The following is a 54,940-nucleotide window of genomic DNA, read 5'->3' on the forward strand; positions in this document are numbered from 1 at the left end:
ATCCTCCGCTGTCCGGGCTGACCCGGAAGCGAGCACCCACCCCCGAGTTCGTTCGTTACCGGTTCACGCCCCATCACAATTCTTTTATTCAGGTACGGGCTATCCGTAGCCACGATGGTAGGTGTCCGCTTTACACGCCGGGCTTGCGCCCGCTTCTAACTCCCACCTACCGTTCGCTGTGTCGGCGTCGTTCGGCCAGCAAACGGTGACGATAGTTCGCCCGGCGACGGACACGCCACCGGCGTTTTCACAGCGCTCGTACCAACAGTAGCCACACCGACACCCATGTCAGAATCAGAACCAGAATCAGAAGCAGATCCCGACGCAGAAGGAATCGTAGTCGTCCTCCCCGACGGCTCAGAACTCGCAGTCGACGCCGATGCAACCGTCGAAGACTGCGCCTACGAAATCGGCCCCGGCCTCGGCCGCGACACCGTCGCCGGCAAACTCGACGGCGACCTCGTCGCCAAGGAAGAACCCGCCTACGACGGCGCTGAACTCGAGATCATCACGGACCAGTCCGACGAGTTCGTCCGCGTCATGCGCCACTCCGCGTCCCACTGTCTCGCCCAGGCGGTCGAACGCCACTACGACGACGTGGACCTCGCCATCGGCCCGCCGACGGACGAGGGCTTTTACTACGACTTCGACAACCTCGATATCGACGAGGACGACCTCCCCGAACTCGAGGCGGAGATGGAGGCCATCATCGACGACGACTACGAGATCGAACGCGAGGAGGTTTCGATCGAAGACGCCGAAGAGCGACTCGCCGACGAGCCGTACAAACTCGAACTGCTCGAGGAGTTGGCCGAGGAGTCAGACACCGTGACGTTCTACAGCCAGGGCGAGTGGGAGGACCTCTGTGCCGGCCCGCACGTCGACTCGACGGGCGAGATCGGTGCGGTGAAACTGCTCGAGATCGCGGGTGCTTACTGGCGCGGCGACGAGGAAAACACGATGCAAACGCGCATCTACGGCACGGCCTTCGAGGACGAGAGCGACCTCGAAGCGTTCCTCGAACGAAAGGAAGAAGCCGAAGAGCGAGACCACCGCAAGATCGGCAACGAGATGAACCTGTTCTCGATCCAGGACGTGACCGGTCCCGGCCTCCCCCTGTATCACCCGCCGGGGAAGACGATCCTGAAAGAACTCGAGGACTTCGTCGAGGCCTTAAACCAGGACGCCGGCTACGACTACGTCGAGACGCCCCACGTCTTCAAGACGGATCTCTGGCACCGCTCGGGCCACTACGAGAACTACCAGGACGATATGTTCGTCTTCGACGTCGGCGACGACGAGTTCGGCCTGAAGCCGATGAACTGTCCCGGCCACGCCGCCATCTTCCAGGACCAGTCCTGGAGCTACCGCGACCTGCCGATCCGGTACGCCGAGAACGGCAAGGTCTACCGCAAGGAACAGCGCGGTGAACTCTCTGGGCTTTCGCGGGTCTGGGCGTTCACGATCGACGACGGTCACCTGTTCGTCAGACCGGATCAGATCGAGGAGGAGGTCGAGCGGATCATCGAGATGATCTTCACCGTCCTCGAGACGTTCGATCTCGACTACGAGGTGTCGCTGGCGACGCGGCCCGAGAAGAGCGTCGGCAGCGACGAGATCTGGGAGCGAGCCGAATCGACGCTCGAGTCCGTTCTCGAGGAGTCGAAGATGGACTACGAGATCGAGGCGGGCGACGGCGCGTTCTACGGGCCGAAGATCGACTTCGGGTTCGAGGACGCGATCGGGCGCGTCTGGGACGGGCCGACGGTCCAGTTGGACTTCAACATGCCGGAGCGGTTCGACCTCTCCTACGTCGGCGAGGACAACGAGGAGCACCGGCCGGTGATGATCCACCGCGGTATCTACGGCAGCTACGAACGGTTCTTCATGGTGCTCATCGAGCACTACGAGGGTAAGTTCCCGTTCTGGCTCGCGCCCGAGCAGGTTCGCGTGCTGCCTATTTCGGACGACAACCTCGGTTACGCCCATCAGGTCGCAAACGAGTTCGACGCGTTCCGCGTCGAGGTCGACGACCGGGATTCGACGCTCGAACGGAAGATCCGCGCGGCCCACGACGACCGGGTTCCCTACCAGATCATCGTCGGCGACAACGAGGAGGAAGACGAGACCATCGCGGTTCGGGACCGCTTCGAGGACCAGGAGTACGACGTCGAGATCGACGCGTTCCGCGAGCATCTGGACGCCGAACGCGACGAAAAGCGGACGGAGCCGGACTTTTTGCAGGACTAACGGCTGTCGTCTGCTGTCCGCTGTCTGCTGTCCATCATCTGTCTCCCATCTGTAATCTACCGTCTGCCGTAACCGGTACGTCGTTAGTCTCCTGCGGACGGGCTACTCTCTCGACCACCGGTGAGCGCGCGAACCGTCCGCGTGCCGACGAACCGCGGCGTTCGAGCTGCATAGTGGGTGTAGGCGTCGCCGTACTCCTCGCGTAGCCACGGCTCTTCGGCGATCGGCAGCACGAGCCACCAGCCGAGATAGACCGTACAGATCGCAGCGACCAACGTCGAGTTCGCAACCAGCGCGAAGCCGACGGTTGCGACGATGTAGCCGACGTACTGCGGGTTCCGAGAGTAGCGGTACCAGCCGCCGGTTCGCAGTTCGCCCTCGAGTCCCTTCGTTTCCTCGACGCCGAGGTCCAGACCGGCCGCGATGGCGACGGCGTACCCCGCGACGAACAGCGCCGCGCCGACGGCGAGCGAGGGAACTCGCGGCAGTCCGAGGCTGTTCCAGTCCAGATAGACGAGCGCAAGCATCACACCATTGAGCGCGTGCGACAGACCCCAGTGGACGTAGTACTGCCAGCTTCGCTCGCCCGGCGGCCAGTAGTTCGCGAACCCGAGCGCGCTGGCGACGACCCCTGCCAGATTGCTCAGACTAACGGCGAGTCCGACTACGAATACCGCGGCAGTCACCGTCTCACTCATCGGTGACCCTCCAGTTCCCTCAATTTACACTTGTGTCCGTGTTGCCCTCTCCTGCGGTCGAGTTGCGTCCTCGTCACGAGTTCAGGTCGCCTGCAGTGGGCACATTCAGTTCGGTGGCGTTGTCGGCAGTGCATATCGGATAGTCGTCGCTTGTACCCCCTGTGCGTTTTCGCGGACGGACTAGCGAATTTATATGTGCGCGCCAGCCAGTCGTCACGAAGAAGCGATGAAGTACCTCGATGTCCGGCTGTCCCAACCCGACTGGATGCTCCATCCGATGCAGCGATTTATCCGCGATGGCGAGGCAGTTCGGTACGAGGAACTTCGCGCCTGGAACATCGCCGGTGCCGAGGGCGTCGAATACGAACTGTTCTACGCCGACGCCGACCGCGAACCCTACGAGGCCGCACTCGAGCAGGCCGACTCGGTCCGCTGGTACGATCTTACGCCGGTCGACGACGACTCGTTTTATCTCTACCTCTGTCAGGAAACCCGCGAGGAGGATATCCGCTGGCGCGAGGCGTTTACGACCCTGAATCTCGTCGTCGTTCCGCCAATCGTCTACGATTCCACAGCCGCCTTCGCGATGACCATCGTCGGAACCGGCGAAAACCTCCAGGCGATGATCGATGGGCTTCCCGACGAGATCGACGTTACCGTCCGCCAGATTGGGGAGTACAACCGCCGATACGCGCCACTGACCGGCGATCTCACCGATCGGCAACTCGAGGCCGTCGCCACCGCAGCCGACATCGGCTACTTCGACGTTCCTCGCGACGCCGGCGTGGACGACGTTGCGGCCGAACTCGACTGTGCATCGAGTACCGCTGCAACGCTTCTGCAGAAAGCACAGTCCCGCGTGATGCGCCGGCTGGCTCGACGCGACGGCCATCGTCACGACGGCATCACGTCGACGGTCCAGTCGAACTAACCGCTGATCGCACTACCCACATACGTGGGATGTCCCTGCAGCACGGAGATCGAAATCCACATACTTGCGGAATCGTGCATACCAGTATGAACAGAGCAGAAAAGGCTGCCCTCCAGTTGCGGGCCGTCGACGTACTGCGGATGCTGAAGGAGACGCGAACCTACGACGAACTCGCCGAGACGACCGGGCTTCCGGCCGGCGACCTCAATCGCTACGTCAACGGCCACGTTCTTCCCGGCACCGAACGCGCTCGTGAAGTCGTCGAAGATATCGGCCGCGAGGCCCTCGCCGCCGAACTCGATGCGCGCATTCGCGTCGACGACGAGGGCTACGTCGACAACTCCGGCACCGTCTTCGATCAATCGTTTCTGGACCTCGTCGCACCAGTCGTCGCGAACGCCTTCGAGTTCGATCGGCCGGATGTCGTCCTGACCGCCGCAACGGACGGAATCACGCTCGCCGCGTCGCTCGCGAGTTACTACGGCACGCGGTGTGCCTACGCGAAAAAGAGCAAAGAGACCGCAGTCGAGGAGTTCATCGAGGCGCGCCAGCGCCTACAGTCGGGCATCGAACTCACCTACTACCTCCCCGCCGCGGCTATCGACGCCGGCGAGTCGGTGCTGGTCGTCGACGACCTCATCCGCTCGGGTGAGACACAGGAACTCTTGCTCGATATCGTCGGGACGTCCGAAGCGGAGGTCGCCGGCGTTTTCGCGCTCATCGCCGCCGGCGAGGACGGGATTCACCGCGCTCGCGACCGGACGGATGCACCGGTTGGCTCGCTAACCTCGGTCTAGCTGTTCTCCACGGCAGGCACACCTCCCGAGCGGATCGCGCCGACCGCCCAGTTTGGAGGGACTGCTGATCGATGGGTGATGGCGGCCACTCACACCTCTAGTAGGTCTCGATGCTGCCGAAGATCCATCTCGTCGTTCTGTCTGTGTCGTGTCCGTCTGTGTTCATGACGAAACCGCACCAGCGGCGGTATTGCAGCCAGCGGTGGGCGACCCGGGTCGCTATCGAACGATCGTCACCGGAACCGAAGAGCGCCGGGCGACGTTTTCCGCTACGCTTCCCAGCAAGATTCGACTCGCGCCCGTCCGGCCGTGACTCCCGATCGTGATGTGATCGACATCGTGTTCGTCCGCGTACGTGACGATCGATCGCGAGATGCCGCCGACGACGCGGTCCGTCTCGATTTCGCAGCCGAACTCGGCCGCCTCCTCGCGCGTCTGCTCGAGTAGCGCATCGGCTCGCTGTTCGTGCTGGGTCTGAATCTCCTCGTAATTTGCCACCGCGCCGCCCTCGATTCCCGTCGCCGCGTAGAAGTCGCCCGGATCGATGACGTGTAACGCCGTGATCGTCGCGTCCGGGTACTCCCGGCAGGTGAACTCGAGCGCGTCAGTTGAACGGTCCGAGTCGTCGACCGGGACGAGAACGTGACGTGGCATGCCTTCCGCTACGACGAGCATCGAGTTAAGTTTCAGCCCGTCATACTGGTGCCGTCGCGTCGGTCTCCTCGCTTGGACGCGTACGGTGGTCGAATGAGGTGCATCGAAACGGCATCGGCTCGCCGAGAAGCGTCACGAGAGAACATGAATCGACGCCGCCGAGTGCGGCGAGTCTGTGCGTGCCGATTACTTCGCGCGGCCCTGTCCGCCGGTGTTCGACGGACGGACCTTCTCGGCACCCTTGCCGCGGTTGTTGAGACCGCGGTTGTCCTTGCCCGCGTTGGTGAGACCGCGGAAAGCACGGTTCGTGTGGGAGTCGTCACAGATCCAGTTGAGATCGTCGTCGTTCTCGATTGCGGGGTGGTTCGGATCGACGAGGATCACTTCGAACCACTTCTGACTGCCGTCTTCACCGACCCAGTAGCTGTTGAGCACGCGCATGTTGGGGTACTTTCGAGAGACGCGCTCTTCGCCGATGCGCTGGATGTTCTTGCGCCGTCCGATGCGGTTGACACCCTGGCGCTTGGAGCGACGACCGGCCGTAAAGCGCTGCTTGCGGGCGGTCCCTTTGCGAACCGACACGCGGGTCATGATGATACCCTGCTTTGCCTTGTAGCCGAGTTCACGGGCCTTGTCGAGCCGCGTTGGCCGTTCGATGCGCTCGATTGCGCCCTGATCGCGCCACTCTTGCTTTCGCTGCCATTGCAGTTCCCCGAGTTTACCGTCGTCGGGGTCCTTCCACGCGTCCTTGATGTGGGAATAGAAGCTCTTTGCCATTGTATTCACCGCGGGCGGTGATGGTTCAACCCGGCGAGGACGATTCCCCGCGGATCACATTCCGTCCTGTGGCGGCGTCGTGCCGGACAGGTGCCCGCTGGTGCCCGCGGCCCAGCGAGTTATGGTACTCTATCCAATTCCCGAGTATAAGGGCTTCGAAGCGTTTCGAGTGTAACGAGCCCGTTGCCCCGTCAGGTTTGCTCGATCACGTCGTACTCTTGGGAGAGGTCGTACCACAGTTGGTTGATCGACTGCATCGATTCGAGTTCGTCCAGCCGATCGTGGAGCTGTTCGGCCTCTTCTTCGGAGGCCGTTCCCACGTACACCGCCTCGTCGATGATCGTTTCGAGCACATCCTTCTGATACTCGAGTGCTGTCTCGGACATCCTGATTACTGCCATGCGATTAGTCCTGATAGCTATAGACTGCACTAGGATCGTTGCTCGCTGGATAACGTCCAGCTAATCGGGACGAACGGCAAGAAGATACGTCACGCTCGACCGCTTAACCTGGACCTGCGTCCCGCGTTCCTCGCACGGACGCTCCCACTCCTGGAACCGTCTTCCACACTGTGCAGTCGCAGTTTGCGTGAGACGAACAGTTGTATACACGAAACGGGTCGCGGATCGGCAGCCAGATTGTCGCTGCTGGCCGTTCTCCATCCGGCACGCGTCGGTTCTCGCGATCGTGATGAACCCCTAACAGCTCGTCGAAAGGTGTGATGGCGTTTGTCATCGCCCCCGATGGCCGTCTCTCACGGAACGGACCAATTCGGCAGGCTCGTCCGCGGACGAATCGACGGGCGGTGTCGCGACTGGACGGCGATTCCACCGGCGTGGGAGCGACGGGTTTTGTCGGCGGAATCGGCCTCCCCGCGATCCCGTCACGCGTGATACGACATCCCCTTCAAGACTGCACACGATCCTCGTCCGACTGTCTCTCCGGCCCGGTTGTCGTACTCCGGTGACTACCGGCACTATCCAAACCGAGTTAAAGCGAGCCTCAGCGACCGGAACCGAACGCTGAGAGAGTCAGCGCTACTCGCGAATCGTCTCGAACGACCCCGAAGCGATCTCCGCTGCCACCGCGTCGCTGTCGAGTTCATCCGAAACCTGCTGTGGGTACTTTCGACGGAAGTACCCCACGGCGTTCTGAAGATCTCGTCGGAGGAACTCGTCGGCGTTTTCGTGATCGGTCGGGACGGCCTGCGGCCAGTCGAAGATAGTGACGCCGTCTTCGTCGAGAAAGACGTTGTACTCGCTCATGTCCGCATGGACGTAGCCGGTTTCGTACGCGCGAGCGATTTCGGAGATGAGCAGATCGAGGACGCCAAGAACCTGGTCGGCTTCGAGTTTCGTCCGCGAAAGTTCGACGCCGTCCATCTTTTCCATGACGATGGCGTGGCGATTCTGGTCGATCGGTTGGGGAACCGCAACGTCCGGGTAGAGGTCTTCGAGGATGTCGTGTTCGCGTTCGGCGGCCTTTCGAGCGGTGTACATCCAGGAGACGTGTTCGTTGTCCGAGGTGTAATCGCGTTCCTTGTGGACCTCTCGAAAGTTCGTATACCCCTCACGGTGATATTTCAACGCGAGAGGCTTGTACGACCGAACTTCGTACACGTCGCTTTCCTTGCCGACGCCGAGCGGTGAGCCGAACTCCGAGATCGTATCGCGCTCGACGAGCGCTCGGAGTGCGAGGGTGTCGTACCCCTCGAACTGGAGGGTGTATCCCTCGTACTGGATGGTTTTTTTCTCGATGAGGCCACGTTTGAGACACCGTTCGAGTCGGTACGTTACTTCTTCGTCGGTCAGGCTGGCGAATTTCGGGAGTTTCTCGCGTTGTACCCACTCGGAGAAGCGCATTCCCTGTTCGACCCCCGAAAGGAGATAGAAATCCTGCTCTTCGAGTTCCGGCAGTAATTCGGCGACGTTCCGCACCATGGACCGGGATACCCGCCGTGCACGTAAAAACGTCGTGACGCTGGTTTGGGTTGGGTGGTTCGACGCGTGTTGTGCTTTTACGAGAGCTGGTTCGTGTTGGTGCCGTCTGTGCGGTCAGTCGCAAGCGAATCTGTGGTTTCTGACGCTCAGTAAACAGGATCGGTATAACTCGTATAGGGGGATACAGAACCGGATTCAGGAACCGCCCTAACTGTGCGTAAAACGATCTCGCTCATCACGGATCGTTCTCAAAGACCCGTATAACGCGTTTCAGTAGCAGACTCACTCCTCCGATGATGGCTCTTGAACGATTGCAAACCACAGGTTCTCGATCTCCTGCACGAAGTTGACGAAGTCTTCCGCTTCAACTGGCTTTTGGACGTACTGATCCGCATCAAAGCCGTGTGACTTGACGATGTCTTCGCCTATCTCCGAACTCGTTAGAGCGACAACGGGAATCTCCTGGAGTGCGGGCTCGTTATTCAGCTCAGACAATACGTCCATACCGCTTTTGCCGGGTAACTTCGGCTCGAGGAGGATCAGATCCGGACGTGGTTTCGCTGCGTACTCGCCGCGTTGATTGACGAAATCAAGGGCAGCGTCACCATCGCTGATGGTGTACAGTTCGTTCTTGAGTTTCGCGTCTTTGAAGGATTCTGTGAACAGACGCGTATCACCGGGATTCGGTTCGATCAGTAAAATGGTGATCTGATTGCCTCCCTGCTCGTCGTCTGGAGTCATTACGGAGTATTCTGAGCGGAAGTTTATAACAGCGAGGTCACCAGTTCTGATTACTCTCTCCGCCTATCCGTTTCACCTGTCGTGGACGATCGACTGAACGTGACCGACGACACCGCTTTTCAATTCGACGGTCGGACCGGCGGGATCATCCTCGTAGACGGTTCCGACTTCACCGATGATCGGTTCTTGATCTTCCGATTCGACATCCTGGTCGCCCTGAATGATCTCAACAGTGAGCCCCTGGCGCAGTTCTTCCGCGGTTGGTCGTTCATTGGACATGGTCGATAGTGCGACAGGAAATTCGAAAAGGATGCTGCCTGCACTCGCGTCGTGCGCGCTGACCGTCTTCAGACGGATTGTGTCCACCCCTCCATCAGTTCTACGGACCGCTTTCAGTTGCGGTTTCGATCTTGGTCGCCGTTCTCAGTCGCGGTCGGCAGTATCGTCGTCTTCGAAGTCGAGTGCGGCGGAGTTGATACAGTATCGCTTACCGGTCGGTTCCGGCCCGTCCTCGAAGACGTGACCGAGATGACCTCCGCAGTTGGCACACAGGACTTCTGTGCGGCGCATTCCGTGACTGTCGTCCGATCGCGTCTCGATTCGATCGTCGTCAACATCGTAGAAACTTGGCCAGCCACAGCCGGAGTCAAACTTCGTGTCTCCATCGAAGAGTGCAGCGCCACAGCCGGCACATTCGTAGCTGCCGTCTGCCTTGTGATCGACGTACTCACCGCTGAAGGGGGCTTCGGTGCCGGCTTCGCGGAGGATGCGGTATTCTTCGTCGTCGAGTTCAGCGCGCCACTCGGCATCGGTTTCGGGGACGTCAGCCTGAGTTTCGGAGCCGGCTGTCCGTTCCCGGCTGGAATCGTCACTCATGAATCTAGAAAGGGGAGAGAGGACAAAGAGTCTGTTGTGATGCCGGCTGTTGTGTCGCGCCGAAGAGTGCGTCGGGTGATACCACAGCCCGGTTGCGTGCCACGTCGAGTGCGAGAGAGCGTTTGACCTGCGCTATCGACTCGTGATCACGTCCGTGCTCTCACAGATCGGACACTGCGTCATTCGACCGAGTTTCGGAACCTCGATTCGAAGCCACTGTTCGTCACCACCGGGCGCTTCGAAGCCGCAGTTGCGACACCGAGATTGTCCGCGAGTGGTTGATGTACCGGCCATATGAGAGACTATGATAAAAGCGACCATATAAGTTAGTACCAGAAAGGAATTTGATATTTGTCGGGGACGCGACCGAGCTGGAGCGACGGGCTACTTCCGTCCGCGCAGGGCTATCGAACGGTCCGCGGTGGCTACGCGACGATCTGCTTCGTCCGTTTCATCGTCGGTACTTTCTTTCGTGATGGACGGCGGTCGCGCTGTAGCGGGTCGCGTTTCGTATCGTCCCGTCGATACCACTAGCGACGGACTCAGTCCAGTAATCGTGATGAATGATTTAAGTACGTCGTCGTAGCCAGACGAATCTGATGGTACGAGACACGACACGGCGGCGAGTCCTTCAACTGACCGGCGGGGCACTTCTAATCGGGTTTGGAAGCGCGTCTGCAAGCGCACAAGACGATGAAGTCATCGAGCCCGAGACGCGAATCGAACTCGATGCACAGACCTCGGGCTGGGTCGGTATCGAACCCGAAGCGATCGCAGACGAAGACAATCCGACGCTGACGCTCCAGGAGGACGAAACGTACGAGATCGGCTGGGAAGAAGGCGACGGCGCGTCCCACAATATCGAACTCGTCGACGAGAACGACGAAGTAGTCGACGACTACGAGACCGAAGAGGCGACCGAAGGGGGCGAGGATCAGTTCATCGAGTTCGACGCGACCGACGAGATCGTCGAGTACGTCTGCCGAGTGCATCCGAACACGATGCGCGGCGAAATCGAGATCGAGTAGCCGGCACGCACAATCGGAACCAGCGAATCGATTTGTTTCGACCGTCGAAGCGCCAGACGTTGCTTTCGACTCTCGTCGTCCGCCGAACCGTTGATAGTGCCGACCGAAGACACACACCTTGACGGTCTTCGGTCGCCAACCCACACCAATGACAGTTTCCCAGACCGTCGAACTCGAGGGTCACATTATCGACTCGGGGTCGATGGGCCATTGTTTCGGTGCCGTCATGGAGATGGGCGGCGAGTTCGAAGTCGAGGAGTTCGAGGTCGGCCGCCACAAACACGACGAGACGTACTGCCGGATGGAGGTCACCGCCGAGAGCCACGCGGACCTCCGGGCGATCCTGCACGAACTTAACCAGCAGGGGGCGACCGTCGCCGATCCGCGGGACGCGACGATAGAACCCGCTCCGGGCGATCAGGTCGTCCCGGTTGACTTCTACTCGACGACGAACCACCCGACGTACGTCCGCGTCGACGGCGACTGGGTGGCGGTCGAGGATATCGAGATGGACTGCGCGTTGATCGTCGAACGGGATGGCGATAGCGTAGCCGATGCAAACGACGCGAACGAGGGCGACCAGAACGAACCCCGCGTCACCACGAAAGTACTGAACGCCGTCGAAGAAGGCGACCTCGTCGTCACCGGCGAAACCGGCATCAGGGTCGAACCCCCCGAACGCCCCCGCAACGGCGGCGGTTCTTTCGGCTTCATGCAAGGCGGCGTCTCCAGCGAGCGCCCCTCCGAGTCGCTGATCGAGGAAATCGCCGACGAAATGCGCGACGTCCGCGAGAACGACGGCACCGTCCTCGCCGTCTGCGGCCCCGCAATCGTCCACTCCGGCGGTCGAGACGCCCTCGCCGAACTCGTCCGAGAGGGGTACGTCGACGCGATCAGTGCCGGCAACGGGTTCGCCGTCCACGACTTAGAACGGGACCTCTACGGCACCTCGCTGGGTGTCGACACCGAGAGCCTCGAACACCCGCGAAAGGGACACAAGCACCACATCTACACGATCAGCGAAATCGTCCGCCACGGCAGCATTCCGGAGGCCGTCGACGCCGGCGCCGTCGACGAGGGCGTGATGTACGAGTGCGTCAGCAACGACGTTCCCTACGTGCTCGCCGGGTCGATCCGCGACGACGGCCCGCTGCCGGATACGATCACGGACTCGATCGACGCACAAAACGCGATCCGCGAACAGGCCCAGGACGCTGACATCGTCCTCATGCTCGCAACCCTCCTCCACTCCGTCGCCGTCGGCAACTGTCTGCCCTCGACGACGAAGACCGTCTGCGTCGACATCAACCCCGCGACCGTCACGCAACTGCTCGACCGCGGCAGCGCCCAAGCGATCGGCATGGTCACCGACATCGGCGCGTTCATCCCGATGCTCGCGGACGAACTCTGCGAGTCGTCACGGCAGCACTCGGCGTGACTTTCTAGTCGGGACGATCACGCAGGCCAGCACAGACGACTCGAAACAGAGCGTCTCTCCACCGAAGAGTCGCCCGTACCGACCGCAGTCAGGGCGTGGTATTTTATACGATTCTGTAGTACGATGGCCATCTTTCAGCGACTAGCCGACCGGACACGAGCAAGAATGCACCGAAAACACATCGCCGCCAGCAAGGAACTCCAACGACGAACCGGGAAGACGTTCTATCTCGCAACCAAATTCCTTCCGCGACGAGTTCGTCACGCGACCCACGTCCTCTACGCCTTTTTCCGGCTCGGAGACGAAATCGTCGACGACGCAGACGACGTTCCGCCGGCCACCCAGCGCGCTGAACTCGAATCGCTTCGTGCGCAGGCGCTCGGCGAAACCGAGCCGGAAGGGCCCGTACTCGCCGCCTTCCGGAACCTTCGGGGACGGTACGACATCCCCGAATCGGAAATCGACCTGTTCATCGACGCGATGACGACCGATATCACGACTGCCCGGTACGAGACCGCCGCCGCACTCCACTCGTACATGCGCGGTTCGGCGGCGGCGGTCGGCGTGATGATGACTGCGATTATGGAACCGGAACTCGAAGCGATGGCGCGGCCACACGCCGTCAAACTCGGCGAGGCCCTCCAGATGACCAACTTTCTCCGAGACGTCCGCGAGGATATCGTCGAACGCAATCGGATCTATCTCCCGCAGGATACCCTCCGGAAACACGGTGTCTCGAACGAGCAACTCGAAGCTCTCGAGTTCAGCGAGTCGGTCGCCGCGGTGATGGCGGACGAACTCCAGCGAACGGAGGCGTTGTATCGGGAGGGTGTTGCCGGTATCCGATACCTACCGGCGGATTGCCAGTTTCCCGTGTTGCTGGCGGCCGTGCTCTACGCCGAATATCACGCGTGCATCCGCTCGCAGGGGTACGACGTGCTTTCGAGCGAGCCGTCGCTCTCGGCGACCCGTAAACTCCGGTGTCTCGTGCGGACGCGATGGCACTGGCAGTGGAACCGCGATCCGGAAGCGGTCTTTCGGCGCGCGTCGGCTGTTCCGCCGGTCACGACCGACTCGCACGGATCGAGTTACGGTGAGGGGACGCCGATGCGCTAATCCGAGGGACTGCTGGCAGCCGGTGCCAGTGCACCCGCGCCCCGTCCTGCGGCGTCCCGTGAGTGCGCCGGGAACTCGGTACAGCAGGCCGTACCGGCTGCCGTCGCAACACTCGTCCGACAGCGGAATCGAGTTCGACGCGGACCGCTTCGGAGACTGGTTTACCGGTGGACTGGATCGCGGTTTCGCTAGTCACAATCGGCGGGAGCGCGCTTTCGTTATTCAAAAGCTCGTGTGGAGCTCGCGGGAAGTTCCGATCGAGTAGTCACTCGGCGACGAATCAGTTGACATCTCCTTCAGCCGGGACCCCGCTAGTTCTTGCCGGTCGGCGCGATCGCCGTCCGAAACAGGTCGCTGTCGTACCGATCAGTCCCGAACAACCCGGTACAGATGAGACCGGCAACGGCCGCGGCAATCCAGTTGCCGTAGAGCACGTTGATCACCCCCCACAGCAACGCAAAGCTCACCAGGTCGTCCAGGATGAACTCGCACGACTGGATTCTCTCACGGAGCGTCTCGTGGTCGAATCCGAAATCGACGAGCACGACGGCGACAGCTCCCGAAAGCAGCCAGCCGGCGTAATTCGAGGCCGGGACCCCGTAGTACGCACCCGCCGGGATGAACTCCCAGAAGCCGATGGCAACGGCCGCGGGATCGAGGACGAGATCGATTGCGAGTATCGTGGCAACCGCTCCCGCCAGCCTGGCGAGCGGCGTCTCGAACCGGTTCTCGTAGTGGGAATCGAGTACCAGCACCGTTAGCAGGTAGGCGTCGAGTACCAGCGGAACGAAGAACAGCGGCAGTGCGAGTGGCACCTCGCCGGCGAGCATCGGCCCGAGTTCAATTGCGTACTCGAACGTCCCGTAGGGCCAGCCGGTCCGCAGGCCGACGAGCTCGATCGCGTAGGTGAAGGCGGTGAGCGCGCCGAGACAGCCGAGCGCTCGCCGGCCGAGCGTCGGGAGCACGCCGACGAGCAGCGGCGAACGCATGACGGCGGTGCCGACGAGCAAGAACAGGGGGTTGTACGCGAGCGGTGCGGGGAGGTGCCCGAGATCGCTCGCGACGAGCGTTATCGCGCCGACGATGGGGAAGACGACCGCGATGGTGAACCGGTTCTCCCGGACGCGGGTTTCGAGCCACCGCTGGAGGGCGGTCCCGGCGCTGTCGGCGTCGTCGGTCGACCGGCGTCGCCCCCGGCGGCTGAGTGCGGTTCGGCTCGTATCCTTATCTCCTCGACCCTGATTTTGCCCGCGGTCTCGATTTTGCTCTCGATTCCGGTCCTGATCCTGATCTTGGTCCCGGTCTCGATCGCTCCCGGCGCTCGGATCGGGTTCCGAGCTATCCATGGAGGACCCCCCGGAGGCCACCCATCGTCAGCACCGCGCCGACGGCCGCGTTGATCAGGGGGAACCACCAGTAGGCCCGGCGAACGTCGATTCGGGTCGTGGCGAGCACCGCGATGAGAGCGGGATAGACGAGCAGGACGAGACCGAGGCGAACGTCGAGCGAGCCGAACGCGGCGGCGCTCGCCAGCCAGCACGCGCCGCAGTAGACGGCTGTCCGCGTCTCGCCGAGGGCCGTCGCAGTCGTCCGAACACCCGCCTCGCGGTCGGGGACGATATCCGGGATCGCCGAGAAGGTGTGCATTCCCATCGCCCACACCCAGCCGCCGGCGACGGCGAGCAGGGGCGGTTGCGTTCCGGCGACGGCGGCGTAGGCCGCGGCTCCCGGCGCGACGTAGAGGCCGTTCGAAACCGAATCGAGCGGCGGCACCGTCTTGAATCGGATCGGCGGCGCACTGTAGGTCGTCCCGAGGACGAGAAACGCGACGAGCCAGGGCCACGCCGCGACCGGAAGCAGCGGAACGAAAAGCAGCGGGAGTGCTGCACAGAGTCCGACGACGACGGGAACGTACCGCCGGCCCCGATAGCGGGTCTCGCGCTCGTCCGCGTCTTTCTTCGGGTTTTCAGCGTCGATCTCGCGGTCGTAGATATCGTTGATCCCGTAGAGAAAGACGTTCGCCGGGACGAGGAAGTACGCGAAGAGGACGACGGCGGCGGGCGTGAACAGTTCGCTGACGGCGTCGGCGGCGTAGGCGACGCCCACCAGAACCGGCCCCGCGAGGTAGAGCCAAAACCGGGGCCGGGACAGCACGAGCACGTGAGACAGGCAATCGACGAGTGCAGGTCCGTCACCGGTGCGGGGCCGTCCGTCCCGAGGGGTGCGGACGGCGGGTCCGGCAGCGTCGCTATCGCTGCTGTCGTCGCTCGTCTCCCCGCCATTTCCTTGCCCAGTTGAACTCGAGTCGGTCATCGGTCATAGCGCGGATGAGGGCCGTCACCGTAGTCTGCGAGCATTGCGTCTGCCGTTAGTTCACCGCTGATGAGACACATCGGGACGCCGATACCGGGCGTCGTGTCCGCGCCCGTGAAGTAGAGTCCGTCGACGGCCTTCGAACGGTGTGGCGGACGCAGGAGGGCGGTCTGTCGGAGCGTGTGCGCCAGTCCGAGGGCAGTCCCATCGTAGCTGTTGTAGCGCGCGGCAAAGTCAGAGACGCAAAAGCGCTTCTCGAAGACGATCCGTTCGCGAACGTCCAGCCCGGTGTGTGCGGCGAGATCGGCAAGGATCGTCTCGCGATACTGCTCGCGGAATTCTGGCGTGTCGTCGAGTCCGGGTGCGATCGGAACCAGGACGAACAGCGCGCTATGGCCCGCTGGCGCGACCGTCTCGTCCGTCTGCGACGGGACGCAGACGTAATACGCGGGGTCGTCGGGCCACTGCGGGTTCTCAAAAATCTGCTCGAAGTGCTCTTCCCACTCCAACGGCAAGACGAGCGAGTGATGTGCGAGTTCGGGAACGTCCCCCTCGACGCCCAGGTAGAGGAGGAACGCGGACGGGGCGTAGGTTCTCGACTCCCAGTACTCGGACTCGTACTGTCGCTGTTCGGGCGCGAGCAGCTCCTGCTCGGTATGGGCGTAATCGGCGTTGCTGACGACCAGGTCCGACCGCAACGGCCCGTCGGGCGTCTCGACGAGGAAGGCACCTTCCCGTCCCTTGATCCGTGTCACCGGACGGTCCGTACTGAACTCGACGCCGAGTTCACGAGCGAGGTCGACGAGTGCGTCGATGACGGCACCGATGCCGCCGTCGGGATACCAGACGCCGAGGTTGAAATCGACGTGGCTCATCAGGTTGTAGATCGCGGGCGTGTTCGATGGTGATCCGCCGAGAAAGACGAGCGTGTACTGCATGAGTTGCTGCAGTTTTGGATGGTCGAAATAGTCCTCGACGTGGCCCTGCATCGATCCGAGAAGTGAGAGACCATGTGCGTGCTGGGCGACATCGGGGTCGATGTAGTCTCGAACTCGCGGCCGATCCTCGTAGACGAAGTGTTCCATGCCGATCTCGTAGTGGTGGCGAGCGGTCTCGAGATAACGTTCGAGCGCGTCGCCGGCACCCGTTTCGTAGGACTCGAAGATTTGTTTCGTCCGTTCTCTGTCGGGTGTCACGTCCACCTGGTCTCCGTCTTTGAAGAAGATCCGATAGTGCGGATCGAGGTGGGTGAGGTCGTAGTACTCGGCGGGCGTCCGGTCGAAGGCGGCGAAGAACCGTTCGAAGACGTCGGGCATCAGGTACCAGGACGGGCCCATATCGAATCGGAACCCGTCGCGTTCGAGCCGACTCGCGCGGCCGCCGAGTTGGTCGTTTTGCTCGACAACGTGAACTGACACGCCGGCATCGGCGAGATAACAGGCGGTCGAGAGACCGCCAACACCGGCTCCGACGACGATGGCTGTGGACCCGGCCGGGGACTGCATACGGGGGGTACTGCAAGTAGCGTGAAGAATGTGCACCCCGATTCCGGTGAGCGAAATACCAATGCCTTAGTTCGTCTGGGAGACTCGATCTAGTAATGGATACCTCTGAACACGAACACACGCCACCGCCTGGTAACGAGGACAGTTCGAGAGACGAGGACGACCGGCGCGACCGCGAGGCGAATGGGTCGGGTGCGGACCGTGGGACGGATCCCACGGTACCGGAAGTGACCACTACGGAACGCCAGGATGCGGTGCGGGACGCCGTCGAACGCTCGCGTAGCGGCGCGCCCGCGGTCGGTTCGGTCGTTCGCGATCGCTTCTCCGCGGACGAGGTCTTCCAGCGGATCGTCGCCGCCGCGGACGAGGAGGTCACGTCCGGAAACCGGGAACTGCTCTTCAGCGGGATCGCTGCGGGGTTTGCAATCACGATCACGTTCCTGTTGTACGCCTCGCTGTACGGTTCGACGGACGGCCATCCGATACTGAGCGCGCTGTTGTACCCGCTCGGGTTCATCTACATCATCATCGGCGGCTACCAACTCTACACCGAAAACACGCTCCCGCCGGTGGCGCTCACGCTCGAGCGCCTGACGAGCATTCCGGCGCTCTTTCGCCACTGGACGATCGTCCTCATCGGGAACTTCCTCGGTGCTATCATGGGCGCAGCGACGCTCGCATGGGGTGGTGTTTTCTCCGAGGACGCAGCCGAGGCTGCACTGTACCTTGGAAGACACGGCATCGAGACGCCTTGGTTCGACCTGTTTTTCAAGGCGGCCTTCGCGGGGCTGATCGTCGCCGGCGTCGTCTGGGTCACGTTCGCCTCCCGCGATACGATCTCTCGACTCGTCGTCGTCTACATGGCGTTCCTGGCGATTCCGATCGGAAACCTGTTTCACGTCGTCACCTCGTTCACCGAGATGTCCTACGCCGTCTTCGTCAGCAGCGATCTCGGCTTTTTCACCGGCCTGATCCACTTCGTCCTGCCGGTCCTGCTCGGCAACACCATCGGCGGGATTCTCCTCGTCACCGTCGTCAACTACTTCCAGACGAGCGAGGAGCGACTCAAATCCGCCCGCTTCGAGGGGATTAAACGCCGGCTGTCGTTCAAGGAGTGGGTGTTCGGCGGCCTCGTCGGTCGGTCGTACGTTCCCCTGATCGACACAGCCGACCGAACAGAGGAGGACGACGAGGGCTACCGCGTCCTCGTCCCGATCGCGAACCCGCGAACCGAATCGCGGCTCATCGACCTCGCCGCAACGCTCGCAGCACAGCGCGAGTCCGCGATCGTACACGTGGTCCACATCGTGCAAATCCCGGATCAGTCCAGCGGCACAAGACAGCGCGATCAGATCGTGTCCGAATCCGAAGCGTTACTGCGAGACGTCGGCGATGAGATCGACGACTACGACGTCGAGTTCGAGTACTCGACGATCGTCACGCACCGCTCGTTCGAGGAAATCTTCAACCTGGCCGAGAGCAAACGCAGCGACCTCGTCGTGATCGGTTGGGGCGTCAACGAACTCTGGGGCGCTGCGCGCGCCGAACGGCCGCTCAGCGAATTGACGAGACAGCTCCCCTGCGACTTCCTCGTCCTGAAAGACCGCGGACTGGATCCATCCAGGATCCTCCTGCCGACCGCCGGCGGGCCGGACTCGGACCTGAGCGCCGAGGTCGCCCGAACGTTCCGCGAAACGGGGGACGTCGACGTGACGCTCCTGCACGTCGTCGAGGGTCCCGAGAAGCGCCAGACCGGAGAACAGTTCCTCTCGGACTGGGCGGTCGACCACGGCCTGCAGGACGCAGAACTCGTGGTCGACGATTCGGGCGACGTCGAACGTGCGATCTGTCGTCACTCGAAAGAGCATTCGATGCTCCTCATCGGCGCAACGGAGCGTGGGCTCCTCTCGCGGCTACTCACCGGATCGCTCCACTTCGATGTGGTCAACGAAGTCGACTGCTCGGTGATTCTCGCAGAACGACCGAGCGGCCGCTCGCTCGCCAAGCGGCTCTTCGGCTGGAAGTAACTGTCTCACCCAGTTGCAAGCGTAGGTACAACCGTTTTCCTTCTCCCGCACCGAGTTCAGTGCATGAGCACCGACGAGCGGTCACTCGACGGAACGACGGTCGGAATCTTCATCGCGCCGGCGGGGACCGAGGAAATCGAGTTCACCGAACCGAAACAGACGGTTGCCGACGCCGGCGCGACCGTCGACGTGCTCGGGAGCGAGACCGGCGAGGCTCAGAGCGTCAACAACGATCTCGAGGAGAGCGAGAGCTACGCGGTCGACAAACAGTTCAGCGAGGTCAGCGCGGACGATTACGACGCACTCATCGTTCCCGGCGGCACCGTCGGCGCGGATACGCTCCGACTCGACGAGGATGCGGTGTCCCTTCTCCGCGAGCACGTCGAAGCCGGAAAACCGGCCGGCGTAATCTGTCACGGCCCCTGGCTGCTCGTCGAGGCGGGCGTCGTCGACGGCCGGACGCTCACCTCCTATCCGAGTCTGCAGACGGATATCCGTAACGCGGGCGGCGAGTGGGTCGACGACGAACTCGTCACTGACCAGGGGCTCGTGACGAGCCGAAATCCGGACGATATCGACGCTTTCTGTGAGGGAATCGTCGAGGCGTTCGCAGGCGATTCGGTGTGAGAAGCGCGGCTCGGTCACGCGGGCGTCAGCACGCGAGCGCGAGTAAAATCAGTCGATGTGGCCTTCGCGGCGGAGCTGGTCGGCGTCCTGGCTGGTGTAGCGCCACTCGATCGTGGCCTTCTCGTCCTGCCAGTCCCAGGGTTCGGCGACGACGATGTCGTCCTGTTCGATCCAGGTGCGGTATTTCATCCGGCCGGGAATACGGCCAAGACGTTCCTCGCCGTCCGCACAGCGGAGTTGCACGTGGTTGCCGCCGAGGTGTTCGGTGACGACGGCGAATACTTCATCGTTGTTGGGCATACGGAGATTCCGTCGCCCGGAGTCTTCTGTCACACCTCCCCTACGTGGGGCAGCCGTTTAAACTATCGGAAAGGTGTGGTATCACGTGTCACTCAACGGGTGGCAAAAATTGGCCCGTTCGCGGGCAAATCATAAGGGATCTTAGAGTTCTCGATCCGAGTCTGGGTCGTCGAGGTCCCACAATAGCTCCGGCAGGAACGCCTCGAGGTTGTCGATCACGCGGCGTTCGCTGACGTTCAGTCCCTCACAGTGTTCGTGTGCTGACTCTCGAATATCGACGTGGAGGTCGCCCCCTTCGAGCCAGACGCCGAGCGGAAAGACCGAACACCGCGTCGGTTTCCAGTCCTCGTCCAGATGCAGCGAGCAGAGTCCGTCTTCCCGAAGAAACGCGCAGGCGTGACCGTCTTCAGCGACGTGCTCGTCCCGCGATTTTTCCTCGCGCGTGACGAACTTCTCGCCCCGAAAATCGGTCGTCGTCTCCGCGAGATTCGCGCGTTGGGCGAGTTCGAGTAAGTCCCTGTCGTACAGCAAGACGCCGTGCTGACAGCACCAGGTGCAGTCGTCGACACACTCGAAGGTGAGTTCCGGATCGAACTCGACGACGGCCTCGCGGCCGGGGTGGACCTCGACGCGGCGGGAGTCAGCGCTCACGTGTCGGCGGAGGGTGTTCGGCCTGAAGTGCCTTTCTACCCGTACCCATACCCGTTCGCACCCGCATTCGTACTCGTACCCGACGCTCACCGATCTGCCGCCGGTCGCGCTCCGCTCACTCGCTGTTTTCAGCCGACTTGACGACCGTATTCCGCAGCGTTCCGACGCCCTCGTAGGTGATTTCAACGGTATCTCCGGGTTCGACTAGGCCGGGATTGGCCGGACTGCCGAACGCGATCACGTCGCCGGGGCGAAGGGTGAACCGTTTCGAGAGATAAGAGACGATCTCGGCGACTCCGAACAGCATCAGATCCGTGGTCGCCTCCTGGCGACGCTCGCCCGCGACGTCGGTGTACATCTCGATCTCCGTCGCCGTCGCATCGAGTTCGGTTTCGAGCCACGGGCCGAGCGGGCCGGAGCCGTCGAAGGCCTTCCGCGCGGTGCGACCCTGCTGGTCGAGGGCGTCCACGTCGTTCATGATCGTGTAGCCGCGGACGACGTCGGCGACCTCGTCTTCGCTGACGTCGTGGCAGGGCTCGCCGATGACGGCCGCGAGTTCACCGGCGTAGGTCAGTTCGTCGGTGAACTCGGGGTAGGGAATCGGCTCCTCGTGGGCCAGCAGCGACGCCGGCGGCTTGATGAAGAAGTCGGGTTCCTCGGGGCGTTCGTATTCCATTTGCTCGAGCGTCTCGGCGTAGTTGCGGCCGACGCAGTACAGCGCCGTCGGCTCGCAGGGCGGGAGCAGTTCGCCGTCGACGCCGACCTCGTAGGTGCCGTCGTCGGTGTGGACGACGCCGTCCTCGTATCGGCCTGCTACAGGCCCGGACGACGTTTCGATCCGTGCGAGTCGCATACACAGCGGTCGTGGCTCGAGTTTGGTAGCCTTACCGGTTCAGTTTCGAACGTGTCGGTCCGGTCCGTGTTACGCTTTTGCCGTTGCTCGTCGGAGTCGCGCGTGCATGTCCGAATACGACACCGACGTGCTGGTTTCGGCGGATTGGGTCGAAGACCACCTCGACGAGTTCCAGGCCGACGATCCGGACTATCGTCTCGTGGAGGTCAACAGTCCCGAATCCCCGGAAGAGGGCGACTTTCCCTCGCGGTACGACGAGGGTCACATCCCCGGTGCGGTCGGACTCCAGTGGGACGACGACCTCTCCGATCCGGATCAGCGAGACATCCTGAAAAAGGCGGACTTCGAGGAGACGGTCGGCGAACGCGGCATCAGCGAGGACTCGACGGTCGTCTTCTACGGCGACGGCCACATTCCGAACTGGTTCGCCCTCTTCGCCTACTGGGAGTTCAAATACTACGGTCACGATGACGCACGCGTCCTCGATGGCGGGAAGGACTACTGGGTGAACGAAGACTACCCGCTGACCGACGAGGTACCCGACTTCGACGCCGTCGAGTACACCGCGAAGGGCCCCTTCGAAAGCATCCGCGCCTACAAAGACGACGTCGACAAGGCCCGCGAGGTCGGCATCCCGATGGTCGACGTTCGCTCACCCGCGGAGTTCTCCGGCGAGACCATCGCCCCCGAAGGACTCCAGGAGACCGCCCAGCGCGGCGGGCACATCCCCGGTGCCTCGAACGTCCCGGTGAAGACGAACCTGCGCGACGACGGTCGATTCAAGGGGCCGGACGAACTCGAAGAGATGTACGCCGACTCGGGAATCGACGGCGACGAATCCGTCGTCACGTACTGTCGCGTCGGCGAGCGCTCCGCAATCGCGTGGTTTACTCTCCACGAACTGCTCGGCTACGACGACGTGCACAACTACGACGGCTCCTGGACCGAATGGGGGAACCTCATCCGCGCGCCGATCGAGAAGGGTGAGGGCGACTGACCGGCACCGGCTACCGACGCCGTGTCGCTACGTCGCCGCGTTACCACGCCGCACCAGTTCGCCATTACAGCAGTTCGCCATTCCGCAGTTGCCGCCCACGAGGCGCTACTCCAGCACGAGGTACGTCCGCGCACCGCGGTGCTCGAGCGACACCTGATCCGTGTCGACATCCACCCGAGCCTGGACGAACTCGTCGATGCTCGCCGCATCGAGTTCGGTAACCTCGATCCGTTCGCGCTGTGGAGCCGTCGCCGTTTCGGGACTCGATTCGCTCTCAGTTTCAACCCCGATGGAGCCACCGCTTCGGTCGACGATCAGTGTCATACAACTCACTTAGGCTGACAGTACGTCAATCCGACCCGTCCGGAGTGGAAGTGAAAGTGGTCGCTGGAGCGCCTCACTACGGGAGATTCGATCGGAGACGAATCGGTTAGCAGTCGAAATCAAAATCGAAAGCGGCAGCGGTACCGACGCCGTCAGCCGAGCGACTTGAGTTCGACCTGCCGACGGCCGTGGTCGGTTTCGATCGAAACCGTCTCGGTCAGCGACTTGCGTGCGCGCTCTCGCCACGTCTCGACGGCCGTAGCGTGGCGTTTGCGCCGCTGGTCCGGTGTGAGTGACGGATCGCCCGAATCGGCGGGCTGTTCGCCGTCTTTCGTCCGGAGTTGCGGGTACGACGCACGCGCCTCAGCGTCGAGAACGTCGGCGGGATCGACGTGAACCGCCCCGGTCAGTTCAGCGTCATCGCGCCGGTAGACGTGAATCCGGGCCCGCATGCGGCCGTGAAACGGTGGCGTAATTCGCAGGACGGCCTCGCCGGGATTTTCCTGCGTATAGGCGTAGGCGTCGACAACGTCCGCCGGCGAGACGGCAATCGATCGGATCGCCGTCGGGTCGTCCTCCGCATCCATTATCGGGCGTTTGGCCTCCAATCGGTTAAGTACCGTCGTCCGGCGATACGGGCCGCTCGGGATCGGAACCGACGCCAGCACCAGTCGCCGGCCGAAAAACCGTCGCCTCGACCTCCGTCGAGACCCCGTAGGCCGCCCCTTCGACTGACGACGGGAGCGTGAACTCGGCGTCTCGGTAGTGCGCTCGCAACGAGGCGCGAACCGCCTCGCGAACGCAGGCCCGCGTTGCCGCTCCGACCGCGGTCGCGCTGCCGCTGAACTCGGCGCGACGGCCGGTCGGATCGTGACCGACGACGACCGCATCCGTGGTCGTCCCCGGAAACCCGGTTTCGGCGAGCAGCGTCGCGGTTTTGGCCTCCGTCGCAACCGCGAGGAGGTTCGTCAGCGCGCCGGGTGCGAGTTCGCGAGTCGTGCTGACGATGACGTTTACGGTACCGGTCCCCGGTTCCGAACTGTCGGCGTCGGTGCTGGCGCCAGCGTCGGGATTCTCCTCGGTGGTGACGGTCGAGCCGAGTTCAGTCGCGGATTCGCGACCGGAAAGCGAGCCGCCGCTCGGGTCCATCGGGAGGGCTGCGGGGTTCGAGATGCCGGCGGTCGCGTACGCGGTGACGGAGCCACAGCGTGCGCCGCGAGCGTCGTCGATGTCGACGCCGGTGAGCAGGGCCGGTCCGGGCAGCCTTCGGCTGGCATCCCCACTGTCGCTGTTCGCTTTCCCCTCGCTCTCCCCGAAACGGCCACCGCCGCAATCGCGTTCACGAACGCCAACTCCCGCCCGGTCGAGTCGGTCGACGATGTACGTCCCGAGATCCCGTTGCCCCCACCCGTCGGGAACCGAGAGGTTGTACGCGCAGTCGCTCGTCCAGCGACCGCCGTTCCAGCCGCTCGAGAGCCACTCCGTCCCGGGTCGGCGAATCCTGAGCACCCCGTCGCGCCGAACGGCCTCGTACGCGAACTCTCGCCCCGACATCAGCTAGCGCCACCACCGTCGTCGGTGTCACCGGCACCGACACCGAGCGCGGCGAGCAACCGATCGTTCGAGTCCCGGTCCTTGACCGCAACCCGAACGTGTGACTCGAGGGTCCGAAAGGTCCGCGCGTCGCGGACGGCGACGCCGCGCTCTCGCGCCGACGCGAGCACGTCCCCAACGTCGCGGCCACCGACGTCACACAGCAGGTACGGCGCATCGGAATCGCACACGTCGAATCCGAGTTCAGCGTCGAGCGTCTCGCGAAGCCGCGCGCGCTCGCTGGCGACGCGCGAACGAGTCGCGCGGATGAACTCGTCCTGACGCAGGCAGTATGCGCCGACGCGTGCGGCCGGCGTACCGAGCGACCACGCTCGACGGGCCGTCTCGAGGGCGTCGCGGCGCTCGCCGGTGGCGACGGCGAAGCCGGCGCGGAGTCCGGGCAGCCCGAACAGTTTGGTGAGCGAGCGCGCGACGATGACGTTTTCACGGTCGAGCGTGGCCGCCGACGGACGCTCGGTGAATCCGAGGAACGCCTCGTCGACGAGGAGGGTCGTCCCGGCTTCCGCACAGCGAGCGGCGAAGGCGGCCAGATCGTCCGGATCGACCACGTCGCCGGTCGGGTTGTTCGGCGTGCAGACGACCGCGAGCGAACAATTTTCAAGCGCCACCTGGCGCAGATCACAGCAGTCGTCGTACCGGACGAACCGCGGCGTCGCACCCTGTAATCGGACCTCACGGGCGTACTCGCCGAAACTGGGGTAGGGGACCAGCGCCTCGTCGCCGGGCTCGAGTTCGAGTTCCATCACCAGTCGAATCGCGGCCAGGCCGCCCGGCGTCGGGATTACTCGGTCGGAATCGCAGTCGACGAACGCGGCTGCGGCGGCCCGGAAGTCGGCGTAGTCGTCGTCGGGGTATCGGCGGGCGGCCTCGAGTGCGTCGGCGTATACGTCGTCGACGCCCGCGGGCGTCGACGGGTTGGTGTTCGCCGAGAAATCGAGAACGTCCGGGTCGGGGTCGCCGCCGTGGTGGACGCGGCTCCCGGCGCGGATCGACTCAGGATCCATCCTCGTCCCCCGTTTCCATCTGGCTCGGGTCTCCGACCCCCTCGCCGTCGGCATCGATTCCGAGCCGCGAACAGACGAGTTCGAACCGCTCTCTGACCGTTGCCATCTCGCCGTCCGGAACCAGTGAGAGCGCACCGCCCATCGCGACGCCCTCCTTCGCTTCGCCGGCACGGTAACGGTCCATCGCGACGTGCTCGTTCCCGTGGCGGTCGAAGCCCGGATCGGTGACCGTGAGTTCGCAGTCGAGTTCGCCACACGCCTCCCGAAGGGGTTGGCCCTGTTCGGCCGCGACGAACGAGGTCGTCGCGATTTCGAGCGCGGCGTCGACGCCGGCGTGGCGGAGGACGGCGGCGACGGCGACCATCTGGGTGCCGCCCGCGAGCGTCACGTCGGCTCCCGACTCGAGCGCGCCGGCCGCGACGCCCGCGACGGTCGGCTGGACCGGGTCGCCGACGGATCGAATCGCCGCAAACGGGTCCGCCGCGCAGTCGCCGGGTTCGAGATCGCTCGCCGCGAGGCCCTCGGAGACGACGCGGCGCTTGCGCTCGACCGGATTCTCGGGCAGCGACGACGAGACGCTCGTCGGCTCGCCCAGCGCGGTGAGCACGCCGAGCGCCGTCGTCGTCCCGCCGGGAATCGTCTCGCCGATCACGAGTTCACTCTCGCCGGCCGGCAGGCTCGCGCCGTAGCCGTACGCGCGGTCGAAAATCGCCGCCGCGCCGGGGACGGCCGCCGGTTCGCGGATGTCCGTCCCCGGTTGGACGCCGAGGTCCACCGTCGGCGAACTCGTCGGCTTCGCGAGGCCGGCGTCGACCACCGTTACGTCGAAGCCGACGACCTCGCGGACGGCCCGCGTGACGGCGGCGGGCGTCGGGCAGCCACTCGGGCTGACTGGCGTTACGGGCGAGCGCGCGGGCGCGCCGAACTCGAGGATCTCAACGTCTGCGGACGGCGTATGCGCCATGAGCTCCGGCGCCGCACCGGCGGCGCTGATGCCGTCGACGAGCGCCGTGTCGGTCGTTCCGGCGGTGAGGATGATGCGTGTCATTGGGATGGGTCGTTATCGATCGGTCGAACGACGGATGCGTTCGGTCGCAAGTCGGGCGTCTTCGCGGCGGTTCACGTTGATCGCGAGTCGCGGATCGTCGGTTACGTAGGTCATGGATTCGGCGGTGGAGTCGTCCGCCGTGGCGTCGACAACGTTGATGCCGGTCGGGACGAGTTCGTCGGGCGAGGTGGCCGTGTCGAGTCGGGAATCGATGCTGGTTCCGAGTCGTCGTTTACGGGCCTCGGGGACGCAGACGGTCAGCGAGCCCGCGTGACCGCGGTCGTCGTAGACCGTGAGTACCTCCTCGACGACCGCAGCGTCCAGAAGCGGAAGGTCGGCGGCGACGGTGAGTATCGGCGTCGTTACGTCCGGTCGGTCGAGAACCGCCCGGAGGTCGGCGACGTAGCCGTCACCGGCGGTGCTGATCGTCGTCACGGGACCGTCGGAAGCGGAGAGGTGGTCGCGGGTTTCCGGCGCGTTCGGCGATACCGCCGCGTAAACCACGCCGATGCGGCTCTGTACGAGCGCGGTCACGACGCGGTCGACCATTGCAATACCGTCGATCGGGTACAGCGGCTTCTCGCGGTCGCTCTCGAGGCGCGTTCCCTTTCCGCCGCACATCACAAGAGCGTCCACGCGATCACCCCCGCGTGCACGCCGGCGACGCGCCCCAGCTCGTTCGCCGCGCCGAAGATATCGCCGTTGATCCCGCCGAGGTGGCGGTTCGCCCAGTACCAGGGGAGGGTGACGCCCCCGATTCCGCCGCAGACGGCGACCGTCGCCGGATGCGGCCAGCCGATCGTCGCCGCCGAAAGGACGACTGCCGCCGGGACGAGCCACGATCCTGAACTCGCGGCCTCGGTGAACTGCCGGCCCATTCCCTCGTAGGGTGCGCGGCCGAAGCAGGCCATCGACGCCATGCCGAACTTCGCGCCGATTTCGGCTCCGATTGCGACCGTCACCGCCGTCAGGACCGGCAGTGAGGCGAGACCGAGCCCCGCGAGTGCGAGCCCGGCGACGGTGATCGCCACCGCGAGAATTGCACCAACACCCGTCGTCGTATCCTTCAGGACCTCCCGGCGGCGGTCGGAATCACCGTGGACTACGAGCGCGTCGCCGAGGTCGGCGACACCATCGAGGTGGTTGATCCCCATCACCGCGTATACGGCGAGGAGGTAACCGAACGCGACGGTCGGCGGTGCCAATACATCGGCCGCGAGTAACGGGAGTGCAGCGACCGCTCCCGCGGCGAGTCCGACGAGCGGAAAGGCGGCCGGCGTCGAGCGGAACGCGTCCCAGTCGCCGTCGTGGTGGTTGACCGGGAACCGCGTCAGAAAGCCGAGCGCCCCGCGAATTGCGCGGCCCCAGCGTCTGACGTTTACGACCATTGATCCACCCCCACGGAAAGTAATTCGACCGACGAGTTCAACGTGCCGCCCACCGGCCCATCCGCGACGCCGGACGCAGCAGCGAGCGAAGCGACTCCGACCGATGCGACGATCGCGAACAGGATCGCGACGGCTGCTGCCACCCCGACAACAGTCGTCGCTCGCGAACCGTCCGCCAGCGTCGGCAGCGGCGCTGTCGGATTGAGGTCGTACACGCCCGGTTTCGTGAGCCGAACGGAGAGCGCGCAGGCGAGCGTCGCCATCGGCCAGCCCGAGTTCGGCGACGGCGGAGCGCGAGTCCACGCGGTGGCGCGGCGGATCGCGAGCGGATCCACAGTAGCGAGTGCGATCGCCGCCGCCGTCACGCGGGCGGGAATCCACATCACGACATCGTCGAGGCGCGCACTCGCGCTGCCGATCGGTTTCGACGGATACCCGAGCATCGAATCCAGCGTGTTGACGCCTTTGACCCAGGCGGCGACCGCCGCGGCTCCCGGGAGCGAGACGGGAGCGAGCACCGCGAACGGGAGCACCGTCGCCACGACGCCGTCGGCGAGGTTTTCGGCCGCGCTCTCGACCGCCGCGCTACGGATCTCGGCCGGCGATAACGACGACACGTCCCGTCCGACGAGTCCTCGAACTCGACTACGAGCCGTTTCGAGATCCGTCGCGTTCCCTACAGTCGCGCTCACGACCTCGTCGGTCAGCGCGAGCAGCGACCGGAGACTCATCGTCAGAAAGAGGACGACCGCGGCGATTGCGGCACCGAGCAGCGGGAAAATCGTCGTGGAAACGAGGACGGCAGCGCCAGCGACGCCTGCGGGGACGAGCGGAACCAAGAGTGCAATTGCGCCTCCGACGAGACGCTGTCGCCGCTCGCTCTCGCTCCACTCGCGATCGAGTGCACCGACGAGACGGCCGAGCCAGGCGACGGGGTGCATCGAGTTCGGTGGCTCGCCGATGAGCCAGTCGAGTCCGACTGCGACGACGAGGACGATGACCGTCGTCAGCACCGTGGACCGTCCTCCGTGTTCGTGACGGGACGCCACGCCGGCTCCCGTTTCACGAGTTCAGGTCACCTCCAGGGCCGCGAGCCGATCCGCAATCGCGTCGAGGTTCGGTAGACGCGTTCGGGCAGTCGGTTCCGCGTCAGCGTCGAGAATCAGCGCCGTCCCGTCGACGGCTTCGACGCCGCCGTCCGTTCGCGGATCGTCGCCGACGTGGACGAGTTCGGACGGCTCGACGCCGAACTCGTCGGCGGTCACCTCGAATATTTCGGGTGCCGGCTTGCGCCAGCCACAGCCGACGCTCGTGACGATCGCGTCGAAGTCCTCGCGTGTGAGTTCCGATCGAACGAGCGTTCGTCCGACGAGTTCGGGGACGCTACAGTTCGAACAGAGGGCGACGGCGTGGCCCCGGGAGCGAGCGGCCTCGATCGCCTCCCGTGCGCCCGGTCTGGTCTCGACGGCGGGATCGAACGCCGCCACGACCGCCCGTCTGGGAACGTTGCCGCCGAACTCGACGCCGCGGCTCGCGAGCGCGCGAGAAACGTGCGCTGGGAGGGGGGTCTCTGCGCCCGCAGGTGCATCGATGTGCACTTCGGTATACGCGTCAGCCCAATCGTCCGGAACCGAGACGTCGCGGCTCTCGAGTTCGGTTGCGATGGCGGCGGCTGGATCGGTCGGATAGTCGGCGGTGACGAGCGTGTCGAAGAGATCGAACGAGACTCCCACGCTCGTGTGACTAGCCCAAGTTGACTTTATGGTCGCGGTTTTGGCGAGGCCGTCCTGGTGGGAGTCAGCGCCGTGAAAACGAACGGAACAGAACGGGGTAGTAATCGAACGGAAGCAGGGCCGGGAGTCAGTCGAGTCGAGCGAACGCGAGGTTACCCGAAATGTTCTTGATGTAGATGTCGACCACGTCGCCTTCCTGTGCGCCGGGGACGAAAATCGTGTACTCGCCCTTTTCTGCGACGCCGTCGCCCTTGCGTCCGGTGCCAGTGATCTCGACAGTGTAGGTCTTGCCCTCTTCGACGGCCTCCTGCTGTTGTTGCTGTTGGGTGCTCGCCGAGCGCTTGGTGACGGGGCGGAACGCACCGCAGGCGTCACAGCGCAACATCGGCGTCCGGTCCTCGCGCACGAGACGAGTGTCCGGCAGGCCACACTCCGAACAGAGAACGTATTCGTCGACGTAGGCCTCGACGGCGGCGTTAAAGTCCTGCTCCGAGAACGTCCCGTTGTACCGACCACGCCCGTCCTCGAATTTGCCGCTTGTCCCCATCTCGCGCTGGATAAATCGGTGCAGGTGTTCGTCCTCGCGCGAGAGCACATCGGCGATCTCGCCCAGGTTCGTAAACCGCGTAAACGCGCCGTCTTTTTGCGTTTCCGCATCCGGAATCTGTAACCGCTGCTCGTCGCCCCCAATGTCGGGGACATCGTCCATTGCTCGGTCGAGACTCGACTCGTAATCCATACACGAAACCAGACGACGCTGACGTAAATCGGTTCTGCTATCACGCTCCGGGGCCCGAATTGGCCTCGTCAGCCCTTAAAGCGAGTCGCTCCCACTTTCGCCAAGCGACCCCTGTTTTTCCTCGTCTAGCCGCGAGAGATCGCGCTCCGGATTCGCTTCGTTCGGACTCCCCGCCTCGCCTGTAATCTCTCCGTAAATCGCCTCCCGCGCTTCCTCCTGGCTGTCGAACTCTTCGTTGGCCAGCCGATCGAAGACGCTCCCGAGAGATTCCGTCTCGTTCGGCATATCGATCGGTTCGCTGCCGTACTCCGCCGCGATTTCTTCGCCCGTGATCGGGTACTCCATCTCGCCGAGGTGGCGGTTGACATCTTCGAGAATCGACTCGGTGGTGTCCGCTCGCTGGGATTTTCGCTGTTCGGCACGATCCTGAGCACGATCACGATCCGGTTCTGAACGATCCTCGCTCATACGCGCGGTATCACCACACGACCCAAAAGCCGACGGCCGGCGTTTGCGTGCTTGCCGTCGTCGGACGATGGGGACCCCCTTCGAGATCGAAGGGCGATCGACATAGGTTGCCATCGTCGCAGCCATTTATCCGCTCGCTGCGTGTTGTTTAACTGCCTGCGGTAGTTCCAACACCACCATCACCACCTACCACTACCGCACGGCTTAGCCGGTTTCTGGCCCCTTTCCGATACGCTCGGCCAAAGCAAACTGGATCGGGTGGACACCGATCTCCCCGCTTCTTCCGCCTCTCTATCTATGCGTAATCTCACTATTGCCGAAAATGGAATAGAGCCCGTTCCGCTGCGGTGATCGCTGTGTTATCTTCTGCTCGCTGGACGATCGTCACCCAGACCACCCCGAATTTCCATTACAAAATTCGCCAGCAAGGGAGACTCCCGAGTGGAAACGAGCTTCACTCCGGATTCACCGGTTGCTTCTCCGAACAAGAACCAGGGCGTACAAGCTCGAAAACTGACGCAAACGTCACCATCCGGTTTTGACTACAGTCCGGCGAGAATCCGAGTCCGCCCTCCCCGATTTGAACGGGGGGCAAGTCGATCTACAGTCGACTGCTCTACCAGTCTGAGCTAAGGGCGGGTGCACTCAAACGTAGTCGCCGAACGGAACATAAGGGTTATTATTTCAGCTGCTGGAATGAGTTTGGTAGCACGTAACAGCATGATTGATATAGGTGGCTCATCAATAGTCCTGTATATCGGGTTATGAGTAAGATCACGTTCCGCGCCGATGACGCCCTCGTCGACGAACTCGAGGCCCTCGATCTTTCGAAGAGCGAGGCAATGCGCCAGGCGCTTCGTTCGTACCTCGGTCACGAGGGGCCAGTCTCCGATACCCGCGCGGAGCGGAACGCGACAACCGATGCCGAATCTGGGAGTTCGGCACTCGATCGGACGCTCGACGAACTCGTCCGCGAACGCGTCGATGAACTCGTAGCCGAGCAGGTCGCGTCGCTTGTCGGCCAGACCAGTCCACAGGAGCCGTCATACGCCGGCGACAACCGACGTGGTGGACGCGTCCGCAACCGTGAGACACAGGACATCAATGTCACCGTCTCGCTCGCGGGGCAGGCGTTCCAGTCGGCTGACCAGCAATCTGAGACGCACGTGTCCGAACGAGCGTCGTCTGAAGACCCTATCAGAGGGCCAAACGACCAATCGGCTGATTCGGCACAGCGTTTACGAGCGAACTCGAGTCGAAACGCCAGCGGGCAGCCTTCACCGCACCAGGCCGACCAGGAACAGACTCAATCGGAATCGGTGCAAACGACGTGTGGACAGTGTGGCGAGCCCGTTGACGACGACCACGTCTACTGCCCGAACTGCGGGGAAAAATCCTCACGGCGATTGTTCTGTGAGTGCGGCGATGAGTTCAGATCCGATTGGTCGTTCTGTCCGGGCTGTGGACGCCGAACGCCAGCAGCGGACGTACTGGAGTCGAGGTAGCCGTAGACGCCAGATCGATGACTGTCGTAAGACAGTGATCGTCCGGATCGCCGGTAGTTTTATTATCCAAGACAGTATTCCGTTTATTCGCGTAAGACGGTCGTCTTACACCACATGCAAAACGGCGGAAATCGCCCGATGTCGGGCGGTTCCGGTGTAAGACACGACGTGTCTGACAGGGGCGCGCCACCGTCTTACCCTACGGGGAATATAACCATGGAGCGTGTGACACTGCGTATTCCGAAACAGCAGATCGACGAAGTAGAACAGTTGGTTGACTCGGGCGAGTTCCCAAACCGGAGTGAGGCGATCCGGTCGGCGGTCCGGGAAATGATCAACGAACAGTACGACGGCCACGGCGAACAGGCCGGTAAACACAACTGGGCCAAGGTGTAACGATGCAGGATATTGTTCAGGACGCCCTCGAGAACGCGGAACAGGAAGCCCGTGAGATGGACGCATCGATGGACGAAGACGAGTTCGGCGAGCCCCGGATCGTCATCGTCGGCTGCGGTGGTGCGGGGAACAACACCATCAATCGGCTGTACAACATCGGTGTCGACGGTGCTGACACGGTTGCGATCAATACGGACAAACAGCACCTGAAGATGATCGAGGCCGACACGAAGATCCTCGTCGGCAAGTCGCTCACGAACGGACTCGGTGCAGGTGGCGATCCGTCGATGGGCGAACGGGCGACGGAGATGGCCCAGAGTACGATCAAGGAAGTCCTCGGCGACGCAGACCTCGTCTTCGTGACCGCGGGGATGGGCGGTGGCACCGGCACGGGTGCCGCCCCCGTCGTCTCGAAGATCGCCAAAGAGCAGGGTGCGATCGTCGTCGGAATGGTCTCGACGCCCTTTAACGTCGAGCGCGCCCGCACGGTCAAAGCCGAGGAAGGTCTCGAGAAACTCCGCGAGCAGGCCGACTCCATCATCGTGCTGGACAACAACCGGCTGCTCGATTACGTCCCGAACCTGCCGATCGGCAAGGCGTTCTCCGTGATGGACCAGATCATCGCCGAGACCGTCAAAGGCATCTCGGAGACGATTACCCAGCCGTCCCTGATCAACCTGGACTACGCGGACATGTCCACGATCATGAACCAGGGCGGCGTCGCCGTCATGCTCGTCGGCGAAACCCAGGACAAGAACAAAACCGACGAGGTCGTCAAAGATGCGATGAACCACCCGCTGTTGGACGTCGACTACCGCGGTGCATCCGGCGGACTCGTCCACATCACGGGTGGCCCCGACCTCACACTCAAAGAGGCAGAAGGGATCGCGGACAACATCACGGAACGCCTCGAAGCCTCCGCAAACGTCATCTGGGGTGCCCGCATTCAGGAGAACTACAAGGGCAAGGTCCGCGTCATGGCGATCATGACCGGCGTCCAGAGCGCCCAGGTTCTCGGTCCGACGACGCAAAAGCAGGCCGACAAGTCCCGCGCCAGCATCGAAGGGCTCAACGATGCCGACTTCGACGCGAGCAACAACGTCGAATCCGGACGCAAACAGGGATTCGGCGCGCAGAGCGACGGCGGCCGAAGCGAACTCGAGAAACAAAACGGCGTCGACGTTATCCGGTAAACTCGTCGCTCTTCAGGCGATCGAGTGCAGTTTTGGTTTAAAACACACCGTGAGCGTCGGCCATGTATGACACGGCAGCATCTGTCGTACACATTGCATACAGCGACGCGGGTGAACGGTACACAGCGACGACATCGGAGATTCCGATTCGCGCTCTCACGGACTGCTGTCAGTCAGTTCCGGCGTACCCACGCGCTGTCCTGCGGTTGGGCCGGGAAATCGGTACAGCAAACCGTCTCAAACGAGCGCCTCGAGCAACGAACACTTCCGGCAGACCTCACGCGTCGTCGTCGACCCACACTCGACGCACTCCTGAAGGTCCGCACCGTCATCGCCGCTGAACTCGTCCGCCGCAATCTCCGCGACTTCTTCGTAGCCCGAGATGATCGAATGGCGCGTCCCGGGATGGTTCTCCTCTAACTCGTACAGCAACTGCTGGATCTCGCCGCGGTAGGCTTCGCTCGCGTGCGGACACTCCGTGATGTGCGCCGGGAGGTCCTCGAGATGGGCGTAGAGGGCGACCTCTTTCTCGGGAACGTCGCGAAGCGGTTTGGCGCGCGGCACGAACTCGCTCTGGTCCTCGCGTTTCGAGAGCGGGCCGAGACTCGCATCGAAGTGTTTGGCGATCTGTTCGACGTCGCCTTCGAGGAAGTTCATTAACGCCGTCTGGGCCTCGTCGTCCAAGTTGTGCCCCGTCAACAGCAGGTCGGCCTCGAGTTCATCGGCGTACGTCGAGAGCAGGTCTCGGCGGAAGACGCCGCAGTAGGCGCAGGCGGCCATATTCTCGGGGTCGTCCTCGACGACGTCGTCCATCCGAACGCCGAACTCCTCCGCGTAGGAGACGAGTTCGTGGTGAATGCCGAGGTCGTCGCTGAGTTCGACGCAGGCGTCGACGCTCTTGTCGCGGTAGCCCTCGATGCCCTCGTGAATCGTCAGGCCGACGAGTTCGATACGCGGGTCGTCGTCGAACGTGTCGTGGAGGAGCTGTGTGAGGACGACGCTGTCCTTGCCGCCGGAGAGGCCGATGACCCATGTTTGAGGGTTCTCGGGGGTTGCGTCCTGAGGGACGAGGTCGTCGCGTCGGATGCGACGGCGCACTCGTTTGGCGACGGATTCGCGGAAGTGATCGGCACAGAGGTGAGATCCGGAATAGGCGGCGTGCATGACCGCATCCTGGTCACACCGATTGCAGTCCATCGCGGAGAGGTTGCGGTCGAATGCGTATGTCGGTTTCGTCTCCATGGTCGCGGCCGGTCTTTCGCCGTCTCGGTCGCACCCGTCAGGAGACTCGCGTTCGAGCAGTGCGAAATCGCGCCTCAGGCCGGCACGATCGACCGCGCTTCGATAGCTTCGGCCCCATCTTCGAGGGCGTCGAGCAGGAGGTCGACGTAGTGCTCCCGCGTCGCGGAGGAAAAGAGTTCGTGACCGCCGTCGTAGAGGACGACGTGTTCCGCGGGGACGCGTTCGCCGATCGGGCGGAGGCTGATAACCGGGTCTCGAAGCGAGCAGAAGACGACCGCGTCGTGGTCGATCGTGAGCAGGTCCTGTTGGGCGTGGCGCGTCTCGCGGACGAACGCGGGCGAGACCCACTGCGGGGTCGTCGCGAGCTGGTGGTCGGTTGCCTGCTCACCGAGGGCATCGCGGTCCATTTCGCCGACGGGCAGACAGGGCAGCGTCGTCGGGAGCTTCGAAACCAGATCGAAAAGGGCGTCGGGATAGTCCGCGCCGTAGCCCCACCACGGACTCAGGTAGACGTGGTCGTCCGCGCCGTCTAACGCCTGGGCGACGAGTGCACCCGAACTGTGGGCCAACAGCTGGTACTCCTCGAGGTCGAGGACGTACTCCGCGATCGGCTCGAGCCAGTCCGCTTTGAAATCCTCGATGTTCGTCGGGAGTTCGAACGCGTGAACTCGATAGCCGGCGTCGGTCAGCTTCCCGATGAGCCAACTGACGTTCTCGTGGGTCCAGCGGTTGCCCCAGCCCATGACGAACACGAGTTCAGTGTCGCCGTCTTCGTTGAAGACGCGGTGTCGCATATCTTGGCATTCGATGTGATCGGATAAAAACCTGCTCTCTTGACACGATTCGCGCCGGCGTCCGACGGTGTCGGTGGACAGAGGCATCGACAACGCGCGGACACGAACACGGGGTTTACCAACGGCTTTGAGCGTACTCGACCGAGACGGCGTATGTTCGACTCGCTTCGCGCGCGACTCTACCGGATCGGGTTCAACCTCTTTCCGGCCTACCGCGGCACCGGCGGCCGCGTCACGTACATCGCGCCTGACTGGCAGGAGGTTCGGATCAAACTCCCGCACACCTGGCGGACGCGAAACTACGTCGGAACGACCTTCGGCGGCAGCATGTACGCCGCGACCGACCCGTTCTACATGATGATGCTCCTCAAGAATCTCGGCGACGAGTTCACCGTCTGGGACAAAGAGGCCGACATTCGATTTAAGAAACCGGGGCAAGAGACGTTGTACGCGCGGTTTACGATCAGCGACGAGGAACTGGCTGCGGTCCGCGCTGCACTCGCGGATTCGGAGACGGACTCGATCGATCGCCACTACACCGTCGACCTCGTCGACGCGGCCGGGACGGTGCACGCGACGGTTCGAAAGACGGTGTACGTGACGACCGATCGATCGAAGCGGGTTTGAATCGCCGCTGGGAGCAGGCGCGGGAACGGGGATGGGAACGCAATCGAAATCGAAATCGAAGCCGAAACCGAAAATGAAAACGAGAAACCGTTTTGCGACTCGAGACCCCACCAACCCATAATGAGTGGATTTGACCGCGCCGACGCGGTCGCCCGGCTCGAAGAACTCGTCGACACCGTCGAACGCGAACAGTTGCCGGTGCCCGTCCGCGAAGTCTGGGCCTTCGGCGACGTCGCGCTCGGCCTCGACCCGGTCGAACGCCTCGATGTCTACCTGACGAAGGACATCCTGTTGCGCGACGGGAGCGCGTCCGCCAGCGACACCGGAGACGACCCGGACGCCCGATTTCGCGACTCCCACGGCATTGCCGGCGTCGGCAAATCCGTCCGCGCCGACTGGGCCGACGACCATCCCGACCTCTTGCGAGCGAACGCGAACGGCCACGCCGCTCCCGAACGGTGTCTCGCCGCCCACCTGCTCGGCGACGAGGACGAGCCGATCCACCTCGAAGTCTGTAACGCCTCCTTCGAGGACAACGTCACCCAGCGTCTCCGCGGCGCGAAACGCCGTGGCGACTACACGCAACTGCTCGACCCCCGCGGCGTCTGCCTCTGGGCCGAGGGCACGAAAAGCGACGAGGCCTTCCGGAAACTCCGCGAGAGCGAACTCGCGCTGCCGACGCTCTCCGCGGCCCTGGAGATGCTCGGACTGGACGACGAGGAGGCGACCGAGGCCGCCCACGACCTCCACGCCTGGCGCGAGCAACAGGACGGCGTGACGGTTCGAGGCGACGTCGTCTGAGAACGGCGGGCTGTATTCTCCTACTCTCGGTTCTGTGCCGCCGGAATCGTCCGTGCCGCCGTCGCTTTGAACGACGCGCGCACCGCCGCGCCGGGTTCGAGTTCGAGTCGCTGCAGGCTCGTCCGCGTGATGACCGTTTGGAGGGTGAACTCGTTGCCATCGTCGTCACCGTCGCCACCGCCGCCGCCGAGATCGAGCGTAACTCTGGCGATGGCGTCGGCGGCGTCGATCGCCGTGACGGTTCCCGTAAACTGGTTTCGAAGGCTCGTCCGCCGCGGGTCGCCGCCGTCTGTGGCATCGCTATCGGTTGTCGACGCGTCGGACGCCGACGGATCGTCGGTCGCTGTCGCGTCGACTGTCGACGGATCGGACAGCACGACCGCATCCGAGCGGACGCCGACCTCGACCGTCCTCGCGTCGTCGGGAACGAGGGCGACGATCCGACCGATCGGCGTCTCGACCGTCCCGAGTTCACCAGTTCGATCGACCACGGTCCCCGGAAACACGGATTCGGTGACGCGGGCGACGCCGTCGAGTTCGGTCTGGTGGCGTTCGAACTGCTGGAGGAGATCGACAGCCGCGGGCGTGAGTTCGGTTCCGCCGCCGTCCGCACCGCCGCGGCGGCGTTTGGCGACCGCGCCGACTGCGTCCTCGAGTTCGACGACGCGACGCTGGAGGCGAGCGTACGAGCGCCCGAGCGCGTCGGCGGCGGCGTGCATCGAGCCGTGGCGGTCGATGGCTTCGAGCATCTCGACGTCCCGGCGGTCGATCGTCACGCCGTCGATGGCGAGTTCGGTTCGGTACCGCTTCTCGACGGTCACGGTGACCTCCGTCGTACGGGAATTGGTGGCATACGAAGACAATACAGCGCCATTAGTAAATCAACTCCCCGTCGATGAACTTTCGCGTTCGCGGGTCCTCCGGGTCTTCGAACATCGTCTTCGTCTCGCCGACCTCGATGATCCCGTCGCCGAGTAACACCGCAACCCGGTCGGCGACGCGCCGGGCTTGGTTCATGTCGTGCGTCGCGATCGCCACGCCGATCCCGCGCTCGCTCGCCTCGCGGACCGCATCCTCGATGACCGCCGTATTCCGCGGGTCGAGGTCCGACGTGGGTTCGTCGAGCAAGAGCACGTCGGGATCGAACGCCAGCGCCCGTGCAAACGCGACGCGCTGGGCCTCTCCGCCCGAGAGCGAACTCGCGTGCCGGTCGAGTTCGTCCGCGAGCCCGACCACGTCGAGCGCCTCGAGCGCCTCGCTCGTTCCGTCGCGCAACCCGACGAGGTCGGCGAACTCGCGGCGAAGGCGGTCGATCCAGGACTGGCGGACGTGCAGGCCGTACTCGGCGTTGCGTCGCACGCTCGCGTCGAAGAGGCTGGCGTCCTGGAACACCATGCCGATCCGCCGGCGGAAGGCGAGACGCTGTTGTGTCGTGATTTCCCAGACGTCGGTTCCGTCGTACTCCAGCGCCCCGTCGCGGGGCTGCTCGAACAGCGCAAGGAGACGCAGGAGCGTCGTCTTGCCGACTCCCGAAGGCCCGATGATCGCGACGACCTCGCCGGCGTCGATCGACAGCGAGACGGTTTCGAGGACGGTTTCGGAGCCGTATCCGTGCTGGATGTCGACGGCCCGGAGCGTCGGCGTCGACGTTGCTGTTGACGTCGATGTCGTCGTCGAAGACGGATCGTCCACCGTCCGTCCCGAACTCGCGTCCCTCGACGCCGTCGCCGACTCGTCCATCGTCATCGGTACCCTCCGTTGGTGCCCCCGAGGCGGATCACGAGCGCGTTGACGAGCAAGACGAGGACGACGAGAATCGCGCCGAGGAGAAACGCCGTATCGAACTGGCCGTTCCGGGCTTCGACGCGGATCGCCGTCGTAAGCGTCCGCGTGTAGGACTCGCCGTCCGATCCGACGATGTTGCCGCCCACGATGAGGACGCTGCCGATCTCGCTGATCGCCCGGCCGAATCCGGCGAGGACGGCGGTGACGAGTCCGTACCGGGCCTCTTTGATCGTGACGAGTGCGACATCGAGACGCGTCCCGCCCATCGCGAAGGCCGCATCGCGGACCTGCTGGTCGACGCTCGAGACGGCGGCGAGGCTCACGCCCATGATGACCGGCGTCGCGAGGACCAACTGGGACAGGATCATCGCCTCGGTCGTGAAGATCAGTTCGAGCGAGCCGAGCGGCCCTTGATTGGAGACGAGAAACAGGACCGAAAGCCCCACGACGACGCTCGGAAAGCCCATTCCGGTCGTGATGACCGACCGCAGAAAGCCCTTGCCGCGGAACTCGGTAAAACCGAGCACGAGCGCGACGGGGATGCTCAGGAGGGTACTCAGGGCGACGGCGACGAGACTGACGTAGAGCGAGACCTCGATGATGCTCCTGATGTAGATCCACTCGAAGGGGAACTCGGATTGGAGCGGGGCGATCGCCGCCACGTGCGGCGCCTGGCCGAGGCAGTCGCTACAGTCGGCCATCGACGCGGCGCTCGTTCGGATGATACTCACGATCGGTTCACCGGATTCGTCCTCGGGTATCGTCTCGTTGCTCGGTCACGCGTTATCACCACGTCGATTACGTCTCGTCGTCGCTTTGCCACCCCTCGGGGACGTACTGCTGGAAGTTCGGGTCCTCGCTTAACGCATCGGGGTAGAACAACTGCTCGCCGTTTGCCGTGTACTCCTCGATGATCGATTGCGCCTCGGGACTCGTCACGTAGCCGATGTACGCCATCGCCAGCGTGTACTCGACGTTGTCGTGAATCTCGGGGTTGACCGCGACGATCCCGTACGGGTTCGAGAGCAGTTCCGGCCCGCCCTCGATCGGTCCCTGCACGTGGATCTCGAGGTCGAGATCACTGCGCATCGAGAGGAAGGTTCCCCTGTCCGAGAGCGTATAGGTCCCGTCCAGGTTCGCCTGGTTCAACGCATCACCCATGCCGGATCCGATACTGCGATACCACTCGCCCGAGGGCTCCCCGAGCGACGTTTCGCCCCAGAGTTCCTGTTCTTTCGTGTACGTCCCCGAATTATCGCCGCGGGAGACGAACGTCGAACCGGTGTCGGCGATCGCTTCGAACGCCTCGACAACCGACTCGGTGCCGTTGATTCCGGCCGGATCGTCGGGCGGCCCGACGACGACGAAATCGTTGAACATCAGATCGCGCCGGTTCACGCCGTAGCCGTCCTGCATGAACTCGTCCTCGAGCGAGCGGGCGTGGACCATCACCACGTCGGAATCGCCGCGGCGAGCCGTTTTGATGGCGTTTCCGGTCCCCTGTGGAACCGGTTCGACCGTCACCCCGTAGTGCTCCTCGAACGGCGGGTTGAGTTCGCTTAGAAGCCCCGAATCGTCGGTGCTGGTCGTCGTGGTAAGTGTGAGCGACGCGCCGCTCACGTCCGGCATATCGTCGCCTTCGTCCGATCCACCGTTTCCGAGACAGCCCGCACTGCCGACGGCGAGACCACCCCCGACTGTCGCGATGAACGCTCGGCGTTGTATCGACATCGATATATCGTTATCATTCGGTGTGCAAATAGCTATGGGGAACTCGTAACCGGAGGTGGTTACAATTCTCCGAGCCGGTGATCGAACGCCCCTCCGTGCGACATTCTGAAACCGGCCGGCTGCCGACAGTAACCGCCGGCCGTTTCACTGCAGCGTGAACGCGGTAGGGGTTCGTGACTGTGATCGTGATTGCATGCTCGAATCGTCGCACACGGACAGCGGTCGGCGATATCGCGCCGTCTGACCCAGCCTTGGCCCGCGGCGGGGAGGACGAGCGTCACGCCGAGCAATGGTTGAATCGTCGCCGTCCCGGCCCTTCGTCAGTCGATAGGTTCGGGTCCGCGTTCTAGAACTCGGTACAGACCGGGATACCCAGGGTGTCGTACTCGCCGAGGCGGTCCATCACGTCGGGCACGTCCTCGAGCGAACAGGTTTCCGTGACGATCGTTCCCGGATCGATCGTCCCCGCCGTCATCATCCGGAAGATTTCGTCGTACTCGTTCGGCGGCATACCGTACGAGCCGTAGAACTCGCGTTCGTCGGTGACCATCGTATCGATCGGCACGGCGATCTCGCCGGCCTCGTCCGACGTCGTCATCCCGATCTGGAGGTGCTGACCGCCCTTTCCGAGCGAGTTCACCGAGTTTTGAACCGTCTCCGCGACGCCGAGGGCGTCGATCGAGACGGCGACGCCGCGACTCCGCTCGGTGTGGGCTTTCACGGCCTGCGGAACGTCGTCGACGGCCGTCGCGTCGACGGTCTCGACGGCACCGACTTCCTCGGCCATGGCGAGTTTGTCGGCGGCGATGTCGACGGCGATCACGTTCGCGCCGAGCGCGCTCGCGACGTGGGTCGCGGAGAGTCCGACGCCGCCGCAGCCGTGGACCGCAACCCAGTCGCCGGCGGTGACGTCCACGCGGTGAACGACGCCGTGGAAGGCGGTGGCGAACCGACAGCCCAGACCCGCGACTTCCGCGGCATCGACCGAGTCGGGAACCTGAACGAGGTTCTGGTCGGCGTTTCGAACCGGGTACTCCTCGGCGAAGGCACCCTGCTGGAACGGGACGAATCCCATCGGAACGGACCGTTCGCAGATGTTCGCCCGTCCCGCTCGACAGTGGGGACACGTCCCGTCGCTCAGGTTGAACGGATTCGTCACGCGGTCGCCCTCGCCGACGCGCTCGACGTTCTCGCCGACCTCGACGACGCGACCGACGGGTTCGTGGCCGAATATCAATCCCGGCGACGGGACCAGTCCGATCCAGTCCCAGTCGCCCTGCCACGCGTGCCAGTCGCTCCGACAGATGCCGCAGGCTTCGGTCTCGACGACGACGCCGTCCGGCTCGCACTCCGGCCGATCTACGTCCTCGACCGCGAGCGGTTCGTCCACGCCCTGGAACACGACTGCTTTCATAGCCGGTCACACGAGATCCGCCCCCATAAAATTAATCATCGATCATTATGTAATGGGCGCAGCTATCGACGCGCCACAAGCGCCGCCATCCGAGGCGGGTCGCCGACCGCTAGCGCTCGGTCAGCCCATCTTCGGAACGCCGCCCAGATTCACCTTCACCGTCTTCACCTGCGAGTATTCCGCGAGCGCCTCTTCGGCGAGTTCACGTCCCGTCCCGCTTTCCTTGTAGCCGCCGTGGGGTGCCGGATCGAAGAGGTCGTTGTAGGTGTTGATCCAGACCGTCCCCGCCTCGAGTTCGGCGGCGAACTCGTGGGCCGTTCGGAGGTCTTCGGTCCAGACGCCCGCGGCGAGGCCGTAGGACGTGTCGTTCGCTCGTCGAAGGACCTCCTCGGGGTCGCGCCACTCGAAGACGGAGAGTACGGGGCCGAACACCTCCTCGCAGCCGATGCAGTCGTCGTCGCCGACGTCGGTCAACACCGTCGGCCGAACGAAGGGTGCTCCCTCGAGTTCACCTTCGATCCCGCCGGTTCCACCGGCGGCAACCGTCGCGCCCTCGGCGACGGCCGTCTCGACGTACTCGCGAACGCGCTCCCGGTGTGCGTGGTCGATCATCGGTCCGACGTCCGTCGCGGGGGCGAGCGGATCGCCGACGACGAGGCCGGCGACGGCATCGCGAAGGCGTTCGATGAACTCGGCGGCGATGTCTTCGTGGAGGTACAGCCGCGAGCCGGCGGTACACTGCTGGCCGGAGTTGAAGAAGATACTCACGAGCGTCCCCTCGATCGCCCGCTCGAGATCGGCGTCGGGGAAGACGATGTTCGGACTCTTGCCGCCGAGTTCGAGCGAGGTCGGCGTAATCGTCTGTGCGGCGTTCTCGAGGGTTGCGACGCCCGCCGCGCGCGAGCCGGTCAGACTCAGTTTGTCGATGTCCTCGTGAGAGGTCATCGCTGCCCCGACCGCGTCGCCGGTACCGGTGACGACGTTGACGGTCCCCGGCGGCAGCACTCGGTCGCAGATTCGCGCGACCGCGAGGGAGGAAAGCGCGGCTCGCTCGGAGGGCTTGAAGACCACCGCGTTGCCGGCTGCAAGCGCCGGGCCGAGCTTCCACGCGACGAACATCGCGGGGAAGTTCCACGCGGAGATCGCGCCGACGACGCCGTAGGGCTCCCGGTGCGTGAAGACGCGTTTTTCGTCCCCCGTCGGGACGACGCGCCCTTCGTCGGTCGAGCGCGCGAGCGCCGCGAAGTGGCGGAACTGCTCGACCAGCACCTCGCAGTCGACAAACAGCGCGTGGAGGTTCGGCTTCCCGGTCTCGAGGCTGTCGAGTTTCGCGATTTCCGTCGTCCGACCTGCCAGCCGATCGGCGATCTCCCCGAGTCGGTCGGCCCGTTGTCCGGGCGTGAGCTGTCCCCAGCTCCCCTCGACGGCCGCCCGTGCGGCCTCGACGGCCCGGTCTACGTCCTCGGGAGTGCCGCGTTGTACGGTCGCGAGTTCAGCGCCCGTCGTCGCGTCGATGGCGACGCCGTCCTCGCCCGTCGCGGCGTCGACCCACTCGCCGGCGATCAGGTGCCCGTACCGCTCGCGCGAGACGACCGTCTCGGCCGCGGCCCGGTGGCGTTCGCGGACGGCGTCGCTCACCTCGTAGCGCGCCCGGTCGTAAAACTGCTCCTGCATCGACGATCACCGGCCCTCCGGCGCGCGGCGGCCGCGGATCGGTGCCGGTTCGAGCGCGACGATTGCCCAGCGTTCGGTTCGTGGTGGCTGTGTGTGAATCACATGCATCTATGGACAAGCCATCGTCGCTCCCGCTCGTCAGCGTGATCCCTCGGAAACGCGGGGCTCTTTAAACGGGAAGCGACCGCCTCACCGGATCGCATGCCCAACGCGACAGCGGTCGGCGACAGACGGCTCACAGCGCGTCGAGACCGAGTAGTTCGTTCTGGACGCGCTCGCCCACCCGAATCTCACAGTCCGCTCGCGGGGACGAACAACACAGCAGCACGTAGCCGTCGGCCTCCTGGTCCGGCGTGAGCGCCGTCCCGCCACCGTCGAGGTCCCCCGCGAGCAGTTCGCCGGCACACGAGGTACACATGCCGTTCCGACAGGAGTGGGGCAGTTCGAGTCCGGCTCGCTCGGCCGCGTCGAGGACGAACTCGTCGGGGGCGACCTCGATCGTCTCCGTCCCGTCCTCGAAGTAAAACGTGATCTCGTACATCTCCGTTTAGATCCGCTGGCGAAGCTCGTACAGTTCCAGCGCCTCCAGGCGCGGATCGCCGGTCCCCACCTCGTCGTGATCGAGACTGGTGCCGCTGATACTCTCGTTGAACGAGGTGCTGACGCCCTCGTCCTCGAACGTCGAATCCATGATGTAGGCGACGTTCTCGCGGACCTCGTCGGCGCTCTGGCCGAGTTCGGCGGCGGCGTCCTCGATCGCCTCGGCAACCTCCTCCTCCGTAGCGGTGAACTCGGCTCCGCGCGCGAGTTCGGTTAGTTCGGTCGGTTCGGTGTCCGCGTCGGTCGCAGTGGCGGTGTCGGCTGGCGCATCAGTCGCGTTCGTGGGGTCCGCGTTGTCCGTCATATTATCGCCCTCCGTCGGCCGCGGCTTCGACGCCGCGCTTTCGCTGGTACAGGTCCCGATACGTCCGAACCGCGTCGTCGATGTCCCTCTCGAGACACTCCTGGTGGCGGTCGGCGACGCGGCCGACGACGGTCCGGTGGTCCATGTCGAGATCGAGCGCTTCGTTGAACTGGCCGTCGATGAGGTGTCCGACCCGCATCAGGAGGTCGTTAAAGTTGATTTCGAGCGGATCGTCGACGGCGTCCGTGAACATGTAGCCGAAGTCCGCGACCGCCGGGACGTTCTCGTACAGAACGTCGACGATCGCCTGGCTGACTCCCTGGAACTCGGGTTCCCCGGCGCGTTCCTTCGCGATGAGTTCGGAGAGCGCTTCGACGCCGTGGGTCATGTGTCGTCCCTCGTCGGTGCTGATGAACTTGAACCCGTGATTCAAAAGCGGTAGCGGCGCGTTCCGGGAGAGTTTGTTGATCGAGTAGAAGCCGCCGCGAGCGAGCAGTCCCTCGACGATCATGTGGTAGACCGTCAGCGCCTTCGCGATGTCGACCGGGTCCCTCGAGTGGGCGGCCCTGGCCGTGAGTTGGCCCTGCCGATCGAAGATTTCGCCGAGGCCGGTCGCCTGGACGATCGGGATCCGAGCGCCGCCGCGTTTCGGGTTGAGGTCGGCGAACACGTCCTGCTCGCCCATCACCTCGTGCATGTACACGTCGAGGAACTGCGTGTGCTTGTGCTCGGTCAGGGTGAACATCGTCATGTACATCTCCATCTCCTCGTTGTCGTCGAAACACGGCGCGCCCGCGATGCGCTGGAGGTGGTGACTCGCATCCTCGCCGACGGCGAACTCGCCGTCAAGGAATCCCGACAGCAGGTATCGAATCTGCTTTCGCTCGCCGGGTTCGAGCGATTCCCAAATCGCTCGGTCCTCCTCGAAGCCGACCTCGTCGAACAGTTTTTCGACGTTCCACGTCCCGAGCTCGACCCCCTTCTGGAAGAGGTCGTACCACTTACTCGAGGTATCGATCCGTTCGGCCTGGAATCCTGACTGTGTGGTAGATTGTGACACAGGAACGCTTCGCCGCAGTTACCAATGAGCGTACCCGCTCGAATACGCGGGAGTTGAAGTCCTTCCGCTCGCGTTTCTCTCGTCCGCCTCCGTCCGGCCGGGCGAGCGGTTGTCACTCGCGTGGTAAGGGTTATGCGAGCCAAGAGCCCGCGCGGGACACACGACGGCGTGATCCACCGCGGCCCGCCGCTCAGAACAGGTGCCGCGCGTCGGTCTCGCCGGCGACATCACCCATCGCCGCCGCCGCATCCCCGTAGTGAAGCACTCGCGTCACGTCCCCGTCGAGCGCCATCTCGTTCGACATCACCGACTCGATCACGTCGGCACCCTCGACGAGTTCGGACCAGGTCTCGTAGGGCGCTTCGAGTTCGAATCCCGGATCGCGAGCCGACGGATCGGCGACGAGTTCCGCTCGCTCGCAGTCGCCGTCTTCGAGCGCGAGATGGGCGTACACCGTCGATCCGTCGACGACGTACGCCTCCAGTTGTGCGAGCAGTGACTCGAGGTCGCCCCGAATATGCGTCTCGAGCGCCGGCCAGACGACGGTCGGCACGTCGGCGAGCGCGACGGTCGAGAGTGCCCGTCGGAATCGAACTCGTTCGTCGTCGTCGTTGCCGTCGCCGTCGGCGGCGGCGAATCGCTCGTCGAAGGCCGGCGTCGCCGTCTCCCGTAACCGATCGAACTCGGTGGCGGAGAGCGCGTCGATCCGGTCGAATAGCTCGGCGGTCAACGCGTCGGGAAGGTCGCCGAGCGTCGTCTCTTCGAGGGGAAGGTGCGTCAGGACGAAGCGGAAGTCGCCGTCGAAACCGACGCCCCAGCCCTCGCTCGCCGCCGCGTACGCGTCGTCTTCGGCGAGGTTCCTGCGGTAGCTCTCGAGCCATTCTTCGGACGGAAACCAGTCGGCCATGCGTGTACGCACTGCAGTCGATCGCTTCAGCGTTCGTCCGCGAATCCGAGGGAGTATATATCGGTCCCCCGGGAGCGACTGACGAGAGTAACGAACTGATGTACGGACTGACAGGAGCAGCGAACGGAGTGTACGGACTGGCAGGCGCGCAAACGAAGTTTACGGCCACCGCCCGTGATAAACCCCCTCGTATACCCGGAGAAATCACAACAAGAGTTCACAATGAGCACAGTTCTAGATCGGGTCCACCGCGGCCCGGAAACCCAGATGAGCACGCAACAACGCCGACCGATCGAACAGTACTTCCCGACGGAGCCGTGGCTCGAGCAGTACCGCGCGGCGATCGACGAAAACGACGCCTACGCCGACCACTCGGCCGGGTGGGGCGTCGACTTCGACGGCTCGTTCGTCTTCCAGATCGAGGCCGTTCCGCTCGACTCCACGACGGTCGCCGACCTCCCGTCCGAACTCGTCGAGTCGGTCGAAGACGACCTCTCCGCGCTCTCCGACGACCGACTCGAAGCGGTTCTCGAACAAGCGCCGGCGGGTGCCCGAGAGCGCATCGAGTCCCGCAACGGTTCGCTCGAGGAGCGCGTTACCGCCGAGGTTCGAGGGACGACCATGGCGGCGCTTCCCGATCGTACCTGGCCGGCGCTCCGGACGGAACTGCCGGCCAACCTCGACGAACTGATACCCCAACTCGAGGAGAACGTGGCCGACGACGGCACGATCTACGCGTATCTCGAACTCTACGACGGCGAGTGCGAATCGGTGGATACGATGCTCGACCTCGACGACCGAGAGCACGGCTTTCGACTCATCGGCGACTACGACACCTGGACCGACCTCGTCCGCGGCGAGGGCGACGTCATCAACATGCTGATGTCCGGCGAGTTCGAGATCGACGGCGACATGCAGAAGATCCTGCAGTACTCCGACGCGGCGGTCGATCTCGCGGAGATCGCCGCCGACGTCGACACGCGATTCATCTTCTGAGCCGGAGACGCGCCTCGTGCGTTCAGGACTCGAGAATCAGTCCGTACACCAGCCCGAGCGTCCCCCCGTAAATCGCCCACGCGAGGACGCCGACGACGCCGGCGACTGTGACGTTCGAAAACGGCGTCGAGGCGCCCATCGCGACCGGGAGCCAGCCCGGGACGAGGAACAGGGAACTGACCGCACCCACGACGATCCCGTATCCGTTCCCGAGCGCGAACGTGGTCGTCGCGAGTGCGGACCGCTTGAGAAGCGGCGTGAGGAGCCGCCGAAGGGACTCGTTGCGGCTCGAGAGCGCCATCACCGTCCCGACGAACGAATCGATCGACCGCGAGACGACCAGGCTAAACGGGAGCGCGAACAGCACGCCCAGCGCGAACATCGCGAGCCAGCCGCCGTCTAACGTCGGCGATCCGAAGCCCCCGCCGATGCGTCTGATCGCGTCGGTATCGTACAGTTGGAGCACCAGCGCCGCCTGAAACCCGCCCGCGAGGCCACCCGCAACGGCGGCCTCGATCTCCCGCACGCTGCACTCGAGGGATGCGAGCCACTCGTCGACCGAGTTCAGGACGATCCGAAACGGCGGCGCATCGGTGTCGGCGGTTGGGGTGGTCGTCTCGGCGTCGGAATTCGAACCGGCGTCGTGATCGGCGCTGGTGTCTCCATCTGCCATACCCTGCTATCGAGTTCGGTGGTACCGTGCCTCAGTATTGTTCCGCGTATCCGGGGTCGTTTATACGGTGTAGTCCGATCCTGGATCGGTCCAAAAAGCGCCGATCGGCGGTTCTCACACCGGGACGCCCGAACTGGTTCGATAGCTTGCCGGACGGCTCCGATCGCACGGGCCGCCGCGAGTGCCGTCCGACGACCGCAATCGTTTACTATCGGGATGTGGGCCCGAGAAGGTATGGACGAACTATTCGCACGGGACCTCGGCGGAAAGACAATCGTCGGAACCGATGGCACCGCGTTCGGCACGCTCCACACCATTACGATCGAACCCAAGTCCGGCGCGCTCCGCGATCTCGTCGTCGACCCCGACGACCACTCCCCCTCCTCGATCACGCCCCGCACCGACGACGACCGGCTGCGAATCCCCGTCAGCCGGATCGAGCGAGTCAGCGACCAAATCGTCGTCGGGACGGACGACGACCGCGGGCGGTGAACTCGCGGGATCGGCGACGATCAGTACGCACTCATTCCGGTCAGTTCCTTGCCGACGATGAGCTTCTGGATCTCGGTCGTTCCGTCCGGGATCGTCATTACCCGGGCGTCGCGGTAGTACCGCTCCATCCGGTTCTCGAGATCGAGCCCCGCGGCACCGAGAACCTGGAGCGCGTCGCTCGTCGCTTCGATCGACTGCTCGCAGGCGTAGCCCTTTGCGAGCGACGAGAGCAATCGCGCGTCGGGGTTGCCCTCGACGAGCGCCTCGGCGGCGCGCCGCGAAAGACCCCTCGAGGCTTCGATCGCCGCCCGAACGTCGTAGAGTTTCTCCTGTACCAACTGATGCTGCGCGATCGGGTCGCCGAACGTCTCCCGATCCTGGGCGTAGGCGAGCGCGTCGTCGAACGCGGCCTGCATGATCCCGACGGCCATGAACGCCATCCCCGTCCGCATGAACGAGAACATCACGTTCAACGGCTTGTGCTCGAAGAAGAGTTGACTGACGCTCTCCGGGAACGGCACGATCTCGGAGATGTCGTGGCCGTCGGCGATGGCGTCGCCGAAGATCGTCGAAAAGCGGTTCTCGACCGGAACGCGAACGTCGTCGAACGTCATGCGGCCGTTCGGGACGCCCTTCCAGCCCAGTTTGTTCATCTCCTCGGTTTCGAAGTCGGCGTTCGCCCGGTCGACCAGGAACAGGTCCTGAACGTCCTCCGATGCGTCGTGAGCGACGACGAGCGCAACGTCGGCGATCTGGGCGTTACCGACCCAGACCTTCTCGCCGTTCAGCACGAACGCCTCGCCGTCCTTGCGCGCGACGGTGTTCGGGTGGGCCGTATCGCTGCCGCCTTCGGGTTCGGTCACCGCGAGACAGCCGATACACCGGTTCTCTTCGAGTTTCGGCAGCATCGCCTGTCGCGTCTCGTCGGCCGCAAACCGGACGAACAGCGCCGGAAACGACATCTGCAGGGCGACGTTCAGACTCGGCCAGACGCGGCTGATCTCCTCCGAAGCGATGACGAACCGCCAGACGTCCCCGAAGTATCGGTGGACCGTAGCCGGTGTAAAGCCGATCCCGAGTTCTTGAAGATCGTCGAGGTAGCCCACGAGTTCGTCCCGGGTCATCGGCCCGTTGCGATCCGCCTCGTCGACGATCGGCTCGATTTCGGTTTCGAGGTACGTTCGGAGGTCATCGCGAAACGCCGTCTGGTCGTCGGTCAGGCGCATTTACGACTCCGCGGATGCGGGAACCTGGTCGGACAGCGAGTTCATGATCGGTGCGAGGCGGGTGCCTTTGTGGACCGGGCCGTCCATCTGGTACTGCTGTTGCATGAACCCCTGAATCGGATCGACGCGGCCGACGATGAGCCCGACGAGCGTGTCCGCCGGGCCGGTGATCTCGAGCATCGGGTCGTCGAGCGTGCCCGCCCCGCCGGTCATCGTCTGCTCGGTCCCGTCGACCTCGAGGTGGCCGGCCATCGGGCAGTCCTCGGCCTCGAAATTGACGGTGATGTCGTCGTCGATGCTTTCTTTCACCTCGGGTGAACTCTCGACGAGGACGTTCATGCCGGCCCAGAGCAGTTCCTGGAACTGATCCGCGGTCTCGGGGTTCTCGGAGACGAACGATGCGATGTCCATCGTCTCCATCCGCGCTACCACGCGGCCGAACGTCTCTGGGTGCTCGCGGACGAGATCCTCGGTCTGGCCCTCCATTCGGCCGAGCAGTTCCGGGAGGTCGTCTTCGAGTTCGTCGTCGGATTGCTCGAGCGATGCGTCGATGTCCTGAATCAGGTCGGTGTCGGTCATGGGTATCGAGTCGGGGCTCACGACGGGGTGAGTCCCGGTGGTAGTCAATAGGGAACACCCGACGAACAGTGTGATCCGTGGAATGCGCGGATGTTTATAATGGTCACCGTGACGGTCGGCGAACGATCACGGCGACGGGAGGGTGTTTCGAAGGCGAATTTCGGCGGGCGGCGCTCATCGGAGGTCGTACTTTCGAATCCAATTCGGTCTCGGCAGGTGGCTCCCGCCGACCTCGACGACCCCGTGTTTGTACGCGAGGAGATAGACGAACAGGGCCCCGAAGAACGTCGCCGGCGTCAACGCGAGATGCCACCACAGCGACGATTCGATCTCGTACCCGTTTGCGACGAGCAGTTCGCCGACCGTTTCCAGCGCGAATAACACCGCCGGGTGGACGACGTAGACGCCGACGGCGTACTTCCCCCACGACGGTAACGAGGTCGACCGTCCGAGGGACGGCCGCGAGAGGAGAAACGCGAACAGCGAGAGCGTGACCAGCACGGTAAGGACCGAGTAACTGGCGGTGTAGACGCCGTGTGCGAACGTCTCGTCTCCCACGACGTACCCCAGTACGTATCGTTCGCCGACGTGGAGTGCGCTGAAGAGGACGGTCGCGCCGAGATAGCGCGTGCTTCGCTCGGGGGCTGGCTGCCAGTCCTGCGAGGCGATGACGTACCCGAGACTCGTATAAAAGAACCCGAAGAACAACGCATCCCTGATCTCGAACGGGACGTCTACGAACATCGTATAGCTCGCCCCGAGCAGTCCGACGACGTGGAACGCGACCGAGATCGGCAGCAGGTACGATGTCTTGTCCGTGAGCACGAACAGACAGATCAACCCGAGCGAAACCAGGAGCGCCGGAAGAAACCACAGGATTTCCGACACGGAATTCCCGTAGTAGAACAACGCCACCGGCGACGTGAACTCGACCAGCTTGCCGACGACGCTGGCCGTGACAGCCCGATTGTCGAACCCGGCGCGCGCGGCGGTCCCCGCGAGAAAAACCGGCGCAGAAAGCAACAGCCCGAACGTGTAAATCGAGGCGATGGTTGTCGCTCGTTTGGCAAAGTATCCGACCGGGTCACGGTAGGCCGTTTTCCGGGCGAAGAAGTATCCCGACGTTACGAAGAAAAACGGGACTGCGAACCTCGCCGAGCTGTCGATTGCGAAATTTATCAAATTACCATATATAGTAATATTCCTGAATGGATCTGTATGAATAGCGACAACGAACAGCATCGCAATTATCCGCATCGAATCGATGCTATAGATGCGTTCGCCCATACCCCGGGCAACCACATTTCTGAATATGATCCTTTTGCCTCAGGTAAACGGTTCGCCGACCTGTAATTTTGTCAATTATAGAATTAGTTCGAATATATTCAATCTTATTGATATACATTACGACGACCGAGATAGCTGCTGCGACGAACCGATCACCGAACTCGAGTGCAGGCGCGGACCGGTATCAGCCACGGCCAAACGAGTCAGGCTGTCGAACAGCACTCGGTGGAAGTCGGTCACGATTCGTCCCGCCACCCTCGGAGACGGCCACAGAAGCGTGATTGCTCTTCACAGAGAGTGCACCAGTATCAGCCGTCCGCCTCGGTCGTTGCGTCCTCTCGGAGCGCCTGCTTGTCCGTCTTTCCAATGTCGGTGAGCGGGATCGACTCGACGAACGTTACCGTCGACGGGAGGGCCTGTCGTGGCACCGTGCCCTCGAGATGGTCGCGAACGTCCTGTTCGGTTACGTCCGCATCCGGTTCCGGTTCGATGAAGATGCGGACGCGCTCGCTGCCCGGCCGCTCCGGATCGGGGACGCCGACCGTGGCCGGTCGTTCGACGCCCTCGAGACCGTACAGGATCTCGTCGACTTCCTCGGAGTAGACCTTCAATCCCGAGACGTTGATCATGTTCTTGATGCGGTCGACGACGTAGAACCGACCGCTGGAGTCGACTTTCGCGATGTCGCCCGTGGCGACGTACCCCTCCTCGTCGAACGGGTCTTTCCCCTCGTCGAGATATCCCGTCATCCGCTGTGGGCCCTTCACGAGGAGTTCACCCTCGAGTTCGTCATCGACGGCGCGGTCGATCGGAATCGCCTCGCCGGAGTCGATATCGCGGAGTTTGACGCTCGTGTCGGGAACCGGAATTCCGATGGTCGGATGGTCCAACCCGTCCTCGCTCTCACCGCCGGCGAGGAGTTCGTAGAGTCCGTGAACGTCGAAGTGGGTGATCGGGGACATCTCCGAGAGGCCGTAGCCCTGGGACACGCCGCCGGCCTCGCGTTCGAACTGGGACTTCGTCTCGACCGCGAGGGGAGCGGAGCCGGAGATGCCGACGACCGAGGATGCGACCTCCTCGTCGACCAGTTCCATGAACTGGGTCGGCACGCCGAGCATGAGCAGCGGTTCGTGGCGCTCGACCAGTTCGCGCATCTGCACCGTATCCCTGGCGTCGGGAACGACCAGCATATCGAGTCCGAGTTCGAGCAGGCTGTTCGTGATCGAGTAGCCGTAGGCGTGATACATCGGCAGCGCCATCACGGCCGCCTCGCTGCCGCGCATCGCCGTCGCCAACTGGGACTGCACGGCGACGCCCTGGAGCGCGTTCGCGACGAGATTCCGATGGGTCAGCAGACACCCCTTGGGTAAGCCGGTCGTCCCGCCCGTGAACAACAGCGTGTGTCCGTCCGTTTCGACGCTGAACTCGACGGTGGGCGGGTCCGGCTCCGTCGCGTCGATGACCGGGCGGAGCCGTTCGGCTCCGTCGATCGCCTCTCGCTCGCCCTCGTCCGGCGGGTCCGCCGAGTAGTCCTCGAGCGACGTCAGGAGCACGTGCTCGAGTTCGAGTTCAGTTTGGAGCGACCGGATGAGATCGATGTGTTCGTCGTGGCCGATCAGTACGTCGGGGTCGCCTTGCTCGAGTCGGTAGACGAGGTCGTCCTCGGCGTCGAGGAAGTCGTTCGGGATGTGGACGCCGCCGGCCCGCGAGATGGCGTGGGTGGCGACGACGAACTGGACGGATGTCGGGAGGATCGTTGCGACTCTGTGGCCCTTCTCGATGCCGCGCTGGCGCAGCGCCGTCGCCAGTCGGTCGACGTCATCGCGGATGTCGGGGTAGGGGAATCGCTGGCCCAACTGGACGATCCCCTGCGCCGGATGGTCGTCTGCGGCGTCGTACAGGAACTGATGAACCGGCTCGTCGGGATAGGGCTCGAGTGACTCGGGGATGCCGAACCGTTCGTACGCCGCCGTCCAGGGTGTCGCGTCTCGGGACATTCGGTCACGCTATCACGCCTGCGTTGCTAAAGCGTACTCGCTGGGATACGCGGTCGTTGAAGACCGAAGCGGGACACGGCCGCGGCCGGACAGTCGTGCGAGGATCCGTGGCCGGGCGACTGCTCGGTACCGGCGGCCTCCACGCCGATATAAATCGCCTGCGATCCGTCGAAAAACGCCCTTCGTCGTCGCCGGTGGTGCTCACCGTATGGATTTCGGACTGGACGAGAAGACCGCTCTCGTGACGGGAGCAGGCGGGCGCATCGGCAGCGTCGACTGCGAGATACTCGCCGCGGAAGGGGCCGAGGTGATCGCGCTGGACATCGATACCGACGCGGCACGGACCGTCGTCGACGACATCGAAGACGCCGGCGGGACGGCGCGCACGCTCGAGTGCGACCTGACCGATCGCGACGAGGTAGCGGAGACGATTTCGGCGGTCGACGAGGACGCCGGCGGGATCGACGTGCTGATCAACAACGCGGGGCTGGTCGACGCTCGCGACAAGGTCGAGGACTTCGACGACGAGATCTGGGACCGCGACGTGGCGGTCAACCTGACGGGAACCTACAACGTCACCCGCGCCGTCTATCCGGGAATGAAAGAGCGCGGATGGGGCCGCATCGTCACCGTGTCCTCGGTCGCCGGCTGGCACGGCGGCTTCGGACAGGCGTCGTACGCGGCGACGAAATCGGCGCTGATCGGCTTCGGCAAGACGCTCGCCTTAGAGGGCGCACAGCACGGTATTACGAGCAACGTCGTCGCACCGAGCATCGTCGTCGGCGCGCTCGCGGACCTCCCGCTCGACCAGCTCGAACAG

General features: G+C 63.8%; 60 protein-coding genes and 1 tRNA gene (1 of these 61 cut by a window edge). 17 read left to right on the forward strand and 44 right to left on the reverse strand.

What is annotated here, in order from left to right:
* Positions 1 to 285 precede the first annotated feature (285 nt).
* Positions 286 to 2,250 (forward strand): threonine--tRNA ligase, encoded by a 1,965-nt coding sequence (gene thrS / locus C481_RS06090; RefSeq protein WP_006108267.1) that lies wholly within the window; start codon positions 286 to 288, stop codon positions 2,248 to 2,250.
* A gap of 83 nt (positions 2,251 to 2,333) precedes the next feature.
* On the opposite strand, the gene C481_RS06095 is transcribed toward thrS, so the two are convergent.
* Positions 2,334 to 2,948 carry a methyltransferase family protein gene (locus C481_RS06095; protein ID WP_006108268.1) on the reverse strand — a complete coding sequence of 205 codons (615 nt, stop codon included), beginning with the start codon at positions 2,946 to 2,948 and terminating at the stop codon, positions 2,334 to 2,336.
* A 226-nt stretch (positions 2,949 to 3,174) separates the two neighbouring features.
* On the opposite strand from C481_RS06095, the gene C481_RS06100 reads away from it, so the two are divergent.
* Entirely contained in the window at positions 3,175 to 3,879 is a 705-nt protein-coding gene (locus tag C481_RS06100; RefSeq protein WP_006108269.1) for a helix-turn-helix domain-containing protein, read from the forward strand.
* A gap of 86 nt (positions 3,880 to 3,965) precedes the next feature.
* A complete protein-coding gene (locus C481_RS06105; RefSeq protein WP_006108270.1) occupies positions 3,966 to 4,676 on the forward strand; it encodes a phosphoribosyltransferase family protein in 711 nt (236 codons plus the stop codon).
* 219 nt (positions 4,677 to 4,895) lie between these two features.
* On the opposite strand, the gene C481_RS06110 is transcribed toward C481_RS06105, so the two are convergent.
* From C481_RS06110 to C481_RS22125, 8 genes are all read right to left on the reverse strand, one after another.
* Complete coding sequence (locus C481_RS06110; RefSeq protein WP_006824808.1) at positions 4,896 to 5,330, reverse strand: universal stress protein; 435 nt, start codon at positions 5,328 to 5,330, stop codon at positions 4,896 to 4,898.
* A 186-nt stretch (positions 5,331 to 5,516) separates the two neighbouring features.
* Complete coding sequence (locus C481_RS06115) at positions 5,517 to 6,107, reverse strand: 50S ribosomal protein L15e (protein WP_006108273.1); 591 nt, start codon at positions 6,105 to 6,107, stop codon at positions 5,517 to 5,519.
* Between the two features lie 191 nt (positions 6,108 to 6,298).
* Positions 6,299 to 6,493, reverse strand: a complete 195-nt coding sequence (locus C481_RS06120; RefSeq protein ID WP_006108275.1) for a hypothetical protein — start codon at positions 6,491 to 6,493, stop codon at positions 6,299 to 6,301.
* 651 nt (positions 6,494 to 7,144) lie between these two features.
* Positions 7,145 to 8,047 (reverse strand): serine/threonine-protein kinase RIO2, encoded by a 903-nt coding sequence (locus C481_RS06125; RefSeq protein ID WP_006108276.1) that lies wholly within the window; start codon positions 8,045 to 8,047, stop codon positions 7,145 to 7,147.
* Between the two features lie 282 nt (positions 8,048 to 8,329).
* The gene (locus C481_RS06130) at positions 8,330 to 8,788 is read right to left on the reverse strand and encodes a response regulator (protein ID WP_006108278.1); all 459 of its coding nucleotides are present in this window, start codon (positions 8,786 to 8,788) and stop codon (positions 8,330 to 8,332) included.
* A gap of 72 nt (positions 8,789 to 8,860) precedes the next feature.
* Entirely contained in the window at positions 8,861 to 9,067 is a 207-nt protein-coding gene (locus C481_RS06135) for a DUF2196 domain-containing protein (protein ID WP_006108279.1), read from the reverse strand.
* Positions 9,068 to 9,211: 144 nt separating this feature from the next.
* Entirely contained in the window at positions 9,212 to 9,664 is a 453-nt protein-coding gene (gene msrB / locus C481_RS06140; protein ID WP_006108281.1) for a peptide-methionine (R)-S-oxide reductase MsrB, read from the reverse strand.
* Between the two features lie 132 nt (positions 9,665 to 9,796).
* A complete protein-coding gene (locus tag C481_RS22125) occupies positions 9,797 to 9,958 on the reverse strand; it encodes a hypothetical protein (RefSeq protein WP_006108282.1) in 162 nt (53 codons plus the stop codon).
* 305 nt (positions 9,959 to 10,263) lie between these two features.
* Between C481_RS22125 and C481_RS06145 the strand changes: the two genes are divergently transcribed.
* The 3 genes from C481_RS06145 (at position 10,264) to C481_RS06155 (ending at position 13,246) form a co-directional block, all read left to right on the forward strand.
* Positions 10,264 to 10,692, forward strand: coding sequence for a cupredoxin domain-containing protein (locus tag C481_RS06145; protein WP_006108283.1), 429 nt, complete (start codon positions 10,264 to 10,266; stop codon positions 10,690 to 10,692).
* Between the two features lie 148 nt (positions 10,693 to 10,840).
* Positions 10,841 to 12,130 carry an ornithine cyclodeaminase gene (locus C481_RS06150; RefSeq protein WP_006108286.1) on the forward strand — a complete coding sequence of 430 codons (1,290 nt, stop codon included), beginning with the start codon at positions 10,841 to 10,843 and terminating at the stop codon, positions 12,128 to 12,130.
* A 165-nt stretch (positions 12,131 to 12,295) separates the two neighbouring features.
* Positions 12,296 to 13,246 (forward strand): phytoene/squalene synthase family protein, encoded by a 951-nt coding sequence (locus tag C481_RS06155; RefSeq protein WP_006108287.1) that lies wholly within the window; start codon positions 12,296 to 12,298, stop codon positions 13,244 to 13,246.
* Positions 13,247 to 13,557: 311 nt separating this feature from the next.
* On the opposite strand, the gene cruF is transcribed toward C481_RS06155, so the two are convergent.
* The 3 genes from cruF to C481_RS06175 are packed head-to-tail and all read right to left on the reverse strand — an operon-like array spanning position 13,558 to position 17,064.
* Positions 13,558 to 14,592, reverse strand: coding sequence for a bisanhydrobacterioruberin hydratase (gene cruF, locus C481_RS06165; RefSeq protein WP_006108290.1), 1,035 nt, complete (start codon positions 14,590 to 14,592; stop codon positions 13,558 to 13,560).
* A complete protein-coding gene (locus C481_RS06170; protein WP_006108292.1) occupies positions 14,585 to 15,559 on the reverse strand; it encodes a prenyltransferase in 975 nt (324 codons plus the stop codon). Before C481_RS06170 ends, cruF begins: the two co-directional genes overlap by 8 nt.
* Positions 15,556 to 17,064: a phytoene desaturase family protein gene (locus C481_RS06175; RefSeq protein WP_006108294.1), complete on the reverse strand. Its 1,509-nt coding sequence runs from the start codon at positions 17,062 to 17,064 to the stop codon at positions 15,556 to 15,558. Before C481_RS06175 ends, C481_RS06170 begins: the two co-directional genes overlap by 4 nt.
* 95 nt (positions 17,065 to 17,159) lie before the next feature.
* Here C481_RS06175 and C481_RS06180 point away from each other — a divergent pair, with 95 nt between their 5' ends.
* Positions 17,160 to 19,091, forward strand: coding sequence for a formate/nitrite transporter family protein (locus tag C481_RS06180; protein ID WP_006108296.1), 1,932 nt, complete (start codon positions 17,160 to 17,162; stop codon positions 19,089 to 19,091).
* A gap of 63 nt (positions 19,092 to 19,154) precedes the next feature.
* Positions 19,155 to 19,718, forward strand: coding sequence for a type 1 glutamine amidotransferase domain-containing protein (locus tag C481_RS06185; protein WP_006108298.1), 564 nt, complete (start codon positions 19,155 to 19,157; stop codon positions 19,716 to 19,718).
* Positions 19,719 to 19,766: 48 nt separating this feature from the next.
* On the opposite strand, the gene C481_RS06190 is transcribed toward C481_RS06185, so the two are convergent.
* From C481_RS06190 to C481_RS06200, 3 genes are all read right to left on the reverse strand, one after another.
* Positions 19,767 to 20,051 (reverse strand): translation initiation factor eIF-1A, encoded by a 285-nt coding sequence (locus C481_RS06190; protein ID WP_082681805.1) that lies wholly within the window; start codon positions 20,049 to 20,051, stop codon positions 19,767 to 19,769.
* Positions 20,052 to 20,159: 108 nt separating this feature from the next.
* Positions 20,160 to 20,669, reverse strand: a complete 510-nt coding sequence (locus C481_RS06195) for a YkgJ family cysteine cluster protein (RefSeq protein ID WP_006108302.1) — start codon at positions 20,667 to 20,669, stop codon at positions 20,160 to 20,162.
* A 115-nt stretch (positions 20,670 to 20,784) separates the two neighbouring features.
* Positions 20,785 to 21,522, reverse strand: coding sequence for a fumarylacetoacetate hydrolase family protein (locus tag C481_RS06200; protein WP_006108303.1), 738 nt, complete (start codon positions 21,520 to 21,522; stop codon positions 20,785 to 20,787).
* A 106-nt stretch (positions 21,523 to 21,628) separates the two neighbouring features.
* Here C481_RS06200 and C481_RS06205 point away from each other — a divergent pair, with 106 nt between their 5' ends.
* Complete coding sequence (locus tag C481_RS06205) at positions 21,629 to 22,519, forward strand: sulfurtransferase (RefSeq protein ID WP_006108304.1); 891 nt, start codon at positions 21,629 to 21,631, stop codon at positions 22,517 to 22,519.
* A 105-nt stretch (positions 22,520 to 22,624) separates the two neighbouring features.
* On the opposite strand, the gene C481_RS06210 is transcribed toward C481_RS06205, so the two are convergent.
* From C481_RS06210 to C481_RS06265, 12 genes are all read right to left on the reverse strand, one after another.
* Positions 22,625 to 22,843 carry a hypothetical protein gene (locus C481_RS06210; RefSeq protein ID WP_006108305.1) on the reverse strand — a complete coding sequence of 73 codons (219 nt, stop codon included), beginning with the start codon at positions 22,841 to 22,843 and terminating at the stop codon, positions 22,625 to 22,627.
* Positions 22,844 to 22,995: 152 nt separating this feature from the next.
* Entirely contained in the window at positions 22,996 to 23,430 is a 435-nt protein-coding gene (locus tag C481_RS06215) for a hypothetical protein (RefSeq protein WP_006108306.1), read from the reverse strand.
* A gap of 25 nt (positions 23,431 to 23,455) precedes the next feature.
* On the reverse strand, positions 23,456 to 24,397 hold the full coding sequence (locus C481_RS06220; RefSeq protein WP_006108307.1) for an adenosylcobinamide amidohydrolase: 942 nt from the start codon (positions 24,395 to 24,397) through the stop codon (positions 23,456 to 23,458).
* Positions 24,397 to 25,461, reverse strand: a complete 1,065-nt coding sequence (gene cobD / locus C481_RS06225; RefSeq protein WP_006108308.1) for a threonine-phosphate decarboxylase CobD — start codon at positions 25,459 to 25,461, stop codon at positions 24,397 to 24,399. Before cobD ends, C481_RS06220 begins: the two co-directional genes overlap by 1 nt.
* A complete protein-coding gene (gene cobT, locus C481_RS06230) occupies positions 25,451 to 26,509 on the reverse strand; it encodes a nicotinate mononucleotide-dependent phosphoribosyltransferase CobT (RefSeq protein WP_006108309.1) in 1,059 nt (352 codons plus the stop codon). Before cobT ends, cobD begins: the two co-directional genes overlap by 11 nt.
* 12 nt (positions 26,510 to 26,521) lie before the next feature.
* On the reverse strand, positions 26,522 to 27,130 hold the full coding sequence (locus C481_RS06235; RefSeq protein WP_006108310.1) for an NTP transferase domain-containing protein: 609 nt from the start codon (positions 27,128 to 27,130) through the stop codon (positions 26,522 to 26,524).
* Entirely contained in the window at positions 27,130 to 27,897 is a 768-nt protein-coding gene (gene cobS, locus C481_RS06240; protein ID WP_006108311.1) for an adenosylcobinamide-GDP ribazoletransferase, read from the reverse strand. The genes C481_RS06235 and cobS overlap by 1 nt, the downstream gene beginning before the upstream one ends.
* Positions 27,888 to 28,910 carry an adenosylcobinamide-phosphate synthase CbiB gene (cbiB, locus tag C481_RS06245; protein WP_006108312.1) on the reverse strand — a complete coding sequence of 341 codons (1,023 nt, stop codon included), beginning with the start codon at positions 28,908 to 28,910 and terminating at the stop codon, positions 27,888 to 27,890. Before cbiB ends, cobS begins: the two co-directional genes overlap by 10 nt.
* A 57-nt stretch (positions 28,911 to 28,967) precedes the next feature.
* On the reverse strand, positions 28,968 to 29,630 hold the full coding sequence (locus C481_RS06250) for an HAD family hydrolase (RefSeq protein ID WP_006108313.1): 663 nt from the start codon (positions 29,628 to 29,630) through the stop codon (positions 28,968 to 28,970).
* 127 nt (positions 29,631 to 29,757) lie between these two features.
* A complete protein-coding gene (locus tag C481_RS06255) occupies positions 29,758 to 30,369 on the reverse strand; it encodes a translation initiation factor IF-2 subunit beta (protein WP_006108314.1) in 612 nt (203 codons plus the stop codon).
* Positions 30,370 to 30,444: 75 nt separating this feature from the next.
* Positions 30,445 to 30,837: a DUF5789 family protein gene (locus C481_RS06260; protein WP_006108315.1), complete on the reverse strand. Its 393-nt coding sequence runs from the start codon at positions 30,835 to 30,837 to the stop codon at positions 30,445 to 30,447.
* A gap of 565 nt (positions 30,838 to 31,402) precedes the next feature.
* Positions 31,403 to 31,476: transfer RNA gene (locus tag C481_RS06265), tRNA-Tyr, on the reverse strand.
* Between the two features lie 125 nt (positions 31,477 to 31,601).
* Here C481_RS06265 and C481_RS06270 point away from each other — a divergent pair.
* From C481_RS06270 to ftsZ, 3 genes are all read left to right on the forward strand, one after another.
* Complete coding sequence (locus C481_RS06270) at positions 31,602 to 32,342, forward strand: double zinc ribbon domain-containing protein (RefSeq protein WP_006108316.1); 741 nt, start codon at positions 31,602 to 31,604, stop codon at positions 32,340 to 32,342.
* Between the two features lie 216 nt (positions 32,343 to 32,558).
* A complete protein-coding gene (locus tag C481_RS06275) occupies positions 32,559 to 32,738 on the forward strand; it encodes a ribbon-helix-helix domain-containing protein (RefSeq protein ID WP_006108317.1) in 180 nt (59 codons plus the stop codon).
* A gap of 2 nt (positions 32,739 to 32,740) precedes the next feature.
* Complete coding sequence (gene ftsZ / locus C481_RS06280; protein WP_006108318.1) at positions 32,741 to 33,931, forward strand: cell division protein FtsZ; 1,191 nt, start codon at positions 32,741 to 32,743, stop codon at positions 33,929 to 33,931.
* 237 nt (positions 33,932 to 34,168) lie between these two features.
* Here the strand turns inward: ftsZ and ncsA are convergent, their stop codons facing one another.
* Positions 34,169 to 35,128, reverse strand: a complete 960-nt coding sequence (gene ncsA, locus C481_RS06285) for a tRNA 2-thiolation protein NcsA (RefSeq protein ID WP_006108319.1) — start codon at positions 35,126 to 35,128, stop codon at positions 34,169 to 34,171.
* A 119-nt stretch (positions 35,129 to 35,247) separates the two neighbouring features.
* On the reverse strand, positions 35,248 to 35,967 hold the full coding sequence (locus tag C481_RS06290; RefSeq protein WP_006108320.1) for an alpha/beta fold hydrolase: 720 nt from the start codon (positions 35,965 to 35,967) through the stop codon (positions 35,248 to 35,250).
* A 153-nt stretch (positions 35,968 to 36,120) separates the two neighbouring features.
* Between C481_RS06290 and C481_RS06295 the strand changes: the two genes are divergently transcribed.
* Both C481_RS06295 and C481_RS06300 read left to right on the forward strand, forming a co-directional pair.
* Entirely contained in the window at positions 36,121 to 36,594 is a 474-nt protein-coding gene (locus C481_RS06295; protein WP_006108321.1) for a DUF4442 domain-containing protein, read from the forward strand.
* 120 nt (positions 36,595 to 36,714) lie between these two features.
* Positions 36,715 to 37,395 carry a DUF7095 family protein gene (locus C481_RS06300; protein ID WP_006108322.1) on the forward strand — a complete coding sequence of 227 codons (681 nt, stop codon included), beginning with the start codon at positions 36,715 to 36,717 and terminating at the stop codon, positions 37,393 to 37,395.
* Positions 37,396 to 37,415: 20 nt separating this feature from the next.
* Here the strand turns inward: C481_RS06300 and C481_RS06305 are convergent, their stop codons facing one another.
* The 10 genes from C481_RS06305 to C481_RS06350 form a co-directional block, all read right to left on the reverse strand.
* Positions 37,416 to 38,216, reverse strand: coding sequence for a TOBE domain-containing protein (locus C481_RS06305; protein WP_006108323.1), 801 nt, complete (start codon positions 38,214 to 38,216; stop codon positions 37,416 to 37,418).
* Between the two features lie 52 nt (positions 38,217 to 38,268).
* Positions 38,269 to 39,135, reverse strand: a complete 867-nt coding sequence (locus C481_RS06310; RefSeq protein ID WP_049904467.1) for an amino acid ABC transporter ATP-binding protein — start codon at positions 39,133 to 39,135, stop codon at positions 38,269 to 38,271.
* 2 nt (positions 39,136 to 39,137) lie between these two features.
* Entirely contained in the window at positions 39,138 to 39,881 is a 744-nt protein-coding gene (locus C481_RS06315) for an ABC transporter permease (protein WP_049904472.1), read from the reverse strand.
* A 97-nt stretch (positions 39,882 to 39,978) separates the two neighbouring features.
* Complete coding sequence (locus C481_RS06320; protein WP_006108326.1) at positions 39,979 to 40,911, reverse strand: substrate-binding domain-containing protein; 933 nt, start codon at positions 40,909 to 40,911, stop codon at positions 39,979 to 39,981.
* Positions 40,912 to 41,257: 346 nt separating this feature from the next.
* Positions 41,258 to 42,325 (reverse strand): zinc-dependent alcohol dehydrogenase family protein, encoded by a 1,068-nt coding sequence (locus C481_RS06325; RefSeq protein ID WP_006108327.1) that lies wholly within the window; start codon positions 42,323 to 42,325, stop codon positions 41,258 to 41,260.
* Positions 42,326 to 42,445: 120 nt separating this feature from the next.
* Entirely contained in the window at positions 42,446 to 43,999 is a 1,554-nt protein-coding gene (locus C481_RS06330; RefSeq protein WP_006108328.1) for an aldehyde dehydrogenase family protein, read from the reverse strand.
* 235 nt (positions 44,000 to 44,234) lie between these two features.
* Positions 44,235 to 44,540, reverse strand: coding sequence for a 2Fe-2S iron-sulfur cluster-binding protein (locus tag C481_RS06335; protein WP_006108329.1), 306 nt, complete (start codon positions 44,538 to 44,540; stop codon positions 44,235 to 44,237).
* Positions 44,541 to 44,546: 6 nt separating this feature from the next.
* Positions 44,547 to 44,903, reverse strand: a complete 357-nt coding sequence (locus C481_RS06340; protein WP_006108330.1) for a hypothetical protein — start codon at positions 44,901 to 44,903, stop codon at positions 44,547 to 44,549.
* 1 nt (position 44,904) lies between these two features.
* Entirely contained in the window at positions 44,905 to 45,963 is a 1,059-nt protein-coding gene (locus tag C481_RS06345) for a ribonucleotide-diphosphate reductase subunit beta (RefSeq protein ID WP_006108331.1), read from the reverse strand.
* 190 nt (positions 45,964 to 46,153) lie between these two features.
* On the reverse strand, positions 46,154 to 46,870 hold the full coding sequence (locus C481_RS06350) for a hypothetical protein (RefSeq protein WP_006108332.1): 717 nt from the start codon (positions 46,868 to 46,870) through the stop codon (positions 46,154 to 46,156).
* 222 nt (positions 46,871 to 47,092) lie between these two features.
* On the opposite strand from C481_RS06350, the gene C481_RS06355 reads away from it, so the two are divergent.
* A complete protein-coding gene (locus C481_RS06355) occupies positions 47,093 to 47,866 on the forward strand; it encodes an SCP2 sterol-binding domain-containing protein (protein WP_241434659.1) in 774 nt (257 codons plus the stop codon).
* Between the two features lie 22 nt (positions 47,867 to 47,888).
* On the opposite strand, the gene C481_RS06360 is transcribed toward C481_RS06355, so the two are convergent.
* A complete protein-coding gene (locus C481_RS06360; RefSeq protein WP_006108334.1) occupies positions 47,889 to 48,539 on the reverse strand; it encodes a hypothetical protein in 651 nt (216 codons plus the stop codon).
* A gap of 234 nt (positions 48,540 to 48,773) precedes the next feature.
* Between C481_RS06360 and C481_RS06365 the strand changes: the two genes are divergently transcribed.
* Complete coding sequence (locus C481_RS06365) at positions 48,774 to 49,031, forward strand: PRC-barrel domain-containing protein (protein WP_006108335.1); 258 nt, start codon at positions 48,774 to 48,776, stop codon at positions 49,029 to 49,031.
* A 20-nt stretch (positions 49,032 to 49,051) separates the two neighbouring features.
* Here the strand turns inward: C481_RS06365 and C481_RS06370 are convergent, their stop codons facing one another.
* The 4 genes from C481_RS06370 to C481_RS06385 all read right to left on the reverse strand — a co-directional run bounded on the left by C481_RS06370 (position 49,052) and on the right by C481_RS06385 (position 54,120).
* Positions 49,052 to 50,257: an acyl-CoA dehydrogenase family protein gene (locus C481_RS06370; protein WP_006108336.1), complete on the reverse strand. Its 1,206-nt coding sequence runs from the start codon at positions 50,255 to 50,257 to the stop codon at positions 49,052 to 49,054.
* Positions 50,258 to 50,836, reverse strand: coding sequence for an SCP2 sterol-binding domain-containing protein (locus C481_RS06375; RefSeq protein WP_006108337.1), 579 nt, complete (start codon positions 50,834 to 50,836; stop codon positions 50,258 to 50,260). It abuts the gene before it with no gap.
* Positions 50,837 to 51,010: 174 nt separating this feature from the next.
* On the reverse strand, positions 51,011 to 52,123 hold the full coding sequence (locus C481_RS06380; protein ID WP_193787836.1) for an acyltransferase: 1,113 nt from the start codon (positions 52,121 to 52,123) through the stop codon (positions 51,011 to 51,013).
* A 308-nt stretch (positions 52,124 to 52,431) separates the two neighbouring features.
* The gene (locus tag C481_RS06385; protein ID WP_006108339.1) at positions 52,432 to 54,120 is read right to left on the reverse strand and encodes an AMP-binding protein; all 1,689 of its coding nucleotides are present in this window, start codon (positions 54,118 to 54,120) and stop codon (positions 52,432 to 52,434) included.
* A gap of 208 nt (positions 54,121 to 54,328) precedes the next feature.
* Here C481_RS06385 and C481_RS06390 point away from each other — a divergent pair, with 208 nt between their 5' ends.
* Positions 54,329 to 54,940, forward strand: partial view of an SDR family NAD(P)-dependent oxidoreductase gene (locus C481_RS06390; RefSeq protein WP_006108340.1) — the 5' portion only. It continues 165 nt past the right edge of the window; 612 of the gene's 777 nt are visible here — the first part of the coding sequence; the start codon lies at positions 54,329 to 54,331; its stop codon lies off the right edge, out of view.

Origin of the sequence: Natrialba asiatica DSM 12278 (assembly GCF_000337555.1) — an archaeon.
GTDB classification, from domain to species: domain Archaea; phylum Halobacteriota; class Halobacteria; order Halobacteriales; family Natrialbaceae; genus Natrialba; species Natrialba asiatica.

Excerpts from the sequence above, each read along its gene's own strand:
- thrS (WP_006108267.1), top strand. The coding sequence starts at position 286 with ATGTCAGAATCAGAACCAGAATCAGAAGCAGATCCCGACGCAGAAGGA.
- C481_RS06095 (WP_006108268.1), bottom strand. The coding sequence starts at position 2,948 with ATGAGTGAGACGGTGACTGCCGCGGTATTCGTAGTCGGACTCGCCGTT.
- C481_RS06100 (WP_006108269.1), top strand. The coding sequence starts at position 3,175 with ATGAAGTACCTCGATGTCCGGCTGTCCCAACCCGACTGGATGCTCCAT.
- C481_RS06105 (WP_006108270.1), top strand. The coding sequence starts at position 3,966 with ATGAACAGAGCAGAAAAGGCTGCCCTCCAGTTGCGGGCCGTCGACGTA.
- C481_RS06110 (WP_006824808.1), bottom strand. The coding sequence starts at position 5,330 with ATGCCACGTCACGTTCTCGTCCCGGTCGACGACTCGGACCGTTCAACT.
- C481_RS06115 (WP_006108273.1), bottom strand. The coding sequence starts at position 6,107 with ATGGCAAAGAGCTTCTATTCCCACATCAAGGACGCGTGGAAGGACCCC.
- C481_RS06120 (WP_006108275.1), bottom strand. The coding sequence starts at position 6,493 with ATGTCCGAGACAGCACTCGAGTATCAGAAGGATGTGCTCGAAACGATC.
- C481_RS06125 (WP_006108276.1), bottom strand. The coding sequence starts at position 8,047 with ATGGTGCGGAACGTCGCCGAATTACTGCCGGAACTCGAAGAGCAGGAT.
- C481_RS06130 (WP_006108278.1), bottom strand. The coding sequence starts at position 8,788 with ATGACTCCAGACGACGAGCAGGGAGGCAATCAGATCACCATTTTACTG.
- C481_RS06135 (WP_006108279.1), bottom strand. The coding sequence starts at position 9,067 with ATGTCCAATGAACGACCAACCGCGGAAGAACTGCGCCAGGGGCTCACT.
- msrB (WP_006108281.1), bottom strand. The coding sequence starts at position 9,664 with ATGAGTGACGATTCCAGCCGGGAACGGACAGCCGGCTCCGAAACTCAG.
- C481_RS22125 (WP_006108282.1), bottom strand. The coding sequence starts at position 9,958 with ATGGCCGGTACATCAACCACTCGCGGACAATCTCGGTGTCGCAACTGC.
- C481_RS06145 (WP_006108283.1), top strand. The coding sequence starts at position 10,264 with ATGGTACGAGACACGACACGGCGGCGAGTCCTTCAACTGACCGGCGGG.
- C481_RS06150 (WP_006108286.1), top strand. The coding sequence starts at position 10,841 with ATGACAGTTTCCCAGACCGTCGAACTCGAGGGTCACATTATCGACTCG.
- C481_RS06155 (WP_006108287.1), top strand. The coding sequence starts at position 12,296 with ATGCACCGAAAACACATCGCCGCCAGCAAGGAACTCCAACGACGAACC.
- cruF (WP_006108290.1), bottom strand. The coding sequence starts at position 14,592 with ATGGATAGCTCGGAACCCGATCCGAGCGCCGGGAGCGATCGAGACCGG.
- C481_RS06170 (WP_006108292.1), bottom strand. The coding sequence starts at position 15,559 with ATGACCGACTCGAGTTCAACTGGGCAAGGAAATGGCGGGGAGACGAGC.
- C481_RS06175 (WP_006108294.1), bottom strand. The coding sequence starts at position 17,064 with ATGCAGTCCCCGGCCGGGTCCACAGCCATCGTCGTCGGAGCCGGTGTT.
- C481_RS06180 (WP_006108296.1), top strand. The coding sequence starts at position 17,160 with ATGGATACCTCTGAACACGAACACACGCCACCGCCTGGTAACGAGGAC.
- C481_RS06185 (WP_006108298.1), top strand. The coding sequence starts at position 19,155 with ATGAGCACCGACGAGCGGTCACTCGACGGAACGACGGTCGGAATCTTC.
- C481_RS06200 (WP_006108303.1), bottom strand. The coding sequence starts at position 21,522 with ATGCGACTCGCACGGATCGAAACGTCGTCCGGGCCTGTAGCAGGCCGA.
- C481_RS06205 (WP_006108304.1), top strand. The coding sequence starts at position 21,629 with ATGTCCGAATACGACACCGACGTGCTGGTTTCGGCGGATTGGGTCGAA.
- C481_RS06210 (WP_006108305.1), bottom strand. The coding sequence starts at position 22,843 with ATGACACTGATCGTCGACCGAAGCGGTGGCTCCATCGGGGTTGAAACT.
- C481_RS06215 (WP_006108306.1), bottom strand. The coding sequence starts at position 23,430 with ATGGATGCGGAGGACGACCCGACGGCGATCCGATCGATTGCCGTCTCG.
- C481_RS06220 (WP_006108307.1), bottom strand. The coding sequence starts at position 24,397 with ATGTCGGGGCGAGAGTTCGCGTACGAGGCCGTTCGGCGCGACGGGGTG.
- cobD (WP_006108308.1), bottom strand. The coding sequence starts at position 25,461 with ATGGATCCTGAGTCGATCCGCGCCGGGAGCCGCGTCCACCACGGCGGC.
- cobT (WP_006108309.1), bottom strand. The coding sequence starts at position 26,509 with ATGACACGCATCATCCTCACCGCCGGAACGACCGACACGGCGCTCGTC.
- C481_RS06235 (WP_006108310.1), bottom strand. The coding sequence starts at position 27,130 with ATGTGCGGCGGAAAGGGAACGCGCCTCGAGAGCGACCGCGAGAAGCCG.
- cobS (WP_006108311.1), bottom strand. The coding sequence starts at position 27,897 with ATGGTCGTAAACGTCAGACGCTGGGGCCGCGCAATTCGCGGGGCGCTC.
- C481_RS06255 (WP_006108314.1), bottom strand. The coding sequence starts at position 30,369 with ATGGATTACGAGTCGAGTCTCGACCGAGCAATGGACGATGTCCCCGAC.
- C481_RS06260 (WP_006108315.1), bottom strand. The coding sequence starts at position 30,837 with ATGAGCGAGGATCGTTCAGAACCGGATCGTGATCGTGCTCAGGATCGT.
- C481_RS06270 (WP_006108316.1), top strand. The coding sequence starts at position 31,602 with ATGAGTAAGATCACGTTCCGCGCCGATGACGCCCTCGTCGACGAACTC.
- C481_RS06275 (WP_006108317.1), top strand. The coding sequence starts at position 32,559 with ATGGAGCGTGTGACACTGCGTATTCCGAAACAGCAGATCGACGAAGTA.
- ftsZ (WP_006108318.1), top strand. The coding sequence starts at position 32,741 with ATGCAGGATATTGTTCAGGACGCCCTCGAGAACGCGGAACAGGAAGCC.
- ncsA (WP_006108319.1), bottom strand. The coding sequence starts at position 35,128 with ATGGACTGCAATCGGTGTGACCAGGATGCGGTCATGCACGCCGCCTAT.
- C481_RS06290 (WP_006108320.1), bottom strand. The coding sequence starts at position 35,967 with ATGCGACACCGCGTCTTCAACGAAGACGGCGACACTGAACTCGTGTTC.
- C481_RS06295 (WP_006108321.1), top strand. The coding sequence starts at position 36,121 with ATGTTCGACTCGCTTCGCGCGCGACTCTACCGGATCGGGTTCAACCTC.
- C481_RS06300 (WP_006108322.1), top strand. The coding sequence starts at position 36,715 with ATGAGTGGATTTGACCGCGCCGACGCGGTCGCCCGGCTCGAAGAACTC.
- C481_RS06310 (WP_049904467.1), bottom strand. The coding sequence starts at position 39,135 with ATGGACGAGTCGGCGACGGCGTCGAGGGACGCGAGTTCGGGACGGACG.
- C481_RS06315 (WP_049904472.1), bottom strand. The coding sequence starts at position 39,881 with ATGGCCGACTGTAGCGACTGCCTCGGCCAGGCGCCGCACGTGGCGGCG.
- C481_RS06320 (WP_006108326.1), bottom strand. The coding sequence starts at position 40,911 with ATGTCGATACAACGCCGAGCGTTCATCGCGACAGTCGGGGGTGGTCTC.
- C481_RS06325 (WP_006108327.1), bottom strand. The coding sequence starts at position 42,325 with ATGAAAGCAGTCGTGTTCCAGGGCGTGGACGAACCGCTCGCGGTCGAG.
- C481_RS06330 (WP_006108328.1), bottom strand. The coding sequence starts at position 43,999 with ATGCAGGAGCAGTTTTACGACCGGGCGCGCTACGAGGTGAGCGACGCC.
- C481_RS06335 (WP_006108329.1), bottom strand. The coding sequence starts at position 44,540 with ATGTACGAGATCACGTTTTACTTCGAGGACGGGACGGAGACGATCGAG.
- C481_RS06340 (WP_006108330.1), bottom strand. The coding sequence starts at position 44,903 with ATGACGGACAACGCGGACCCCACGAACGCGACTGATGCGCCAGCCGAC.
- C481_RS06350 (WP_006108332.1), bottom strand. The coding sequence starts at position 46,870 with ATGGCCGACTGGTTTCCGTCCGAAGAATGGCTCGAGAGCTACCGCAGG.
- C481_RS06355 (WP_241434659.1), top strand. The coding sequence starts at position 47,093 with ATGAGCACAGTTCTAGATCGGGTCCACCGCGGCCCGGAAACCCAGATG.
- C481_RS06360 (WP_006108334.1), bottom strand. The coding sequence starts at position 48,539 with ATGGCAGATGGAGACACCAGCGCCGATCACGACGCCGGTTCGAATTCC.
- C481_RS06365 (WP_006108335.1), top strand. The coding sequence starts at position 48,774 with ATGGACGAACTATTCGCACGGGACCTCGGCGGAAAGACAATCGTCGGA.
- C481_RS06370 (WP_006108336.1), bottom strand. The coding sequence starts at position 50,257 with ATGCGCCTGACCGACGACCAGACGGCGTTTCGCGATGACCTCCGAACG.
- C481_RS06375 (WP_006108337.1), bottom strand. The coding sequence starts at position 50,836 with ATGACCGACACCGACCTGATTCAGGACATCGACGCATCGCTCGAGCAA.
- C481_RS06380 (WP_193787836.1), bottom strand. The coding sequence starts at position 52,123 with ATGGGCGAACGCATCTATAGCATCGATTCGATGCGGATAATTGCGATG.
- C481_RS06385 (WP_006108339.1), bottom strand. The coding sequence starts at position 54,120 with ATGTCCCGAGACGCGACACCCTGGACGGCGGCGTACGAACGGTTCGGC.